The organism is Paenibacillus sp. Mc5Re-14 (assembly GCF_001049835.1).
Classification (GTDB): Bacteria; Bacillota; Bacilli; order Paenibacillales; family Paenibacillaceae; genus Paenibacillus; species Paenibacillus polymyxa_C.
On sequence record NZ_CVPD01000001.1, the window covers coordinates 1477770 to 1535440 of the forward strand.

51 protein-coding genes, 2 pseudogenes and 1 riboswitch (2 of these 54 cut by a window edge) are annotated in these 57671 nt (G+C 43.7%); of the genes and pseudogenes, 14 read left to right on the forward strand and 39 right to left on the reverse strand.

What is annotated here, in order from left to right:
• The 8 genes and pseudogenes from BN1546_RS06705 to cysK all read right to left on the reverse strand — a co-directional run.
• Nucleotides 1-240 (reverse strand): annotated as a pseudogene (locus BN1546_RS06705) (accessory gene regulator AgrB); it reaches 358 nt to the left of the window's first position.
• A gap of 9 nt (nucleotides 241-249) precedes the next feature.
• A complete protein-coding gene (locus tag BN1546_RS06710) occupies nucleotides 250-2043 on the reverse strand; it encodes an ABC transporter ATP-binding protein (protein ID WP_017426264.1) in 1794 nt (597 codons plus the stop codon).
• A 14-nt stretch (nucleotides 2044-2057) separates the two neighbouring features.
• A complete protein-coding gene (locus tag BN1546_RS06715; protein WP_090736714.1) occupies nucleotides 2058-2615 on the reverse strand; it encodes a DUF5823 family protein in 558 nt (185 codons plus the stop codon).
• Between the two features lie 15 nt (nucleotides 2616-2630).
• Nucleotides 2631-3902 carry a lanthionine synthetase C family protein gene (locus BN1546_RS06720; RefSeq protein ID WP_090736717.1) on the reverse strand — a complete coding sequence of 424 codons (1272 nt, stop codon included), beginning with the start codon at nucleotides 3900-3902 and terminating at the stop codon, nucleotides 2631-2633.
• A gap of 10 nt (nucleotides 3903-3912) precedes the next feature.
• Complete coding sequence (locus BN1546_RS06725; RefSeq protein ID WP_090736720.1) at nucleotides 3913-6996, reverse strand: lantibiotic dehydratase; 3084 nt, start codon at nucleotides 6994-6996, stop codon at nucleotides 3913-3915.
• Nucleotides 6997-7000: 4 nt separating this feature from the next.
• Nucleotides 7001-7942 carry a S8 family peptidase gene (locus BN1546_RS06730; RefSeq protein ID WP_240664123.1) on the reverse strand — a complete coding sequence of 314 codons (942 nt, stop codon included), beginning with the start codon at nucleotides 7940-7942 and terminating at the stop codon, nucleotides 7001-7003.
• 66 nt (nucleotides 7943-8008) lie between these two features.
• A complete protein-coding gene (locus tag BN1546_RS27585) occupies nucleotides 8009-8170 on the reverse strand; it encodes an epilancin family lantibiotic (protein WP_080561132.1) in 162 nt (53 codons plus the stop codon).
• 806 nt (nucleotides 8171-8976) lie between these two features.
• Entirely contained in the window at nucleotides 8977-9900 is a 924-nt protein-coding gene (cysK, locus tag BN1546_RS06740; RefSeq protein ID WP_058828983.1) for a cysteine synthase A, read from the reverse strand.
• Nucleotides 9901-10115: 215 nt separating this feature from the next.
• Between cysK and BN1546_RS06745 the strand changes: the two genes are divergently transcribed.
• From BN1546_RS06745 to BN1546_RS27755, 3 genes and pseudogenes are all read left to right on the forward strand, one after another.
• Nucleotides 10116-11318 (forward strand): MFS transporter, encoded by a 1203-nt coding sequence (locus BN1546_RS06745; protein ID WP_058828982.1) that lies wholly within the window; start codon nucleotides 10116-10118, stop codon nucleotides 11316-11318.
• Nucleotides 11319-11517: 199 nt separating this feature from the next.
• A pseudogene (locus BN1546_RS28475) lies at nucleotides 11518-11667 on the forward strand (DUF1036 domain-containing protein); the annotation flags it as partial.
• A 22-nt stretch (nucleotides 11668-11689) separates the two neighbouring features.
• Nucleotides 11690-11839: a hypothetical protein gene (locus BN1546_RS27755; protein ID WP_225683814.1), complete on the forward strand. Its 150-nt coding sequence runs from the start codon at nucleotides 11690-11692 to the stop codon at nucleotides 11837-11839.
• Nucleotides 11840-11843: 4 nt separating this feature from the next.
• Here BN1546_RS27755 and BN1546_RS27760 read toward each other — a convergent pair whose 3' ends face one another.
• From BN1546_RS27760 to BN1546_RS06765, 4 genes are all read right to left on the reverse strand, one after another.
• On the reverse strand, nucleotides 11844-12050 hold the full coding sequence (locus BN1546_RS27760; protein ID WP_040102060.1) for a hypothetical protein: 207 nt from the start codon (nucleotides 12048-12050) through the stop codon (nucleotides 11844-11846).
• Nucleotides 12051-12192: 142 nt separating this feature from the next.
• Nucleotides 12193-13191: a glycosyltransferase gene (locus BN1546_RS06755; RefSeq protein WP_090736727.1), complete on the reverse strand. Its 999-nt coding sequence runs from the start codon at nucleotides 13189-13191 to the stop codon at nucleotides 12193-12195.
• Between the two features lie 56 nt (nucleotides 13192-13247).
• A complete protein-coding gene (locus BN1546_RS06760; RefSeq protein ID WP_090736730.1) occupies nucleotides 13248-14252 on the reverse strand; it encodes an aminoglycoside phosphotransferase family protein in 1005 nt (334 codons plus the stop codon).
• Between the two features lie 180 nt (nucleotides 14253-14432).
• On the reverse strand, nucleotides 14433-15125 hold the full coding sequence (locus BN1546_RS06765; RefSeq protein WP_013369567.1) for a pectate lyase: 693 nt from the start codon (nucleotides 15123-15125) through the stop codon (nucleotides 14433-14435).
• Nucleotides 15126-15659: 534 nt separating this feature from the next.
• Between BN1546_RS06765 and BN1546_RS06770 the strand changes: the two genes are divergently transcribed.
• The gene (locus BN1546_RS06770; RefSeq protein WP_090736733.1) at nucleotides 15660-16232 is read left to right on the forward strand and encodes a shikimate kinase; all 573 of its coding nucleotides are present in this window, start codon (nucleotides 15660-15662) and stop codon (nucleotides 16230-16232) included.
• Between the two features lie 100 nt (nucleotides 16233-16332).
• Here BN1546_RS06770 and aroD read toward each other — a convergent pair whose 3' ends face one another.
• The 3 genes from aroD to BN1546_RS06785 form a co-directional block, all read right to left on the reverse strand.
• Nucleotides 16333-17097, reverse strand: coding sequence for a type I 3-dehydroquinate dehydratase (gene aroD, locus BN1546_RS06775; protein ID WP_090736736.1), 765 nt, complete (start codon nucleotides 17095-17097; stop codon nucleotides 16333-16335).
• 103 nt (nucleotides 17098-17200) lie between these two features.
• Nucleotides 17201-18463 (reverse strand): MFS transporter, encoded by a 1263-nt coding sequence (locus BN1546_RS06780; protein WP_090736738.1) that lies wholly within the window; start codon nucleotides 18461-18463, stop codon nucleotides 17201-17203.
• 129 nt (nucleotides 18464-18592) lie between these two features.
• A complete protein-coding gene (locus BN1546_RS06785; protein ID WP_040102064.1) occupies nucleotides 18593-19504 on the reverse strand; it encodes a LysR family transcriptional regulator in 912 nt (303 codons plus the stop codon).
• 216 nt (nucleotides 19505-19720) lie between these two features.
• Between BN1546_RS06785 and BN1546_RS06790 the strand changes: the two genes are divergently transcribed.
• The gene (locus BN1546_RS06790; protein ID WP_090736742.1) at nucleotides 19721-20911 is read left to right on the forward strand and encodes an MFS transporter; all 1191 of its coding nucleotides are present in this window, start codon (nucleotides 19721-19723) and stop codon (nucleotides 20909-20911) included.
• Nucleotides 20912-20938: 27 nt separating this feature from the next.
• Nucleotides 20939-21829: a shikimate dehydrogenase gene (locus BN1546_RS06795; protein ID WP_013369561.1), complete on the forward strand. Its 891-nt coding sequence runs from the start codon at nucleotides 20939-20941 to the stop codon at nucleotides 21827-21829.
• Nucleotides 21830-21977: 148 nt separating this feature from the next.
• Here the strand turns inward: BN1546_RS06795 and BN1546_RS06800 are convergent, their stop codons facing one another.
• From BN1546_RS06800 to BN1546_RS06835, 8 genes are all read right to left on the reverse strand, one after another.
• The gene (locus BN1546_RS06800; protein ID WP_090736745.1) at nucleotides 21978-23204 is read right to left on the reverse strand and encodes an RtcB family protein; all 1227 of its coding nucleotides are present in this window, start codon (nucleotides 23202-23204) and stop codon (nucleotides 21978-21980) included.
• A 246-nt stretch (nucleotides 23205-23450) separates the two neighbouring features.
• The gene (locus tag BN1546_RS06805) at nucleotides 23451-24887 is read right to left on the reverse strand and encodes a purple acid phosphatase family protein (RefSeq protein ID WP_090736748.1); all 1437 of its coding nucleotides are present in this window, start codon (nucleotides 24885-24887) and stop codon (nucleotides 23451-23453) included.
• A gap of 277 nt (nucleotides 24888-25164) precedes the next feature.
• Entirely contained in the window at nucleotides 25165-26166 is a 1002-nt protein-coding gene (locus BN1546_RS06810) for a Gfo/Idh/MocA family protein (protein ID WP_090736752.1), read from the reverse strand.
• A gap of 191 nt (nucleotides 26167-26357) precedes the next feature.
• Nucleotides 26358-26999 carry a deoxynucleoside kinase gene (locus tag BN1546_RS06815; RefSeq protein ID WP_040102070.1) on the reverse strand — a complete coding sequence of 214 codons (642 nt, stop codon included), beginning with the start codon at nucleotides 26997-26999 and terminating at the stop codon, nucleotides 26358-26360.
• Entirely contained in the window at nucleotides 26999-27619 is a 621-nt protein-coding gene (locus BN1546_RS06820) for a deoxynucleoside kinase (RefSeq protein ID WP_040102071.1), read from the reverse strand. The genes BN1546_RS06815 and BN1546_RS06820 overlap by 1 nt, the downstream gene beginning before the upstream one ends.
• A 169-nt stretch (nucleotides 27620-27788) precedes the next feature.
• Nucleotides 27789-28388 (reverse strand): response regulator transcription factor, encoded by a 600-nt coding sequence (locus BN1546_RS06825; RefSeq protein ID WP_090736755.1) that lies wholly within the window; start codon nucleotides 28386-28388, stop codon nucleotides 27789-27791.
• Nucleotides 28385-29518, reverse strand: coding sequence for a sensor histidine kinase (locus BN1546_RS06830; RefSeq protein WP_040102072.1), 1134 nt, complete (start codon nucleotides 29516-29518; stop codon nucleotides 28385-28387). The genes BN1546_RS06825 and BN1546_RS06830 overlap by 4 nt, the downstream gene beginning before the upstream one ends.
• A gap of 60 nt (nucleotides 29519-29578) precedes the next feature.
• A complete protein-coding gene (locus BN1546_RS06835) occupies nucleotides 29579-30640 on the reverse strand; it encodes a Delta(5) desaturase DesA (protein ID WP_058828974.1) in 1062 nt (353 codons plus the stop codon).
• Between the two features lie 212 nt (nucleotides 30641-30852).
• A riboswitch (ZMP/ZTP riboswitch) is annotated at nucleotides 30853-30937 on the forward strand.
• Between the two features lie 113 nt (nucleotides 30938-31050).
• Between BN1546_RS06835 and BN1546_RS06840 the strand changes: the two genes are divergently transcribed.
• The 3 genes from BN1546_RS06840 (at nucleotide 31051) to BN1546_RS06850 (ending at nucleotide 34277) form a co-directional block, all read left to right on the forward strand.
• On the forward strand, nucleotides 31051-31917 hold the full coding sequence (locus BN1546_RS06840; protein ID WP_013369551.1) for a bifunctional 5,10-methylenetetrahydrofolate dehydrogenase/5,10-methenyltetrahydrofolate cyclohydrolase: 867 nt from the start codon (nucleotides 31051-31053) through the stop codon (nucleotides 31915-31917).
• A complete protein-coding gene (locus tag BN1546_RS06845) occupies nucleotides 31914-32549 on the forward strand; it encodes a cyclodeaminase/cyclohydrolase family protein (RefSeq protein ID WP_090736758.1) in 636 nt (211 codons plus the stop codon). Before BN1546_RS06840 ends, BN1546_RS06845 begins: the two co-directional genes overlap by 4 nt.
• Nucleotides 32550-32774: 225 nt before the next feature.
• Nucleotides 32775-34277: a stalk domain-containing protein gene (locus tag BN1546_RS06850; protein WP_090736760.1), complete on the forward strand. Its 1503-nt coding sequence runs from the start codon at nucleotides 32775-32777 to the stop codon at nucleotides 34275-34277.
• A 71-nt stretch (nucleotides 34278-34348) separates the two neighbouring features.
• Here the strand turns inward: BN1546_RS06850 and BN1546_RS06855 are convergent.
• From BN1546_RS06855 to BN1546_RS06870, 4 genes are all read right to left on the reverse strand, one after another.
• Nucleotides 34349-35493, reverse strand: a protein-coding gene (locus BN1546_RS06855; RefSeq protein ID WP_090736763.1) for an IS3 family transposase whose coding sequence is annotated in 2 segments (ribosomal slippage) — nucleotides 34349-35220 and nucleotides 35220-35493 — 1146 coding nt in all. Because the reading frame shifts where the segments join, the coding sequence is not laid out codon by codon here.
• 198 nt (nucleotides 35494-35691) lie between these two features.
• Nucleotides 35692-36675: a phosphotransferase gene (locus BN1546_RS06860; RefSeq protein ID WP_019686220.1), complete on the reverse strand. Its 984-nt coding sequence runs from the start codon at nucleotides 36673-36675 to the stop codon at nucleotides 35692-35694.
• 168 nt (nucleotides 36676-36843) lie between these two features.
• Nucleotides 36844-37836: an ABC transporter substrate-binding protein gene (locus tag BN1546_RS06865; RefSeq protein WP_013369547.1), complete on the reverse strand. Its 993-nt coding sequence runs from the start codon at nucleotides 37834-37836 to the stop codon at nucleotides 36844-36846.
• Nucleotides 37837-38029: 193 nt separating this feature from the next.
• The gene (locus BN1546_RS06870) at nucleotides 38030-38422 is read right to left on the reverse strand and encodes a winged helix-turn-helix transcriptional regulator (protein ID WP_013369546.1); all 393 of its coding nucleotides are present in this window, start codon (nucleotides 38420-38422) and stop codon (nucleotides 38030-38032) included.
• A 142-nt stretch (nucleotides 38423-38564) separates the two neighbouring features.
• On the opposite strand from BN1546_RS06870, the gene BN1546_RS06875 reads away from it, so the two are divergent.
• Complete coding sequence (locus BN1546_RS06875; protein WP_090736766.1) at nucleotides 38565-39239, forward strand: NAD(P)H-dependent oxidoreductase; 675 nt, start codon at nucleotides 38565-38567, stop codon at nucleotides 39237-39239.
• Nucleotides 39240-39351: 112 nt separating this feature from the next.
• On the opposite strand, the gene BN1546_RS06880 is transcribed toward BN1546_RS06875, so the two are convergent.
• The 3 genes from BN1546_RS06880 to BN1546_RS06890 form a co-directional block, all read right to left on the reverse strand.
• Nucleotides 39352-42267, reverse strand: a complete 2916-nt coding sequence (locus BN1546_RS06880; RefSeq protein ID WP_090736767.1) for an S-layer homology domain-containing protein — start codon at nucleotides 42265-42267, stop codon at nucleotides 39352-39354.
• A 418-nt stretch (nucleotides 42268-42685) separates the two neighbouring features.
• The gene (locus BN1546_RS06885; protein WP_090736770.1) at nucleotides 42686-43393 is read right to left on the reverse strand and encodes a hypothetical protein; all 708 of its coding nucleotides are present in this window, start codon (nucleotides 43391-43393) and stop codon (nucleotides 42686-42688) included.
• A 113-nt stretch (nucleotides 43394-43506) separates the two neighbouring features.
• The gene (locus tag BN1546_RS06890) at nucleotides 43507-44463 is read right to left on the reverse strand and encodes a hypothetical protein (protein ID WP_090736772.1); all 957 of its coding nucleotides are present in this window, start codon (nucleotides 44461-44463) and stop codon (nucleotides 43507-43509) included.
• Between the two features lie 529 nt (nucleotides 44464-44992).
• Between BN1546_RS06890 and BN1546_RS06895 the strand changes: the two genes are divergently transcribed.
• A complete protein-coding gene (locus BN1546_RS06895) occupies nucleotides 44993-45199 on the forward strand; it encodes a DUF3953 domain-containing protein (RefSeq protein ID WP_255305569.1) in 207 nt (68 codons plus the stop codon).
• Nucleotides 45200-45323: 124 nt separating this feature from the next.
• Here the strand turns inward: BN1546_RS06895 and BN1546_RS06900 are convergent, their stop codons facing one another.
• Nucleotides 45324-46706, reverse strand: coding sequence for an amino acid permease (locus tag BN1546_RS06900; protein WP_090736778.1), 1383 nt, complete (start codon nucleotides 46704-46706; stop codon nucleotides 45324-45326).
• A gap of 487 nt (nucleotides 46707-47193) precedes the next feature.
• On the opposite strand from BN1546_RS06900, the gene BN1546_RS06905 reads away from it, so the two are divergent.
• Entirely contained in the window at nucleotides 47194-47958 is a 765-nt protein-coding gene (locus BN1546_RS06905; RefSeq protein ID WP_090736780.1) for an SDR family oxidoreductase, read from the forward strand.
• Nucleotides 47959-48067: 109 nt separating this feature from the next.
• Here the strand turns inward: BN1546_RS06905 and BN1546_RS06910 are convergent, their stop codons facing one another.
• Together BN1546_RS06910 and BN1546_RS06915 are read right to left on the reverse strand one after the other, a co-directional pair.
• A complete protein-coding gene (locus BN1546_RS06910; RefSeq protein WP_090736783.1) occupies nucleotides 48068-49546 on the reverse strand; it encodes a protein adenylyltransferase SelO in 1479 nt (492 codons plus the stop codon).
• A 109-nt stretch (nucleotides 49547-49655) separates the two neighbouring features.
• On the reverse strand, nucleotides 49656-50105 hold the full coding sequence (locus BN1546_RS06915) for a VOC family protein (RefSeq protein WP_058828966.1): 450 nt from the start codon (nucleotides 50103-50105) through the stop codon (nucleotides 49656-49658).
• Nucleotides 50106-50230: 125 nt separating this feature from the next.
• On the opposite strand from BN1546_RS06915, the gene BN1546_RS06920 reads away from it, so the two are divergent.
• Nucleotides 50231-51169 carry a helix-turn-helix transcriptional regulator gene (locus BN1546_RS06920; protein WP_090736786.1) on the forward strand — a complete coding sequence of 313 codons (939 nt, stop codon included), beginning with the start codon at nucleotides 50231-50233 and terminating at the stop codon, nucleotides 51167-51169.
• 90 nt (nucleotides 51170-51259) lie between these two features.
• On the opposite strand, the gene BN1546_RS06925 is transcribed toward BN1546_RS06920, so the two are convergent.
• The 3 genes from BN1546_RS06925 to BN1546_RS06935 all read right to left on the reverse strand — a co-directional run bounded on the left by BN1546_RS06925 (nucleotide 51260) and on the right by BN1546_RS06935 (nucleotide 54996).
• Nucleotides 51260-51631: a hypothetical protein gene (locus BN1546_RS06925; protein ID WP_225683773.1), complete on the reverse strand. Its 372-nt coding sequence runs from the start codon at nucleotides 51629-51631 to the stop codon at nucleotides 51260-51262.
• Between the two features lie 158 nt (nucleotides 51632-51789).
• Entirely contained in the window at nucleotides 51790-53964 is a 2175-nt protein-coding gene (gene gnpA / locus BN1546_RS06930; protein WP_090736789.1) for a 1,3-beta-galactosyl-N-acetylhexosamine phosphorylase, read from the reverse strand.
• A 12-nt stretch (nucleotides 53965-53976) separates the two neighbouring features.
• Nucleotides 53977-54996 carry a glycoside hydrolase family 88/105 protein gene (locus tag BN1546_RS06935; RefSeq protein ID WP_090736791.1) on the reverse strand — a complete coding sequence of 340 codons (1020 nt, stop codon included), beginning with the start codon at nucleotides 54994-54996 and terminating at the stop codon, nucleotides 53977-53979.
• Nucleotides 54997-55223: 227 nt separating this feature from the next.
• Here BN1546_RS06935 and BN1546_RS06940 point away from each other — a divergent pair, with 227 nt between their 5' ends.
• Entirely contained in the window at nucleotides 55224-56165 is a 942-nt protein-coding gene (locus BN1546_RS06940; RefSeq protein ID WP_090736794.1) for an AraC family transcriptional regulator, read from the forward strand.
• Here the strand turns inward: BN1546_RS06940 and BN1546_RS06945 are convergent.
• The 3 genes from BN1546_RS06945 to BN1546_RS06955 form a co-directional block, all read right to left on the reverse strand.
• On the reverse strand, nucleotides 56162-56722 hold the full coding sequence (locus tag BN1546_RS06945; RefSeq protein WP_090736799.1) for an amidohydrolase family protein: 561 nt from the start codon (nucleotides 56720-56722) through the stop codon (nucleotides 56162-56164). The two genes, BN1546_RS06940 and BN1546_RS06945, sit on opposite strands and share 4 nt — an antisense overlap.
• An 89-nt stretch (nucleotides 56723-56811) precedes the next feature.
• A complete protein-coding gene (locus BN1546_RS06950) occupies nucleotides 56812-57381 on the reverse strand; it encodes an SF0329 family protein (protein WP_090736802.1) in 570 nt (189 codons plus the stop codon).
• A 53-nt stretch (nucleotides 57382-57434) separates the two neighbouring features.
• Nucleotides 57435-57671, reverse strand: partial view of a tRNA dihydrouridine synthase gene (locus tag BN1546_RS06955; RefSeq protein WP_090736805.1) — the end only. The gene runs 753 nt beyond the window's last position; the window shows 237 of its 990 coding nt (coding positions 754-990); the start codon falls outside the window, past its right edge; the stop codon is at nucleotides 57435-57437.

Here is a 57671-nt window from a genome sequence, read left to right on the forward strand (position 1 = left end):
CTTGCGAGCATGCCAGCCAAAGGACTTTCGCCGGACCACTGTATAGGAAAGCAGCATCGCAGCCGTTTCGGCTAATACACCGAGCAAACAGGCACTGACCAATACAAGAAGTATTTTTTCTGTGCCAGCCAGTATGTTCTCCAGATAATAAAGCACATAAGCACGCTTCTCCGCTTCCAATTCTTCGTCTTGAAAGTATTTATCAACGATCCACGTTGACAATTGATGATACAACGCCACCGCCCCTCCCTAACTTAATTGTGCGGGAAGCTGGAATTGAACATAATCACGATATTTATCATGCCAACTCATTAATTCGTGATGCGTGCCTACCCCCGTTACTTCTCCTTTATCCAAAAAGATTATCTGGTCCGCTTTGTAGATGGTTGACAAACGATGAGCGATAACAATGGTCATTTTATTCTTGGAGAGAAGCTTGATTACATCATGGACGAGCTGCTCTGACTCGCTATCCAGGTTGGCGGTAGCTTCATCAAACAGCAGGATCTCATGGTCTGAAAGCAAGCATCTGGCAATCTGGATTCGCTGCTTCTGTCCCCCCGATAATTTGACTCCCCTTTCTCCAACAAAGGTATCCAAACCATCCGGTAATTGATAAATTACCTCCTTCAAGCCTACTGTATCAAGAGCCGCATAAATCTCATGGTCATCCGCGTCTCTGTTTAGGCCATATACCAGATTGTCTCTCACTGATCCTACCAGTAAGTCACTATCCTGCATAACATAGGATATTTTGCGACGCCATTCTTCCGTCCTAATCTTATCCAAATATACATTATTGTAATAGATTTCTCCATTATATTCTGAGTAAAATTTCTCTATTAAAGAAAATATTGTTGTTTTTCCCGAGCCGGAAGGCCCTACGATCGCTGTAGTGGTACAGCCTCTGAAGGTTAACTCCACGTTGGATAATACCGGTTGGCCCTGGTTGTACGAGAAAGAAACATTGGCAAAATGCAGGATATCCGAATTCTGATCATGACTTTTCATGTCCGGCACACTGCCTAACTTTTCTTGCTTCTCATCTCGCTGGTTATATATGGTATAAATTTCCTTACTTGCTCCCTTGGCCTTTTGATACTGCGAGAAAAAACTGCTGAGCTGGGTCAGAGGCGAAACCATTGTAAACAAATAAAAGATCATGGATACCAGAGTACCTGTAGTGATATGTCCAGCGGCAATGCCGGCGCTTCCATACCAAAACATTCCTACCAAAGCTAGCATGATGATAATTGTGACAATCGGCTCAATGACAGCTGACAATATTCCCTCTTTGATGTTCAAGCGAAAGATACGTCCAAGTATCTCCCGAGTATATTTCATTTCAAGCTTTTCCGACGTCGTCGCTTTAATGAATCTGATGTTATAGAGAATTTTGGATAACTCACCGGAAAAGTCTGCGGCTGCATCCTGTGCCTCAACCGCTACCCTATTCATCCTTCTTCCAATGGGATAGATTAGTAGCGCCGTTATAGGAATCAGAGCAACGAGTACACTCATTAATCTCCAATCCAACACAAATAACATGATGATGCAACCAGTGACCATCAGGACATCAGCCAGAATAGAAGGCAGAGTGATAGCTAGAAAATTACTTACAATAGCAAGGTCGTTCGTCATTCTGCTGATGATTTTGCCGTTCTCGTTGTTATCAAAATAATTAACCGGCAAATGGATAATTTTTTCCCAAATTTTCAGTCGCAGTTCCTGAAAAAACTTGCTCCCCACATATCTGAGGAGCAGAGAAGACACGGCGTTTAAAATCCCTCCGGCCAGAAACAGCGAAATAAGCACAGCTGCGGTCTGGATCGTCAGCTCCATAGCTGAGATCTTATCGACAAGCTTGCCTGTCATGATCGGCAATACTAATGAAAAAGCGGCGGAAATCAGTGTAAATACTATGCTCCAAGCAAGCGCAAGCTTGGGCCATCTCGCAATTTTGATTAACTTCAGCAAGGAATGGGCCGTTTGTTTTTCTTCACCGATCTTTTTATATGCCGTGCTCTCCATATTCAATTCCATTATGGCTTAATCACCTATTTCTCTTTGTGATTTTCGTATTCTAGCAAAAACTTCATTGCCATTGTATAGACACCTGCGGCTATCGCTACCATGACAATATAGGAGAGCGACAGCTTGGTTCCTATCCAGTCCGTTTGGTTGCTTAACTGGAACAGTAAGAAGCACACGGCGCTTCCGGCAAGAAACTCCAAAGAGTAGGAGAATTTCCGCCCTCTCTTCAACCTATCTAGTATAATATCCACTATAATTACAGCGGATGTAAGCATAAAAGAAATTTTATACAGCATAATCTTATCTTCAGCAACAATCTGCTGATCCTCAAAACTTGCAAAGTATCTGGCCAAAATTGTACCGATTACTAGGTATAATACGACAACTAGCACATTTATTCCGACACATTCGGCTGTGCTGTAGGTAATAGTCCCTTCGCTTCGTTGAACCAGGGTCGCTGCCAAGCTTGAAATAAACAGGATCAGAAACCAAATATAAAAATATGCATCCAGTTGAAAAGAGAGAAAATCGGTAATCAGTCCCACCATGACTGTAATAATTTCTTTTAATAAAATGAACATTACCGTCTCCTCCTGTTAGCTAAATACCAGCATCTGCTTCCATGTACTCAAGTTCTCATTATCACAGGTCAGCAGTGTCAGCAATACACCTGCACATCCATCGAGCAGCCCAACTTTATCGAGAGATAACGGATCATCGACGCTTCCCTCAAGGTCTATAAAAGGTACTCCCTCACCAGTATTTCGATATGATAACAAACGATGCAAAAATTCATCCTTAAACGGCATGGCTGCCGCACGGCTGAAATGGTGCTGAATCAGGACCAAGCCTGCATAGCCGTGACAGATCGTCGGTGAAATTACCTTTCTTAGCGAATCTGGTCTGGAGTAGACGGTATTGAACAATTGCAGAGCCTGCTGCTGCAGCGCTTTGTCCTCCAGGGCCAATCCCAGCCGGAACATAGCCACAGAAGCTCCCGGTGTGCCGTAACACCATGCATCTCTGTGATAACCTGGATTCCGACTAGTCTCTGCGGATTCATCCGGTGTGAACATATTAGGTATGACAAGGGTGCCGTTCCACTCCCTGATACTTCCGTGTAGAAAAGTCTTGGCAACTTCCAGTACTTCTCTCAATCCAATTAACGGGTAGCGGCGGAGATGTGCAACGGCCAGCAGATTAATGGCTCCTGTAATTCCGTGCGCCATGCCAAGATTATAATAAATGGTCTGTTCGGGAAGTTCCTCGAAATGTCTCAGCTTGCCTACAGCATCCGTAATCAGTTGAAGTATCTTAAGGAGCACTGCATCCAGCTTCCCAACGTATCTGTCCTGGCGTTCCTTAACCTCCATTAATGTAGCTGCAATCCCCGTCCAGCCTGAAATCAAATCCAAGTCGCTATCCTCAATCAAAGAGTCTTCCAATTTCCCTCTTGTCTCCTCATAGAACTCCCCGTAGCTGCTAAGAAACATATCCAGCGTCTGCGAGAGCACATTCGTATATCTTGTTGAACCTCTTGAACACTCGTTGAACAGATAAATAACGCCTGCTAATCCGGTATACAGTGACAATGAATGGAACGGTATATTACCGATTAAACGCACAATCTCCTGATTGTACTTGAAAGCAAGCGCAGCCCACCCTTCCCCCGGGTAAACTTCATCTAGCTTATCCAGAAGAAGGCTGATCCCGGGGTATCCTGAAGCCAGCGATATCAGCTCCATTTCAGGGTAATCATGCATGGCGTGCTTCTTGATTAGCAGGGTTACAGTATCTATATCTTTGTAAATTTCTGCGCTTTGCCTGACTATTTCAGATAAATTTCCCGGGACTTGTTTGACCGCCATAAGCTCCTCCTCAATAGGCAACATGATATTTGCTTACCTGTAGATAATCTTCCAAACTGTAGTAGCATAGGTGTAGGGCAAGCTCTTCTTTTTCCCGGTCCAGGCCGAACACTCTGTTGCAGAACATGTGCATGATGCTGAACATAATATCATCGTAGTAATTGGTTCTGTCGTCAGCTTCCCGGATAGCCGTGAAATATGCAGCGTATTGCCGCAACCTGTCGTCTTTATCGCTTGCTGGCAAGGATATGGAACGGGTCTGTTGAATCCTTTCGAATAGCGCTTCTTTGTGTTCCCGGTACTCCTGTCTGAATTTCTTCGGATCAATAATCGCAGCCATAGCCTTCAATTGATCTTCTGCCAGCGGATACGCGCAGTTCACAACCTCAAAAAGTCCGGTGCAGCAAAATAACATCTGATCGGTTGCATTAATTGACCTCTTGCCTGCATAATAGCCTGAAACTAGATAAGAATCGATAGCAAATAACCTCTCCGCTTGTTCAATGAAGGCTGCGCCGCCATACCGCAAAATTTCAGGCCGGTAAGGAACAACCGAATAGGAACTAACCAATCCGGACGAGGTTACAGTATTCAGAAAATCAAAAACATAGTTCAAGGCCGTGAAACGCTGATGCTCTACGCTTCCCGACATTTTGCACCTTAGCCTGATATGCGGCTCCTTATCTGCATACTGGACAAAAAAAACCTGGTCAATGAAGTACTCGGCGCTATTGTCCATGAATGTCTTAAATGCACTGCCCAGCAAATCGGTTAGCAGTTCCTGATTGTAATATACCTGCAGGGATATCCAATCCGAACCTGGATAATAAACGGCATTCACCGAAGAACTCAGCACTTTATTTAAGCTTTTATCGGTAGCCTGTGCAGACAATCTGTCTATCGGCAAGTACTGAAACATCGGGCTTTTGCAAAAAAATACGCACTCCTCCATATACCGGTTAACGGAAGCGAACAATTCTTTCTCCGTCTCCATAATAACAGCCGCCTTGCCTTCCGGATTCCGCGTATATTCTTTGTGCAAAAGCTTTCGATGATGATGGCGATCCAAATCCAGCAATAGCTTATTGTCCAGCTCCACCAAATATACATATCGCGGAATGTTATACTTTATGATCCAATCCTCCAAAAAGGCCAAAAACTGTTCTTCGCTCTGGAGCCGTTTATCCGCATATAATGTCCATTTTTTAGGGCAGATGATGATATTTTTATAGGTTACTCTCGGTGTAAAAGAAGAATCATAGAGATACTCCTCCAGATGGGACCATCCGGTCTGATACTGCAGATTAATATCATTCAGAAACCGGATCAGATAAGGCGCCAGCTCTGTATTGTACATACTGCTGAGTTTGGGAAATACCAGTTCGCCTGTTTCCCTGTGCTTTAGATAAAAGTATCCCGAATCCTCCACACCTACCAATAATTGGGAAATATCCAAATTCCGATTCTCGGGGAACGTGGCCATATCCATGGATTGATCCGGTGTTGGGCCTGCCGTCATAATATTAGTTATTTTGGGGCTGAATGGGTAAAATGAGATTTCAGCGGCGCTCTCCCCTGCTTTCTGATCCTTCGGGTTCCTGACAAAACGGAAGATTTCATCACGGCTATCTTTGTCAAACATGTAGGCAAATCTTCCGAAGCTCTGACACGCTTCCAATGATCCGGCTCTGTTGTTTAAATAAAACGTAACTTCACCTTGTTCATTCTCCATGCACGAATAATACAAATCGAACGAGACATGGACATTCTCCAGACTCAATTCAGACAGCTGTTGGATTTTGGCCTCGTCAAGCACGATATCCGAATGATTGGCAAGCGCTTCAGTCTGCCACTCAGCAATTAGCGCCTTGAGCTGTCGGAACCTGCCTTCATCCTTATGCCTGTGCTTATCTCCATTCTGGTAGTGGCTCTTGTACTCTTCAGGTTTGCCGAGCCCCAACGTCTTACTGAACAACTGCAATAAAGGCACTTCTTCATATACTCCGTACTTCTCAGTAAATTGCTGACGATAGTCGGAAAGTGTATCCTCTTTCCTGTACGTAGAAAGCATGCTCAATATTGAAGCTACTTGGGCCAACGCTTGCCTATCGCTGTCCGATAAGTGAATTTCATTTGCTTGATTCAGCCTTACGTCTATTTTGACCAAGTCGCCCTGATACTCGGGAAGGATAAGCTGGACTAGTTTTCGGACAGCCTCAATGCCTTCGCGTTTGACCGCAGCAACTGTGATGTCCTGAATGGCATGTCCAACTCTCTCCAAAATATCTGCGTAATATGCTGCCTTGGGAGCAGCGAGCATCTTTAGTGTACGGATCAGATGCTCCAAAGGAGCGCTATCCCGAGGATTGGGAATCATCTCACTTACCAAAAAGCCTTGTTCTATCAATTGCTGCAAAAAATCTGTGCTGATCGTGTCATCCACGCCGAAGGCATCTTTTATAGCTTGCATAAGCTGCAGAAAAGTCTGCTGCTCTTTATCAAGGATCTTCATGATGAAATCTATGACCGGGGTTTTGAGAATAGATATATTTTCAGTGCTTCGTTCCTCCTGATCTGCTGCAAACAGAGTCTGATAAGAGATGACGAGCCTGTGATGGTCAATGTAAGAGGTGTTATTTACACTCAGTCTCAATTCATTGCGGACATCCGCATCCCCATGGAAAAGCCCTATTAAGCGGTAAATTAGGCTATAATCCGGAGTTGCCCAGACGACATGTTCTCCGGCGCCTCCCGTGTTTCCAAATCGGGAAATGCCTACTCCCGCGAACAGTCCAAACGGTGTTGGTCTACAAATTGCCCGCGAAATGAACTTGCTTAGACTAAGGATAAGATTCCGCTTTTTTTTGGACTTCAATGTTCTGCCTTGTTCCAGGCTTTGCAGTGCAGCGTAGGTCGAGGGGCTGGAGACATAAATGGAATCCATCAACCCCTGCTTCTGAACGAACCGTACAAGTCTGTCAAGATATTCATCATCGTCTAGTTGTTCATGATCAAATATCCGCGCATAATACTCCATGCCAAGCAACGTCTTCCGGTACATGTAATTTTCCGAGATTTCAAAGTTTTCCAACATGCAATCAACCTCTCATCTGTCTTAAAGCACGAATTGAACCGGCAAGGCTTACTTCATAATAATTCCGCTGAACATCAATCGGTCTCGCGCCTTGACGGAGCAGACACTCCATTTCTGTGCGCCCGGCATTCATCCCCTGCGCGATAAGCTCTCCGCTAAGAGAGGCAACAACTCCGCTGAATAAGGCGCTGGCAATACTCGTACCGATACCTACTGTGTATGCTTTGTCAAATCCCAGCACTTCGTATAAATAATCCTCTGTGTCGAAGCTTGATTTGGCAACCATTACCCAATCATTGTTGTAATTGATTTCATACTCATCACCACTCGGCGCAAAAAATTGGCCGCTGAGCGTATTACTGAACCCGGAGATATCCCCGTTCTTATTAGTTGATCCAATTGGGTATACTCCCTTTAAATTCGCAGGCACTCTGTACTCCTGCGTAATATCGCGTCCATCGTTTCCTGCGGAACAGACTACCCAGATGCCTTGCGCATTAGCGCAGTCAACCAAAGCCTGAAACCGATTGAACTCGAATAAGTCGACCTCATATTCTGTACGATAGCTGATGTTGATAATTGGATATCCTTTAGCAATACCCTCTTCCAGCGCTCTATACAACCATTCAAGCTTGCTTATTCCTTTTTTGTCCGTAATTTTGTAGACAACAACCCGAGCGAAAGGGCATATCCCCTTCAATATATATTTGCCGGTAACAGAGCTAACCATTTTTGTACCATGCCCGACGTAATCGCTTAGACAAGGCTCATAAGGTACAAATGACTTGCATTCTGCCTCAACTAGATTACCTTGGATCTCTGAGTGGGATTTATCGACGCCTGTATCAATAAACAGGATAGTAAGCGGCTGACCAACAGTTGCACCACAACTAAAATGATCGGTCAGCCGGGCTACATGCCAATTGTATATATTAGGTTTTATCATGCAATCTCCATAATGTAAGTAGGGGTAGCCCATTTCACTACCCCTGACTTACGAATCGCTTATGAATTATTTACAATTGGAACAAGAACCGGTACAGATACAGGTAAGAGTTTTACATACTGCTTTGGATACCTTAATGGTTGTCTTGATGATTGAAGCTTGTGGGCTAAGCTCACTGGCCTCATAGCTCTTTCTTAAATCAAGGTCAAACATTTGATCTACTTTCATTTTCCTCTTCCTCTCTGAATTAAATTCTAATAAACATGATTTCAGTGGTACCCCTTAATCATGTTTATTGTGAGTGACTGTATGTCATATCTTGCTGTCGATGAATAAAGAATATATCTAATTCTCCCGTTTTTTAAACTTTATTCCTAAAAGGTATTCCAAACCTCCTAAATTGCAGTCATTTTGCTTCCCATGCGGCATGACAAAAAAAATACCGACACAGAGCGGAACGATTGACGCTTAGAGCATGACGTATGCTTGCAAGAATCCGGTATGTTCCTATACAGGTGTCTCGTATAAGTCGGCTGAAGAAGAGATGCTTAGCAAAAAGCGCTCGCCCTATGTTTACGATACGCTGGATCTTGTGGACGAACTGCGATTTTTTTCAAACAGGACATGACTGTAAAGGAATTGACCGACGCACTACGTGTACACGGCATCTCATAAGTTGACCCGTTTGAGGCAGCTCTTGCTGAAATGGAGAATAGGCTTGGTGTTTCCTTCTCTGATTACTTGGGTTTTTCAAGAGGATCCTGAAGAAACAAATAAGGTCGAAGAACGGAACATGAACCGTGAGACTTTTAAAATTCTCACGAATATAAGCTATAATCGACAATTAATTAGCCATAACCTTATGAATTGTGGCTTATTGATTTGTCAGGAGTGAAATTAACCTATGAATTATGGCAAAGATGTATTCAATGTTTATGTCTACCATATCGCCAATTCACTTTTGTAACTTCGATTAATGAGGCTGGATCTTACATATAAATGAGTCGAATCTCTTTGACCCGATCCCCATCTTTTTATCCGAATATCCCCATGCTCAGATAACGCTCTCCGGTATCCGGGGCAATGCAGAGTACCCGTTTGCCTGCTCCCAAACGCCGGGCTTCCTGAAGGGCCGTCCATATTGTAGCCCCGCTGGAGGGCCCGACAAGAATTCCCTCCTGTGCAGCAATCGCCCGTGTCATCGCAATCGCATCCTCATCGGAAACCTGTATGATTTCATCATATACTTCCGTATTCAGCACGGTGGGAACAAAGCCCGGACTCGTTCCCACCAGCTTATGCGGACCGGGTTTTCCCCCAGACAGTACGGGCGAACCTTTGGGCTCGACCACAACAATCCGCAGATCCGGCAAATGCTGGCGCAGCACTTCACCTGTACCCGTAATGGTACCACCCGTTCCCGAAGAAGCGACGAACACATCCAACCGCCCCTCCGTCTGCTCCAAAATTTCAAGTGCCGTGGTTGTACGATGGATATCAGGATTTGCTTCATTTTCAAACTGATGCGGGATAAAACTCCCTTCAATTTCTGCCCCCAGTTCGAGAGCTTTACGAATCGCTCCTGGCATCCGTTCTTCCGCTGGTGTCAGTACGACCTCAGCCCCATAGGCTTTTAAAATATTGATCCGTTCCTTCGTCATATTCGAAGGCATTACCAAAATCGCACGGTAACCTCGAGCTGCCGCATTCATCGCAAGACCAATCCCCGTGTTGCCACTGGTTGGCTCAATAATGGTGCCTCCCGGCTTGAGATGTCCCGCCTTTTCCGCCTCGGCAATCAGATTGCCCGCCGCCCGATCTTTAACACTGCCGCTTGGATTAAAATACTCCAGCTTCACATACACTTCCGCATCCTGCGGTCCTGTGAGCCGTTGCAGCCGCACACAAGGCGTATCTCCGATTAAGTCCGTAATACTATGTACCACTTTAAGTGTCATTGTTATATCCTCCCCGGATCATTCCTTCAACGTCATTTCCTATCTTCATATCATACTACCAAAATAACATAATTGGCTCCTTCCAACCTGTCGCTTTTGTAAATTACACAAACCTTATCAACTTAGTATGTAAAATTCTTGCAAAATGGGTCGCCAGATGTTGCCTGGAATGATATACTCGCATTACTATTTTTTCAGGAGGATACAAGAAACTTATGAGTACTCAAGAAAATATGACAGCTAATCGCTTCCCCCCCTCCTTGCTATGGTTAACCCTTGGTGCCTTCGCCATCGGCATGACCGAATTCGTCATTATGGGACTTCTCCCCAATGTAGCCCATGATCTTCAAGTTACGATTCCGCAAGCCGGGCAATTAATCACCAGTTACGCGCTTGGTGTGGCCATTGGCGCACCTGTGCTTACTGTATTAACCCATAAAGTTCCGCAAAAAAAGCTGTTGTGTCTGCTGATGTCTATATTCATTTTAGGCAATCTTTTTTCCGTCATTGCTCCTAACTACGAACTGCTGATTGCGGCCCGTATGGCTACTGCGTTATCGCACGGAACCTTCTTGGGAGCAGGTTCCCTGATCGCTGCCCGGCTGGTTCGTGCTGATAAGCGGGCAGGAGCCATCTCTATGGTGCTGACCGGATTGACCGTGGCGAATATTATTGGCGTGCCCTTTGGCACCTTTATCGGGCAGCAGCTCGGCTGGCGCGCTTCCTTTGGAGCCATTGTTGTGATCGGCTTGATTTCTCTCTTCGGTATTATTCGTTATATTCCGGTGATTCAGCAGGACAAGCCTTCCAGTCTCAAGCAAGAAGTCAAAAGCCTGTTTAATCCAAAAGTGCTGCTGATGCTGCTCACAGGTGCAGTCGGCTGTGGTAGCCTGTTCACTGTCTTTACGTACATTACGCCTTTGCTTACAGACATTAGCGGCTTTGCCGAACACAGCATTACCTGGATTCTTGTCCTGTTCGGCCTAGGCGTCACAATTGGGAACATCGTTGGCGGCAAGCTCGCAGATTGGAAGCTGCTTCCCTCCTTGATTGCAAACTATGCTGTACTGGCCATTATTCTGGCCATTCTGACGTTTACACTTCAAAGCCAGGTACTGGCCGTTATCACTGTATTCATCTGGGGAATTGCTGCATTCGGCATCATGCCGGGTATTCAGGTTCGCATCATGAATCTGGCCTATGAGGCTCCTTTGCTAGCCTCTACCTCCAGCCATTCCGCATTGAATCTGGGTAACGCAGGTGGTGCTTTTATCGGGGGAGTCGTGATTAACCAAATGGGGCTGTCCGCTATTCCATGGGTTGCATCACTCATTACTGTCGGCGGTCTGCTGCTGATGCTGGTCAGCTACATGATGGATCGCAAGACGGCTCATACTGAAACAGCAACACAATCATAGAATCATTCAGTTGTTGGACAGTGCACAGCTACCAACCGGACCGCAGCAATAAATAACGGCATATCTCTAAAAATAGCAAGTTGGACGTAAACGAATGGTTCATTTTTCATAGATTGAGAGAATATTGTCCAATCTCTCCTTCTAAATTCCTCATAGTATGACAGTGCAATACCAATTTATGAGGAAAGAAGTGTTTATGATGAGCCTTTTTTTTAGAAACAACACGAGTAATACCATTTATGCTGCCTATGCCTATCCTAGTTCCGACTGTCATCCAACCAATTATTCTAAAAGGGGTTGGTATCGGATAGAACCTGGTGATACGAGAGAAGTATGGAGCGGTTCTGTAGGGGGAACCACATTCTACTATTATGCTGAAGATCACTCCAATAGGTGGCGTGGTACGTACCGCACACGGCTTCCGAGAAATACTAGCCATGATTTTCATTGGTGTTGGAACGATAGCAGAGGATCATCCAGACGAGTGGGGATGCGCCGACTTGCCATTGATTCATCTGTAGACAATTACACTGTTGAGTTCAGCAGAACCAACCAAAGCTTACTGTCAACAAAGACAACTCGTAGAGCGTTACCTTCCAAATCGGAGGACTCCGGCATTAACAGAATTCCGAGAAGACCGACTCGATTTAAAAAAGGAACCCCAGTTCCAGTAAAGTCCAAACGATAAGCCAAAGAATTCGCCAATAAAAGACGCAACCTGGTTGCAAACACTACAAAGCCCCTTTAATAAAACACAATGAACCGTAACCCGCAAGATGGACATTTTGGAAAAAAGTAACTCCCTTGCGGGTTATTTTTGTTTTCATTTGGGCTCATATACGCGTATTACAACCACAGTATTTTGTCTCGGCGTTCAGCTTAACCAACCATCGAAAAAATCCCTATATCCCTGCTTCATCACCTGACTTGAAAACTGTTCCATGGCGTATGTCTGGTTTTCTGTAGAAACCCGGCGAGGTGAAGCCGCAGCCATATTGACCAGCTCAAACCAGTTTTTCTCATTCCCTGAAAAAGAATGCGTAGAGCTGATATGTCCATAGCAAGGATGCTCTGGCTTCACGACGATTTTACCCATAGCGAGCGCTTCGGTCAGCGGCATCGCGAACGTGTCGAATTTGGAGCAGCTCCAATACACCTTCGCCGTGTTCATCAGTGCAAACACCTCGTCTTGCGTTAGCGCAAATTGAAGTTTTACATTGTCCGGGATGTCGTACTTCTTCATGCTTTCCTTGTAGCGTTCACCGCCAAATACCATATAGACATCCTTATCAGGATTATGCCGCGCATACTCCAGTACCAGATCCGGACGCCGATTCTCTTCATCTCTACCAATCCACATCACCCGGTTCTCCACCACTTGTGAGGGATCAAAATGCTTTTCCACCAACCGCTCATTAAATCCGATCGGGATGACTGTCACATCGGTTACGCCAAACTTCGAGGCCATCTCCTGCTTGAGAAAGGCAGTCTGTACGATAGCCTTGTCCACGATCTGATAAAAAGGCTTCATCATCTCATAGCCTGTCAGTGCCGGGTCTGGAAAACTATGTGGAAAAAGCACGCTGTTTTTAAAAAACATATTCAAATAGGTAAAGCCAGATACCGTATAAATAACGTGCTCAATCTGCTGCTCGTGCAGTTGATCCAGTACGATGTCATAATTGACCAGGTCACCCTTTTCGTGTTCATAGCCCGGAAGCCAGTCATGACTGCTTACATGGCGCTCCGGTGATACAAATACGATATCCACCCCCAGTTCCAATCCAATCTGCTTCAGACGTTCTGCAAAAATACGAGGACCCTGCGCTTCAGCAAATTGTATTTTTCTCATGACTAAACCGACTTTTTTCATGGATTTATTTCCCTACCTTCTTTGGCTAACTATATAGAATCTATGCCTTAAGCCCACTAAAACCACTGCTTACATGGTTGGGCTTGTTCCCAATCCATCATCGCTATACATTGGTTTAAACAAGCTAACGTTTCATCCAATTGGGACTCTAATTGCTCTTTTGACCATTTGTTGCTATTTCTATGCAGCTCCGTTTCAATCCTTTGCAAATCACTTGTGATTAGCAATAGCATCCAAAGCGAAAATACCACAGCAAACATACCATATTCCTGTATAAATGCCGTTCGATCTACCTGTATCCCCAACAGCTCCAGCTGTTCCAGATAGGTGTCTAGCATACGAATACGCAATTCAGACGTCATGTGTCGGGGGAATAACGGATGGGACATGTCGATCAGGTGATATACATCCCACAGCGGTGTGTTTAGATGAGCATGCTCCCAATCCAATACCCTTAACCGTTCCCCACTCAGCGCATAGTTCCCCGGATGAAGATCACCATGAGACAGTACAAGCTGGTGTGAAAAAGATAGATGCTCCAGTTGTACATAAATACGCTGCATGTGTTGCTTGGAAAAACCGAGTGAGCTGCAAAGCTCTAATATATCTGGCTTGCGTATGTGCAGTTCAGAAACCATCTCCTGAATGAGCGGCTTCGGTCCCCGCAATGGCATTCCTGCAAAATAATCCAGTGGCAAAGCATGCCACCTTGCAACAAGTCCTACAGCTTCCAATAGGGTTTTGTCTGCGTGAACATGATGTAACGGACCAAGGTCCTCAAATACCATCCATTCTCCTCCGTCATCTGCGTCTGCATCAGACCAAGCTAGCAATTGGGGATAGATGGGTGGTAATGCGGGAAGCACATGCTCGTACACCCATCTCTCGTGCCCCTTCTGATCGTCATTGGTTAGTGGTTTAAATATATAACTTTCAGAGGAGGACACGTAAAAACGTTCCACATGCCGGCCATTCGTACCTGTATATAAAATTTCACGATCGCGCACCAGCGTATCATTCAAAGTACCGTCTACATTCACATATTGATGAAATAGATTCATAGCCACCCAACTTCTTTTGTATAAATGTAATAGCACGATCATAACATAGTCCTTGTTCTGAACGAAGCCCAGATCATCTTTTGGGTAACTCAACGTACCAAAAAGGGGCTTGTCCTATCAGATCATACGACCCGTTGGACAGCCCCTTTTCCTATCCGTACTCCTATCCTACGCTAACGATTAGTATTTAGTATTGCCGGACTCGCTCGTGTTGCTAGATTTAAAGCCTTTGAACAATTGTTTTACATTATGATAACGAGTATTCGTAATTTTAGCTTTGCTGTTAGGACCGTCGGATCTCAGGATCGAATCCTTCACGTTGGAAATATCCGAGTTATCCAAAGTCATATTCACTCTAAAAGTAGAGCCCCCAAGTTGGCGAACCAGCTTACCGATATCATCGGCTCTAAAGTTTTTAATGTTAATTGTGCCTTCGGCATTGATTTGGAACACTTTATCATATGCATGGTATGCTCCACCGCCTGTAATATTCACTGTGCCTGGTTCTTTAAGCGTCAATGCATCTTCACCGACATCCTCCCACGTTACGTTGGAAATGGTGCCATTGCCATATACATGCACACCATCCGCAGCAGGCGCGGCGATGATCACATTTTTCAGCGTTGCATTATTTTCAAGCTTGAAGATAGGCTTTTGAGCCTCTTTTTGGCTTCCATCTCCCAAGGTATCGGGGTCAGCCACTACGGTCTTGCCTTTACCATCGTATACTTCTCCGGCTTTTACAAGTATGGTCTTATGAACGACCTCTGGAGCTGCATGAGCAGAATAATTGCCGACAAATAATGCGATCAACATACCGGATAAAGCAATACTCATTCCCTTTTTCAATACTTTAGCTGTGTTTGTTTTCATTTCAATTCATCCCTCTCGTAGATTGTTTTTTATTCTTATCTCCAATTCTCCGTTGACTAGAGCGCAAGCGCGTAGACCGTATCACCACCTTCGTACAATGAACCCATTGACCGACACATGTCCGTAAAGTGATATTTAACTATTTGCATATGTATACTTGGTTTTTGGTTCAAAGTAGCTCCATTATTATAAATTCAATCAATCACAAATTGTAAATAGAGCGATTACATTTACAATTTGCATAATTCTATTATATTCCTACTTCCAATAATTTCAATACGTTTTTCGGCAAAATATGTCCTTTTTTTCAATTAAGTACACAAAATTGCCTCTTTTATACTTGTACAAGTTTGTTATTCTTCAATTTACGCATTAAATAATACTTGAATACCTAGTTTCGTTTGCCTCTTTTATCGTATACCTCATTGCTGATGTGCTCTATACTATTGAATGACACGATTGATGAACGTATAATGTATTTAGTGCTTTGAAGCGTTACATCTCAACATTACTGGTGAGAAAAGAGTGGTTATCGTGCAAAACAATAGTGAGATTCCATTAAAAGAACAAAATATTGTGCTCATCGGCTTTATGGGCGTAGGCAAAACAACGATCGGTTCCCATCTAGCGCGCAAACTGTATCGCGATTTTGTCGATATTGATCAGGAGATTGAACAAGAGTACAACATGCCTACAACAGAAATTTTCAAAACTTACGGAGAGAAGCGTTTCCGCGAGATTGAAAAAGAACATATTTTGAAGTTGTGCAGCAATACACGCCTCAAAATCATTTCTGTTGGCGGTGGTGCGTTTTTACAGGAAGAGGTGAAGCAGGCTTGTTTGGCTTCCTCCATTGTGTTCTTCTTGGATTTAAATTGGGATTCCTGGAAAGATCGGCTCAAGATGCTGATTGACACCCGCCCTAATCTGCAAAACAAGACGCTGGAGGAAATTGAAAATCTTTTCCGTTCCAGACAGGACATTTACGCGGTGAATCACTCCAAGATCGATACCGATCAGTTAGATGCGGAAGAAGTCGCAGACTATATTATTCAAACGCTGAATCTGGGTTGGGAATTGTACGAATCTACTCGGGGATTGAATTAAGCGTTACAAAAAGGAGGGCCCCAGCATGCTTATCGCTTGGGGTCCTCCTTTTGTGTTCATTGCGGATAACTTGCTCACTAGCGAGCAATACCTGCGTCTTTTAAGAATGGCTATGCAGCACCTGCAATATTTCTCTCAGTTCAGTGACAGGAATCTGTCCCGGCGCGGAAGCTTTCTTAGCAGCACCAAAAGTCAACGCTGAACCAAAGAGTTCTCCGGTCAGACGGCTCACGACACCTTTTCCCGCCATCGACATCGTGATAATCGGCCGATCCGCATACTCTTCTGCCATGGTGCGTGTGGCGTCCAGCAAGGTCAGTACATCGGCTGTATTGGTTGGCATCACCGCTATTTTAGGCAGATCGCCGCCCAATTCCTGTGCCTTACGCAACCGGGACACAATTTCCTCTTTCGATGGTGTCTTTCGGAAATCATGGTTAGAAATGATCACATATACGTTTTGCTTGTGTGCTGCTTCTACCAGTGTCTTCACATCAGCTTCCTCATTAAAAAGCTCTACATCAATAAGTTCGACTTGCCCCGTTGCGGCTATTGTACGATTCAATTCCACATAACTTGCCGCACTGATTTCCTTTTCTCCACCTTCTCGGGCGCTACGGAACGTAAATACGAGTGGAATATTGGCTAAAATAGACCGAATTTCATGTAAGGCAGCCTTTACCTTTTCCAGATCTTCCACATGCTCGAAAAAATCGACTCTCCACTCTACGATATCCAGGTCGAGTGTTCGTAAATGGGTAGCCTCTTCCTTCAACTGCTCCAACGTTTCTCCCACCATGGGAACACATATTTTAGGCGCTCCTTCACCGATCCGTACATCTTTTATCTTTACGATTTTTCCCATATCTATCTCACTCCCCAATTACAGTTTTAAGTCGAACATTCACAATAATTCATAGTATAACGCATTATGAATAAGCATGCAGACGATTAGGTTCAGTCGCTAGTTATTTCGTATCCAGTACGATTTGAGGAGACAATTCTCGTTTTGCAGGAAAAACGGCACTGTAGCGAAAATTAACAAATACCGCCAGTGCGATTCCAAGTACATTCACGATAATAGCCAGCATAAACACACTGGAAATCTGAGAATGCTTCAAAAGAAAGCCTGTAAACACGGGAATGAGCGTATAGGACAGCGAAGTTGCGGTATAAATAAACCCGGTAATCTGTCCTTTTCGTTGACTAAAAAATTCACTCATTACGGTTAACGTCAGCTGAAGTACACCCGATATTGAAAACCCGATGACACTCGCACAGATAATGGCGGCAGCCCCAGATTTGAAAAGAAGAAGCGCTCCAAAAGCCAACAAGGAAATGCAAGGATAAATAAGGATGATATGAACAGGTTTAACCCATTTTCTCAATACAATGACCAATACAAACACGGAAACCAGCGAACCCATATTGTAATAAACTAATAGCCTGAGAGACTCTGATTCCGTCATGCCGATAAACTGTTGCCCAAAAGTAGGCAGCCATAACTGCACAATATACAGCAAGGTAGGTCCTGTAAATCCAAGCAAGATAAGACACACACCTTCCTGCCAAAACCGCGGTTTACTCGGATCATTTGCCTTTAAATTCCCCGTCTGCTTGGCGCTAGAAACAGAAGTACCGCCACTTTGCCCCTTGGCGGGCTGTACGCGCATGTCTGGAAACTTCATTCTGAACAAGTAGATCGCATTCAATGCAAATATCAGTGCTGGTATAAAGAAAGAGAACCCGTAAAAAATATCGTGATTCATAAAAAAGATAATCATTAGCGGTAAAAATGCCGCCCCAATGGATATAAAACCTCTCACCAACACTGTAGCCGAACCAGAGGATTGGGGAAAAGCCTCGATCAGAGCTGGATAAGTACCTGAATCAAGAAAAGAATTCGCTACACCTGCCAGCACAGCCAGTACCATCGCCATCTCAAAGGTGGGACTCAGCGGTATACCGACCAAGAATACGGCCATCAGCAGCCCTGCGGCCACAATAAACGGTTTGCGACCATAGCGGTCGGAGAGCACTCCGGATATATACAGCGTAAACAGTCTGCCAAACCCCATCGCGGAAACCAAGAGACTGATGCCTGCCTGATCTGTATGCAAATGCTCTGTTAAAAAGGACATGTGTGACGCCAGCATAATATTAAACATGCCGAACAAAAGATAGTTCACATAAAGACCTGTCGCCACTGGAATAGAAGAACGTTTCATCATGAATTCACCTGCTATTGTAAGTAAGTCTTGTAGTATCAAAACGTGAATCATTTCACATTGCTTGTGTCGATGATGAAGTATAGAACACAATTTAAAATTTATCAAGTTTAAAAATTGCGAGACTCCGGCTTAGACACGCTGATGCGTTTTCAGATAAAACTCCTTGCCATAACTTAGGGCAAAGTTCCGAAACTCTACTACTGCCGGGGATAAGTATCTATTTTTAATGCTGGCTAGATAGATAAAACGCTCGTATTCTGGATTTACAATAGGCAATGTTTTGACGTTAAAATAATCTAACGATGAAATGCGAGGCATAACTCCGATCCCGTAATTGATAGACACCAGTCCTGCCATTGCCGTATCTTCTTCAATCTCGCAAATAATCTGTGGCGTAACGCCTGCCTTGGCGAACAAATTTTCAATAATGGGCCGAACCCCACTCTTTTTGTTGAAGAAGATCACCGGGTAATCCACTGTATCCTTAAGATCAATTTGGTCCAGAGAAGCCAGCGGATGATCAGGGGAAACAATGACCACCAGTTCCTGCTGAGCCAGCGGAATAAACTCCACTTCTGGTTCATTTTCCACGTGAGAGCAGAACGCCACGTCATAGTGTTCCTGCTTCAGACCTTGAATAATATCGTTCGTATTCCCTTGGTGAAACGAAAAGGAAATGTCTTTACGGGCATCTTGAGCTGAAAAAGCTTGGATTATTGCTGGAATGAAGTGTGAACCTAACGTGTAAATGAACGCCAAATCTATATTCCCATGGCTTGGACTCACTAATTCCCGTAAGTTATGCTCCCCCTTTTCCAATTCATCCATCGCGTGCTCCACATATTTCAGAAAAAATCGCCCGTATTTGTTTAGTCGAATATTTCTCCCCTGCTTTTCAAACAGATGAACACCCAAATCCTTTTCTAATTCTGAAATCGCATGACTTAAACTGGGTTGAGTGATACATAGCCGCGCAGCTGCCTGGGTAAAATGCTCCAGCTCTGCAAGTACACGAAAATATTGTAAGTGCTTCAGATTCATAAGAATGTACACTCCCTCTTTAATTCATATTTTAAATTATAGATTTAAACTATGAAAAACGATAAAAATATGCATTGGATTTATAATAACACCCCTTATATAATTAAAACATAGACATTATGTGAATATTTTCACTTGTTTGTGGGCGTACTTTAATAGACCTGGACGATGCCTATCTAGGCCATTGATCTAAAATTTAAGTTGGGAGTTACACTTATGAAAAATCCTTATATCAGAATGGCAACAGGGCTTTATATCAACTATTTTCTTCTGGGTATGATTAATGTTATTCTCTCGTCGAATATGAGCTTTCTGACCGTGCAATTGAACACGGATAAAGCAGCCATCGGCTATCTGGTGTCAGCGATTGGAATTGGTAAACTGCTCGCTCTCGGAGTAGCCGGAAAAATGTCAGATAAATATGGAAGGAAACCACTCATTGTTATTGCATCATTTGCTTATTTAATCTTCCTAATCGGTATTCCGCTTGCACCTAACTACACGTTGGCATTCGTGTTTGCCATTATCGCAGGGCTCTGCAACTCAATGATGGATGCGGGGACTTATCCCGCACTCATTGAAGGGTTCGGAAAAAAAGCCGGGTCTGCAACCGTCCTGGTCAAAGCATCCATCTCGATCGGTGCCATTGTTATTCCGTTCATGATTGCATTTTTTATTAATCACGATATGTTCTATGGATATTCCTTCTTTATTCCAGCAGGAATTTATCTGCTGAACGGAATTTTCTTGTCGATGACCGCTTTCCCCAACCACAAAGCAGAGGAACAAAAGGCTCCAGCCGAGGCTGGTCAATCAACGGATTCGTTCCACAGCGAGCCTAAGTTTTGGCAAGAAGGCTTTTCTCTGATTATTATCGGTTTTACTTCAACTGTATTGTTCATGATCGTGCAGCTATGGCTTCCTACCTTTGGACAAGAAGCTCTTGGCATGGACAAAGCCAGCGCTATTAAGCTGCTTAGCTACTATAGTATAGGTTCACTAGTTTCCGTTATTTTGTTGGCTGTGGTACTTGGTAGATTCATTAAGCCTATTACCGTCATGATTGTGTATCCGCTTATTGCCCTGCTTTCTTTGCTCGCTTTAATTGTATGGCACAATCCTGTCGCTACCTTGATCAGTTCATTCTTAATCGGCTTGTCTACTGCGGGTATCTTCCAAATTGCCCTTACGGTCATGACGGAATTTTTCCGCAAGAACAAAGGAACTACGACTTCTCTCGTAAACATAGCAGCCAGCCTATCGTTCATCCTGATGCCTTTAGCTACCGGGAGCATGTCCAAAAGTCTGGGAATTACCTCGGTATTCATTCTAGATATTGCGATTGCCGTAGTCAGTATTTTGCTGGCCGTGTTTGTTGCTTATCGATATAAAAAAGTGTTTCATTAAACTACACAGATCACTTGGAGGCTTATTATGAAAAACGCTGGACGTATTGACGGAAGAACACAATTAATCGGACTGCTAGCTACACCGATCGGACACTCTTTGTCCCCGGCTATGCATAATCTTGCGTTTGAGAAACTGGGGCTAAACAACGCATATATGGCCTTTGAAGTAGGCAATGAACAACTTGAAGAAGTAGTACGGGGGATGCGCGCTCTAAACATACGCGGCTACAACGTGTCCATGCCCAACAAAACAGCCATCTTACAGTACCTTGACGAGCTGGACGACAGCGCTAAATTTACAGGTGCCGTCAACACTGTCGTGAATACGGATGGTAAGCTGAAAGGCTACAGTACAGATGGATCTGGTTATGTTCGCAACTTGCAGGAGCACGGCATTGATCTGAAAGGTAAGAAAATGACACTCGTCGGCTCAGGCGGTGCTGCAACACCGATTGCTATTGAAGCCGCTCGAGCTGGTCTTGCTGAAATTTCAATTTTCGCTCGTAATGACCAGTTCTTTGCCCGGGCGGAAGAGAATGTTCGTATTATTAATGAAGAGATGAAACATGCTCAAGTCAAGGCGAACATCTATGCATTAGAGGATCAGGAGAAGCTGCGTGAAGAGATTCTTACAAGTCATATTTTCGCTAATGGTACAGGTGTGGGTATGAAACCGCTGGAAGGCAAAAGTGTCATTGAGGATGTGTCCATGCTTCGTTCCGACCTGATCGTGACCGATGTAGTGTACAGCCCAGCTAAATCCAAGCTGATGGAACAAGCTGAGTCCGTAGGTGCAACCGCCATTAACGGTCTGGGCATGATGCTGTGGCAGGGCGCACTTGCCTTCGAATTATGGACAGGGCAAGAAATGCCTGTCGCTTATATTAAAGAACAGCTTTTTGCTGATCAACTGTAAGATTTAGAGCTGCTAACAAGCACATCAAGCCATGAGTTCCTTCTATTATATATGCATATATGTACTTTAAAGACGATGCTCAGCGAATGAAACTTCTGCCGGGCATCGTCTTTTTTATGGGTACACACCATTCTTCCTTCTCTTTTCATTAATCCTTATATGGGTCAAACTCATTGGCCCCAGCCATGCATACCCCGATTGGCTTCAGCACATGCATAACTTCAACAGTCTCGGAATGAGCGTCCAGCACCTCACGCAGTTTGCGGTAGACGAACGGGCTTTCGTCTGTACCTGCTCCGCGCAGCTCGACACCGTAGTTTCGAACAGCCTCCTTCATCTGTAGGTCCGTAATCTGACCACCGCTACGCGTACGGGTTTTCCAATTCATTTTACCGGCTGCCTGGGTACGACTCATAATACGACCTGCGCCATGGACTGTACTATAGTAGGAATCCCGATTTTCTACCGAATCTTTCCCACGCACAATCACCGAGATATCCCCCATGCTTCCTCCAATAAAGCCCACTTGACCAGGGGCCGAGGGGGTTGCGCCTTTGCGGACCACAATGGTGTCGCGTCCATCATGCTGTTCTTTCCACGCGTAATTATGGTGATTATGCACCGTAAAGTCCGCTTCGGTCCCCATAATACCAAGCACTTGTTCTATCACATGGTCACGTCCTGCATAAGCATAACGTCCGGCAAGGCGCATTGCACGATAGTACATATCCCCCAGCTCACTGTTCATATCCAGTAGTACAGGCGGCTGATCCATATGTTCTCCCGGCGCCTTTCCGAGAAACTCCTGTCCTGCGGCCAAATTTAGAAACCCGCTTGCTGTTTTATGCCCAAAGCCCCGGCTGCCGAAATGATTGGCAATCCAGACCTGTCCTGTCGCTTCCTCTACAAATACATCAACAAAATGATTGCCACTTCCTACTGTACCCAGCTGTTCTCTCGCCAAGGACTTCAGTTTGTCATGCTCTTGCTTCCCAATCGCTGCATATACCGCCCAATCCGGGTCATCAAACAGCTCATGGTCCACCTGAATCTCATTCACACGACCTACGCCAAATGAAATCTGACGTGCAATCTCATCCATCACGGTTGAAATACGCGGCATAATGTCTGCGGCAAACAGCTTGGTTCTTACCGCCTTATTTCCGCAGCCGATATCATACCCTACACCTGAAGGTGAAATTTGTCCGTCATACACCATCACACCGCCAATGGGCTGACTGTAGCCTTTATGATGATCTGCCATCAGTAGCGCCTGAATCACATTACCATTTTCGGCACATGTGCGGGCTTGAGATAATGCCCCCGGATCAGGTGCTCCCCATACGCGTACTCCATTGATTTCTTGATAAGCCATCGTTTTATCCCTCCATATTTTGCAAGAAAATTTCTATATGTAAAATTGAGCATTCTATTTTTAAACTTTGGATCTCTTAATAGCATTATGTACGGTTTACCCGCTTCCGAACAGGGCGTAAGTATTACAAGCACAACATCAGACGTCTCTATAAGAAAGTCCCTAAGAAAATGAAAAAGGATATCCATGCAGCCAAACAGACTGTAGGATATCCTTTTATGATCATTTAGAAACCATTAATCAATTTTACTGATATTTTTTGATGATTCCGAATTGATCCACAATAAAAGGTTTGGCATCATTTTTGCTTTGATCAATTTCGTACGTTACGGCTGTAAGTTTATTTTCGTCGACAGTGATGCCAACAAAATTCTGTACCTGTCCTCGTACAGGTCTACGATTGTCACTCGGATCTGGGCCATATACTGCCGCATGATTCTCTTCAGCTAATTCAAAGAGGTTATAGTACTTATCTCCAAGCTTTTCACTCGGGTTCTTGTAGTAAACTTTAGGGCCAGCAGTTGCTGGGATGACATAGATACTTCCATCCGGATTCACACTATATTCAATCGTCTTTTCATTTAATCTATCTTTTAATTTGGTTGGCGTTGTTGCTTTACCCTCTTGGTTGATTGGTTTCGTCCGAGCATAAATATGATCATGCCCCTGCACGACAAAGTCGATATCAAGTTTGTCCATGAGTGGAGCGATTTGGTTACGAACTCCATTGTTATCCATGATGTCAGCATCTGTTGCATGGTTAGAGGTAGTGTAGGGACCTTTGTGAATATTAACAATGATCCACTTTGCACCTGCCTTTTTGGCTGCCGCAGCATCTTTCTTTAACCATTCAACTTGATCTTCAGAAAAATTGGCATATTTCTCTGAGTCCTCATTGGAGTTCAATACAATAAAGTGAGCATTGCTGTAATCAAAGGAGTAGTACGCTCCCGTTTTAGTAGCAGAACCCGCTGGTTGATTAATATTAAAGTGATCATAAAAAGCGTAGTTCTCATCCTCGTGATTACCTGCTGAAGGAACAATGGTTGTATTCAAAAGACTTTTTTGTGAATGTCCCAACAACCAGTTCCACTGCTCTTCTTTGGTACCGGTATCTACGATATCTCCGTTGTGAACTACAAACTGAGCATTATTTACGGTTTGAAGTGCTTTTTCGAGCGTCTGTGAGGACAATATGGCTTCATCTTCGCTTTTCGCTTGTGTATCAGCTAAATCAATGAAGGTAAATTCACCGTTCTTAGGAGCCATTTGAAACGTACCTGTTTCGCTCCATATCCCGCGCGCTGCATCACCCACACGATAATAATAAGCTGTGTCCGCTTGAAGACCTGTAGCTACAGCTTTATGGACAAGCTCTTCTGGAGAATTGGTCGATGGAGAGGAAGTGCCTTCAAATGTAAGAGCATTCGTAAAATCAGCTTCAGAAGCCGTTTTCTTGGTTACTTGAACAGTGCTCTTCGTGAAAAGCTTTGAAGTATACCAGGTAAATCCTTTGGAGGCTTTGGTGTCTCCATAAAATGTAGCTGTAACTTTACTAATACCTTGATCTGTGTTCACTGGTGACTCAGCATGAACAGGTAAGGCTGACAAGCCCGTAATCAAACCTAGCGCAAGAGCAACAGACATAGATGTTGCTGACCACTTTTGAAACTTCTTAAACATGTGTACACTCCTCTGTGCAGTTAATATGTAAAAGTTATAAATATGATCATAACAATCAATTGTTAATACGTTATTTGCTGAGATGTAGTGCTTTGTAAAAATGAGGTTAGGTATATAAACCAAAAAAGGCCTACCGCATGTTTGCAAAATTTGCGAAACCGGTAGGCCTTATTCATGTTCTAGGTACTCTTGACACATAAAACTAGACTGCCCCCATATAAGAAGCAGTCGCGGAGTCTTGGAAAGCTAGTAAGGGTTTTGTTAAATCACTAGCCAACTAATGTGCAGAGGTATTTTTCAAATCCGCTTCATAACGAAGACCAAATTGTTGTCTTGCCTCCTCCATCACTTCAGCGACTGTCAGCGAACACTCCAAAGAGTTAATGGAACTGTTGCGTTCCCCACTCTTGATCAGATCAATAAATTCCTGAATTTCATAATACATGGGCTCACGCGTCTGAGCCTTGGTCAAATCCTCAATCGTGCCGTCCCGATAATGAATTTTCACCTCATAGGGCTGGCTGATTTTGTCGATCACCATCGTTCCATACTCACCCTGAATTTCGGCAGGCAAATAGGAATCTGTAATTTTGGAATGCATAACGATAGCATCCATATCCGGATACTTCATCACAATACTGCCCTCGCCGTCGACACCAGAGGATAACAGTACACCCACCGCCCGGATCTCATCCGGTTTGCCGAACAATGCCACCATTGGATACAAACAATACACTCCCAGATCCATCAAGGAACCATTCGAAAAAGCCGGATTAAAGGCATTCAGCACCTTGCCCTGCTTAAAAGCATCAAAGCGTGAAGAGTATTGACAGTAGCTTGCAAAATAACGCCGAACCCGGCCTATTTTATACATATGATCCTTTATAATTTTAAAGTTGGGCATAAGCGTGGATTTAACAGCCTCCATCAACAGAACATCATTGTTGCGCGCGGCTTCGATCATGCTCTGCACCTCTGCTGCATTAGAAGCAAAAGGCTTCTCACACAGCACATGCTTTCCATGGTTCATACATAAGATCGCTTGCTCCGCATGTAAGGAATTGGGACTGGCAATATATACGGCATCCACCTGATCACTTGCAGCCATTTGTGCCAGATCTGTAAAAACCTTCGGCCGGCTGTTATATTTGGCAGCAAAGGCTTGTCCCTTCTCCTCTGTTCGTGAGTACACCGCGGTCAGGGAAAATTCGTCTGTCTCTATCGCAGCTTGAATAAATCTTTCCGTTATCCAATTGGTTCCAACGATACCAAAACGCATCACAGTATCCCATCCTTTCCCGTGAGTCATTACAATTAATATATGTTCCTATTCTCGCATTCCAGCCAAGACTTGTCCACTATACCGCTTGTCATCTCCCATGCTTCCACATATTAAAAAGGACTGCGGTCTATCAGCTTAATTTATACTGATTGTACCACAGTCCTTGTATGCTTTTTGAGGTTATATCTCTACTTTTTGGAGATCACCTTGCCCACTTCTGCCAAAATGGCATCCATGGAAGCAGGGTCGTGTACATCGTACTCATCAATGTTGAGACGCAGTACAGGACAGGCATCAAAATCGTTGATCCAATCGGAATATCTGCGATGCATTTGCTCCCAGTAGGATCGCTCGGTCTGAATCTCCATTTCGCGGCCGCGTTCTTCGATCCGACTCAGTATGGAGGGCAGGCTGCCTTCCAGATAGATCAGCACATCAGGGTGTGGAAAAAACGGGGTCATGACCATCGCCTCAAATAGGCTAGTATATGTTTCATAATCGGTAGAGTTCATTGTTCCCTGATCGGCATGCATTTTCGCAAAAATGCCTGTGTCCTCATAAATGGAACGATCCTGCACAAAACCTCCACCAGACAAGAAAATGTTCTTTTGCTCCTTGAAGCGTTCCGCGAGAAAATAGATCTGTAGATGAAAGCTCCATCTTTCGAAATCGTGGTAAAACTTCTCCAGATACGGATTATGATCAACTTGCTCTAACGAGGTTTTAAAACCAAGACGACTGGCCAAAGCGCCCGTTAACGTAGACTTACCTACACCCACCGTACCCGCTACCGTAATCAGGGCATTTGCAGGAATGTTGTAATTATTCACTATATAAGCTCCTTTACATCGGAAACAATTTGTTCAAATTGTGCCTGGTTTTCTACAAAATCAATTTCATTCCCGTTTACGGTCAATATACGAGGGGCAGGTGACTGTTCGGCGAGAAACTGAATGCCTTTATCATAATCCGTAATCAATTGCTCCAGATAGGCAGGGTCCATCTCCTGTTCAAAGGAGCGTCCGCGCTTACGAATTCTGCCCAGCAAGGTATCCAAATCTGCTCTAATATAAACGATAATGTCAGGCTTGGGCATGTCATCTGTGAGCAAATGATAGATTTGGCGATATTTTTCGAGCTTCACACCCTTAAGCGTACGTTCAGCAAAAATCAGATTTTTATAGATATGGTAATCTGAAATTACAGGCTGGGCTTTCTCGATGTATTGCAGACCAGTATCCTCTAGCTGCTTATACCGATTGCAGAGAAAGAACATTTCCAACTGAAAGCTCCACTCATCTATATTTTGATAGAATTTATCGAGAAACGGGTTTTCCTCGACAATCTCTTTGATCATCGGCAATTGTAGCTCGGTTGAAAGCATCGAAGCCAACGTTGTCTTACCTGCTCCAATCGGCCCTTCAACGGCTATAAATGGGGCTTGTTTCATGCGGTTCTGCTCCTCCTTGTACTCCAGGTCCATCCTATGGACAACTATCCTATTGTATCACAAGGAAGTACGCTAGAGGCATAGCAAATCTATGGATAAAACAAAAAAACAGAGCAGCTACGCTTGGCTTCATAGCGTCCCTGTTCTGCTTAATATTTTTGCCTGTCTCTCATTTGAACCAACCTTTTTCATTAAAACGTGTAATCGCCTCAATTCGGTTGCTGACACCCAGCTTATCGAGAATGACTGAAATATAATTACGCACCGTCCCTGTTGTTAAATACAGTTCACCAGCAATCTCTTTGGTGTTCTTTCCGTCAGCAATAAGCGCCAACACGGTCTTTTCACGCTCCGTTAGCGGGTTGACCTCGGCATAAGCATCATCAACCAGTTCTGGAGCGTAAATACGTCGGCCTGCCATAATACTGCGAATGGAGGATGCCAGTTCTTCGCTGGGACTGTCCTTGAGTAAATAACCGTGTGTACCCGCCTTAATCGCTCGTTCAAAATACCCGGGGCGAGCAAACGTTGTTAAAATAAGCACCTTGCAATTCAAGCCTCTGAGTTCCTCTGCCGCATCCAATCCGCTTTTTATCGGCATTTCGATGTCCATAATGCATATGTCTGGCTGATGTTGCTTCACCAGTTCTATAGCTTCTTCCCCGTTGCTTGCTTTTCCGACTACTTTCATGTCTTCTTCCAAGTCCAACAGGGAGGCTAGAGCACCCAGCAACATACGCTGGTCTTCTGCAATAACGATTCGAATCATGGCCCCACCTCCTCATTCGGCTTTTCAGTGATGTTGGGCACCTTAATGACCAGGGTCGTTCCCTGATCGGAACGCAGTTCCATACATCCGTTCACGAATTCGAGCCTTTCCTTCATGCCTTGCAGACCATGTCCCCGAAAGACTGCATTTTCTCCCATAATACCAACTCCATTATCCTGAATCCGCAGGGTCAATTCCTTACGAGACGGCTCAATGGTGATGGAGCAAGCGGTAGCTCCACTGTGCTTCACTACATTGGTTACGGCTTCCTTCATACACATGCTCAGCACATTTTCATTCATTAATGACGTATGCTCCAGCTTCGGGTCGCCCTCCAAGGTCAGTTCGATGTGAGCAGCCTTTAAAATTTGCCGAATACGTAGCAGTTCATCCTCTAGTCTCATGCCGCGCATTTGAGTAACCATTTCCCGTACTTCTTTTAACGCACTTCTTGCCGTGAGACGAACATCGTTAATTTCGACATGAGCCCGTTCCGGGTACTGGTCCAGTAGCTTGCCTGCCAAATCACTCTTCAGCCCAATGAGTGACAGCTTCTGACCCAAGGTATCGTGCAGGTCACGCGCGATTCTTTGCCGTTCCTCCAGCTTGATCAATTCCGATATTTTCTTATTGGCATCCTCTAATTGGACCTGAAGCCGATCACTCTTGTTGCGATTAAAATTTGTAATCGGAAGGAGGATCACACCGATCAGATTGAGCAAGATAAAAGGAATCTGCTTAATAAAAACAGGATTCTGAGAAACAAACCCATAATTGATTAATCCAATCGTAATAACCATTAAAATAATATACAGGGTCGTAAATGCAGCCTTACTTTTAATATTACCGATCAGATAAGCGATAAATATGGAAAAATACATATAGCTAAATAGCAGCGTCATCGTAATCGATATAGCAATCTGCACACTGGTCCAAAAATATATGAGCCAGCCCTGGGAGACAAAAGCCAGTACATAACAAGCAAAAAACACCAAAATAATCGCGGTGCCCAGAATAATATGACTTGTAGATGAAGAGCTAAAATAGTAAAAGGGCAGGATGTAAAAGACGACCCACACATAAGGGCTAAGTCCCGTATTTCTTTGGAAAATCTGATACCACTTTTGCATCCTGCCACCCCTTTCTACTTTAGATATCCCTATCTTAACATACCAATTTCCGTACAACGTCTATTTTCTATCCGTGCCTACAACAGGTGTGGGGATGGGTTTTGAAGCGCCAACACGTTTGCTAAGCAGCGGCTTTACTTGTTTAAAGGTCAGAAAGGTTTTGGTACTTTCATCCCACAGTCGGAATTTCAAAGATTGCAGACTGCTACTCACTGTGATCGTGGTCGCCTTTTGCAGCAACGGTGTGGCTTCATGAGCTTTCTCCAAATTGTAATTTGGTACTTTCGGGCTCAGGTGATGAACGTGATGAAAACCAATATTGCCCGTAATCCATTGCAATACTTTAGGGAGCTTGTAGTAAGAACTGCCTTCTACGGCCGCATTAATATAACTCCACTCTTCATCATGCTCAAAATACGAATCCTCAAACTGATGTTGCACATAGAACAGCCAGATTCCCAACATACCAGAAACAAAAAAGATAGGCGTCTGTACCAGAAGGAATGCCTGCCAGCCAATAGCCCAGCATAACAGTGCATACAATGCAACGATGGATATATTCGTCACATAAGTGTTTATTTTTTCCTTACGTTTGGCTGTCTTGACATTAAACCGATAGGAAATCAAAAAAGTATAGATCGGACCTAGCCCGAACATAACCCAAGGATTTCGATATATACGATAGGCCATCCGTGTCCATGTGGAAGCCGCTGTGTACTCTTCTACCGTGAGCACCCACATATCACCTGTGCCTCTTTTATCCAGATTACTGCTGGTTGCATGGTGGATCGCGTGACTATTTTTCCATTGGTGATAAGGGCAGAGCGTAATAATCCCTGTAATCGTTCCCACAATATCGTTCAGCTTGCGACTTTTGAAAAAAGATTGATGACCACAATCATGAAAGATAATAAACGTCCGTACCACAAACCCTGCCGCAATAATGGTAATTGGAAGCGTAATCCAGTAAGAAACCGCCAGGCTAAGATAAGCGGCATACCACAATAGGATTAGCGGTCCCAAGGTATTGATAAGTTGCAGAACGCTGGATTTCGTGTTTATTTTCTCGTAGGGAGCCATATTTTTTTTCAATTGAGCTAACGGGAGTTGTGTCATACCCATTATGATCCTCCTTTAAAATGCAGCCCATACCTTGATCCTGTCAGGCGTACATGTTGATCTAAGCTCAGTATAAGGAGACCGCTGGATCTGCTGTAGTCATAAACGTCAGTTCGGGCATATGACATTTGTCATATAGACAATTAACCAAACCTGTTTGCCAAATGTTCGCGGGTTTCCTTTCTGCTGTTTTTTTGTTAAAATGTAAGATATATAACGCTGTATGTGACTGGCGAAGTCAGTGGAATCAACCACGAGGGAGCATACAAACAAAGCGTACCGTTCGCCTGGGAGAAGTATTTGCAGAGGATTCGTCTGTCTTGACGACCTTGTGCAAATACTTTTTTTCGTTTTTTAAGACCATGACACCCTGTTGATTCTATTATGCGATAAATTCAGAGGAGGCTCGGACTATGGCTATTATTATGAAATCCAAAGAAGCAGCTGAGCAAGTGTATGCAACGATCCGTTCCCAAGTAGAGCAAATGAAACAGCAAGGACACCGTCCCCATCTGGCAACCCTGTTGGTAGAAGGTGATCCGGCATCTGCATACTATGCACGGACCAAGCAAAAAATAGCAGAGAAGCTGGGCATCTCATTTCATCTCCATACTTTTAATCGTCATGTAAGCGAAGCCGAGCTTCTGCACCTGATCGGCACCCTAAATGATGCATCCCATGTACATGGCATTATGCTGGAACTCCCGCTTCCTCAACATCTTTCCGCCTCCGTTATTAAACAATCCATCGCCCCCTACAAGGATATTGATGGAATTACACCTGATAACAAGCTGGCTACCGTTACGGGTGACGCAGGGCTGTACCCCGCTACACCTCAAGCCTGTATTGAACTGTTGAAGCATTACGGCCACTCCTTGGCAGGCAAAAATGTCACGCTCGTGGGCATTGGGCAGACGGTGGGACTTCCCCTTTTCCACATGCTGCAAAGAGAAAATGCCACCGTCACCGCCTGTCATGCAGGTACACGTGATATTGCAGAGCATCTGAACCATGCAGACATTGCCTTCGTCGCAGTTGGATGCCCTGATGTGATTACGCAGGATATGGTGCATCCAGGTTTGATTCTCGTGGATGCAGGAATTAATGAGACGCTGGAGGGAAAAATCGTGGGTGACGCTGCTCCGGACGTTGTAGAAAAGGTACATGCCATTTCTCCCGTTCCCGGCGGTGTGGGTACCTTAACGACTGCCATTTTGTACAAAAACTTGCTCAAAGCGATACGTCTGCAACATTACTCCAGAGAGGTGGTTTATTCATGAGTGAACTGTCGTGGAATCAGTCCATCGCACATTTTCTGAAAGAAGCTGCAAGTGCAGCGCCTACCCCCGGCGGAGGAAGTGTATCCGCGCTGGCTGCGGCACTAGGCGCAGCTATGACCTCCATGACCGCCAACCTTTCACAAGGGGAGAAATACGCGCACTTCCGTGAACAAATCGCGCAAGTCATTAGCAGTATGGAAAGATTGTCTACACATTGTGAGGAACTGATGGCCGCAGACATCCAATCCTTTGAACAGTACATGACCGCGTTGCGTTTGCCCAAAGAAACAGACGAAGAAAAGCGCCACCGTACCCATTCCTTACAAACAGCGGTGATTGCTGCCATTGAGGTCCCTATGCGCCTGCTGGAAGTATGCCGGGACGGACTATCACAAGCCTACAACATTGTGGAAATATCCAATAAAAATGTGATCTCTGATCTGGGCATCGGCGCGATTTTGTTTGAAGCAGCCGCTCAATCGGCCCTGCTTACCATTGATATTAACCTTGCCTCGCTCAAGGACTTGGATGTCAAACAATCCTACGAAGCCAAAACAGCCGTACTCCTCCGTGAAATCGGACAAATTAAAGAGCAAACCTTATTGACTGTGCGCAGTCGAATTGCTAATTAATCAGCTTATAACTGTGCGCAAGTTGTAATAACCAAAATATTCTGCCTATTTGGTGATTACAAATAACCTCCAAACCCATCTTTAATCGTTGGGTTTGGAGGTTATTTTATTGCAATTTATTACTTATGGAAAACTTTTCTATACTTTCTTCGTCTATGGATAAGAGATATTCTTTAAGAACATTTTTTCTCTTATACACATTGATCAAGAAATGAGGAAAATCGTATGAAAAGACGTACTCTATTACTCAGTATAATCACGTTATTGCTGCTCAGTCCCAGTGTATGGGCGGCCGGAGATGATTCCACATCCCATATTCGCTCCTATGATTCCGGAAGTCTGATTCAATCCGATGGAAGCTTGTGGCTGTGGGGCTATAATCAATCCGTACCGACTCGTATAGAGGGCAAGCCGAACGTTGTAAAAACATTCTCTAATATTATCAACGAAGGCGATCTAGTATTTACCTTGCAAGACCACTCTGCTTGGTATGTGCCTAGAAACAATATTTCTGAATCCGTGAAATTTGTTCCTCTGGAAGGACTACAGAACCTCGCAACTGTAAGTAGTTTGAGTGATCATATGCTCGCTCTTAGCAACGAAGGGAATGTATTTTCAGCTGATCAACTCGGAGATAAAAATATCTTTAGTCGTTTTCAACCCCTGTCTGGCATCGACGAGGTTGCCCATATAGATAGTTACTATGAGGAAAGACCGGATAATGAGGAGCGCTGGATATTCCTAAGAAAAGACGGCAGTGTATGGAAAAACACAAAAGCATTGCAGAGCTTCGAACCTATTTCATCATTAAAGGATATTACGGCAATTGCTAAAAACATAGCTTTAAAAAAGGATGGTACCGTGTGGACGTGGCCCAAAGAATTTGATAAAAATGTAGCTCCGTCCGAAACTCTATCCGTATCGCAAATTCATGCCTTATCAGGCATCAAGACAATCAAGGCCAATAGGTATTCCAATCTCGCCATTGATCAGCAAGGTCGGCTATGGTTCTGGGGGGCTACCGTTACAGGTGCCTTAGATAATACAACCTATCACAACGATAATACTCCTGTACTGCTAACAGAAGTAAAGGATGTTAAAGACGCCTTTTTCGTTGAACGATCCATCCTTGCTCTAACCACTGCTGGTAATGTATATGTTGCATCTCTTGATGGTGAAAAGTTAACATCCAACGCCTCTTTTACATTACTTGCCAAAAATATTCAAAGCATCAAAGCAGGCCCACGGCACATCATCATGCAAAAAACAAACGGCGACCTGTGGGGGTGGGGCGTTAACAAACACGCGCAACTCGGTATAGGCGACTATGAATTTCTTTATAGTACGCCAGTTCCTGTGCAAAAGCCGATTCTCGTCCGTCTCAATGGTACACCTGTCCCTCTAAGTAACGGTGTGATTACCCGCAACGGCCAGGCATTTATTCCCCTCCGCTCCGTATTTGACAAACTAGGAGCAGAGGTCACATATGATTACAACAGCAAAATAGCGAAAATGAATCAGTCCAAGGCAGGAGACCATCCCGTCTCTCTAGAAATAAATTTCAAAACCAGCCAAACAAAAGTGAACGGTAAATCTGTAGAACTCACCAATCCGCCCTTCATGGTGAACGGTATTGGTTATCTTCCATTGAGGCTCATCAGCGAAACACTGGGAGCCAAGGTAGATTGGATACAAAAAGAAGATACTATCGTAATTACGACGAAGTAGTAAATAAAAGACCAGTCCGAACATGGGACTGACCCCCGTTTGTGAGACAGGGATCAAAACACCTTCCAAGTTTAAGCAGCCAGTTGTCGGAAATGAACCGGCGACTGGTTGTTTAGTTTTGTTTGAATGCGAATTGAGTTATAGTAAAGGATGTACTCTCGAACGGTCTGCTCGACGATTGCCGTCGTCGTACAGGTTAAACCTTCGAGGTAGAACGTTTCAGACTTTAGTGTGGAATGAAACGATTCGATGGGGGCATTATCAGCAGGCGTTCCCTTACGGGACATGCTCATGGTAATGCCTTTTCCTTTTACAGCTTCCTGGTAGGCCAAGGATGTGTAGACGCTGCCTTGATCGCTATGAAGTATTGCACCTGGTAGAGATGGCAACTGACGAAGGGTATCGAGCACAAATGCGGTGTCCTGCTTGTCAGCTATACTGTATGCCACAATCTCTCCGTTAAACAAGTCTAAAATACTCGACAGATACAACATTCTTCCTCCAAATGGAAAATACGTAATGTCCGTTACAAGTTTTTGCATAGGCGTATCTGCTTCAAACTGTCGCTTTAGTAGATGCTCCGCGATATGAATGGGTTGCCCAGTGGGTTTCCGTTTCTTCGCTTTGACACGACATTGCAGCCCTTCACGCTGCATAATCCGTTGCACGCGTTTGTGGTTTACTGTATACTCCCTCCGAAGCAAGGCGGTGATTTTCCGGTATCCATAACGATATTTATGCTGGATACAGAGTTCGCGGATTTTCTCTACCAAGTGGTCCTCAAGTTTGCTCGCATACTCCGCCTTCCAGCGATAGTACGTGGCGCGAGAGATTCCTATCCATACACAAGCTTGCTTCACACTCACTTCCCCTCGGATCGACTCTATCCACTCCATTACGATCTTTGACGATACCTCCTCTCCAGTACCCTGTACTTTTTTAGCAACTCTAGTTGTTGTCTCAAAAACCTGTTCTCAGCTTGGACCTTCTCTAATTCCGAAGTGTATTCGGGTCCTTTGCCGTAGCTGTATTGTTTACCTACAGGCTGCTCTAAACGGTTTTGCTCGCCACTATGGTACCATCTCATCCAAGTTTCCACTTGTGTCTTGTTTCGTATGTTTAATTGCTCCATGATTTCTTTGACTGGTATACCAGCCATTCTCATTTCAATCGCCTTCATTTTAACTTCTAATGGATAACTGACTCTTGTTGCCAACGAAAAAACACCTCCAAGGTTGTCTCCATATCTTACGACATGGTTGCATTCTCTTGAAGGTGTTTTGATTTGTCTCACGTTAAGGGGTCAGTCCCCATGATTCATGTTGGACTGGTCTTTTATTTCTATATACTGCGTATAGTATGCAGGAAGTCTTACTCGTTTTGTTTGACGCTTTGTTTTCTATCTCTGTAAGCTCTACATATCTGCTAATAAGTCAGGCAGAACTTTATAATTTCTAGCAAGCCAGTTCATTTCTTTAGCGAATCGGATAGGCACAGAATGTTCGTCCATATTGACGTTGATCCACCAAACACTTTCCATATACCACAGCCATTGTAATGATCTTGTTAAACTTCCCTCTATCATCGTACGCTCTTCCCTGTACCCCGCCATAAATGCTGAAACAAGGGGAAGTTTTAACTGCTTATCCCAAGCAAAAGACATGACTGCTCGGGCAATATCCAACTGTGGATAGTCATAATCTAGTCGATCAAAATCCAGAATTGCACTGAGCATATCATTGTTAAACAGGACATTGTCCGCCCAAAGGTCACGATGGGCCCAACCGGGCGTAAGTGCATCTATCATCTCGATATTAACCATTTCTGTTGCTTTACGCTGGGTTTCGATATCAGCCAAAAGCTCTTTTTTATCAGCTTCCTTCGCTTGTTTCCATACTGAATCCCAATGTGCTAAACGTTCCTTACGGCTGGAAAGCACAAGTTTCGGGGTATTTTTGCTCCTAAGCGTACCGTCGTTTAACAAGCAGTGCATTTTTCCAGTTGCCTTGCCTAGCTCATATAATTGGTAAACATTAGCCTTCCCTGGTGCAACCAGTGTACCTGGACAAAATTCCATCACTAGGAAGCGTTCTCTCCGTTCAGATTCCATAAAAACCTGCCCCTCATGATTTAATAACCGTGGACAGGCCAGACCAAGCCCGTGCAATCTTTTTTGTTGAGAAAACGCCCTCAAAAGATCATCAAAATTATAATATTTATATCTTTGTTTATTATATTGTTTTAATAAAAAAGTCCCATTGTTCGTGGCGATTTTCCATTTTAGATTTAACCACCCTCGTTGGATGGGCACAGATTCAATTATATTTAAACCGAAAAATCGATGAAATGTTTCCATTAGATCAGCCTGAATGATTTCATTTGTTGAGAATGTTTCCAATAGACTCCCTCCTTTCTAATTTGCGTATATTACTCCTTGAAAGATCACATATTTGCTTATTATACTTTGTGTTGTCATTTTTCGTTATTCAGTAATTCAACAAAAAAAGCACCTCACCGCGGTCTGTTGTCCGTGTAGTGAAGTGCTTATTCCAGGTGAATCTCACACCTATTTTTTAGCTTTATTCTCTTTCTCTCTTTCAACCAGCATATCCACAACCATATCAATCTGTCCGGTAATAGCGATCGGATCGTAGCGATAGTACGTATCAAAATCATTAAAGAACACTTTATTATTCTTCACCGCAGGCAGATTCCCCCACACAGCGGACGATTTCAGTTGCTTAAGCGCGGTTCCCTTTTTGTCTGGATCATACGTAGTCAGGAACATGTAATCTGCGTCATACTGCGGCAGTACCTCCATTGAAAGCTGTATGGTTTGTTCCTTGGAATTAGCTGTCTTCTTCGGCATGTTCAGTTTGAGCGCATTGTATACAGCTTGTCCGCCTCGTCCCGCATTGTCGCCAAAGATCCAAAGTGCATTTTTGTCTGTCAGCTCATACAAACCGAAAGTTGCCTTTTCGTCAATAACACCTTTCAGACGAGCACGGCCTTCAGCAGCCTTTTTATCAAATGCAGCAATAAATTGCTCAGCCTTCTCCTTTTCCCCAGTGATATCGCCGAACAGCTTGACCGTATCATAGATATTAGTCGTCGTACCGTACGGAATGTACAGGGTAGGTGCAATTTTAGACAAAGCCTCATAATTGGTATCCTTCATAACCACGATCAGATCGGGTTTGAGTTCCAGTGTCTTTTCCAAATTGGTCGGATCCCCCACCTCTTTGGTTCCTTTTTCCTTTAGCAAATCGGTCAAAAAAGGATTTTGAAACGCAGTCGGCTCTACACCCACCACGTTAGCACCCACGGACAGCAGCTCTCCACCGTAAAAATCCGTTACAATACGCTGCGGCTTAGCGGGAATTTGAATATCCCCTTTAACCGTTTTAAAGCTTCTTGTCTCTCCAGTAGAAGCCGACTCTTGCTTATCTCCTGAAGTTGAAGCGGGATTATTTCCAGTGTTATTTCCGCCGCATGCGCTGATAAATACAGCCAATACAAGCATCAAAGTAGCCAGCATAAAAATCGATTTGTTCCTCAACCTATTAGCCCCCTATGTAATATGGAAATAGCCTTATCTCAACATGATAATGATTATCAATATCGTAAGAAATATATCAAGCGCCATCCTTGCTGTCAACTAAAAAGCGAACTTTGTATTATTTCACTACTACTAAAATAAAAAAACCTGCCAAAATATTGGCCAGGTCTTTTCGTGAAGCCGTCTCAAAAACCTACACATTGGGGCTAGGTTGCTGGAGGCTGCTTGCTGGTGATCGCTGTTTTGTTTTATATTCTTCTCCCCAATCCTTCATCAAGTTAATAATCGGGATCAGTGTTTCTCCAAATTCGGTGAGAGAGTATTCGACCTTAGGCGGAACCTGTTGGTAGACTTCACGGTGAACGACACCATCCTCTTCCAGCTCGCGCAATTGAAGTGTCAGCATACGCTGGGTAATTCCCGGACAGATCCGCCGAAAATCACTAAATCGCTTAGTCCCATACATGAGATGGTATAAAATAATCCCTTTCCACTTGCCCCCAATCACATCCAACGTGTACTCAACAGGACACGCCTGATCATTCCCAGCGGTACACTCACCAAAGCCGCCTTTCCGATTGCGCATTGGCCCTTCTCCTCCTTGGTATCATTTTATATACTACAGCACATTAATGTGCGTACTTCCAAAACGATTATATATATTCTAATATTAGTCATGCACTTGATAAGCGTCAATTTCAATCACATCCATAAGGAGTGGAATCACGATGGAAATCCTAACAACCACTAAAGATCAAATTTTAGCTGCATACAAGTTCAGACATGCTACAAAGGAATTTGATAGTCATAAGAAAATTAGCGATTCCGATTTTGAGTTTATTCTTGAAACCGGTCGTTTATCCCCAAGCTCGTTTGGCTTTGAACCCTGGAAATTTGTTGTCGTCCAAAGTAAAGAGATGCGTGAGAAACTGCTGCCCTATTCTTGGGGGGCCACAAAACAGCTACCAACAGCAAGCCATTTCGTACTTATTCTCTCCAGATTGCCTAAAGATATGGTAGCTTCATCCGATTATATCAAGAATATGATGGAAAACGTGCAGCAATTACCTGCTGAAGTGATGCAAGGCAAAGAGAAGGTATATGATGCCTTCCTAAAATCAGATTTTGCGCTTGAGGAAAATGAAAGAGCTATGTTCGAGTGGGCATGCCGACAAACCTATATCGCACTGGGCAATATGATGACTGCCGCAGCTCAAATCGGCATTGATTCCTGCCCGATCGAGGGTTTTAATAAACAAGAAATTGAACGCATCCTTTCCGAAGAAGGCATTATGGATGCCGAGCATTTCGGTATTTCTTGCATGGTGGCTTTTGGCTACCGCCTGAACGAGCCGCGCGACAAAACTCGTCGACCTGTAGATCAGATTGTGGAGTGGGTGTAAAACGCGGAATATCCTTCTTTAAAGCAAAGAGCGCTCCACAGCCATTTCCATGGCTATGGGGCGCCCTCTTTTCATAAAACTCAGGTCCTACAAGTTTTATCACTTCATACGCTTACTGATAGTTCACTTCTTCCACGAAATAGATGTCCTTCAAACGAGCTTTCACGCGCTGAATTTCATCTGCTGTTAAAGGAGCCGTTGGACTTAGCTTGAAGTTCCTTCCGGTGACATAGCTTACGTCCGTGTGACCATCCAGGTTGTAATCCATCTTCGGAACCGGTTTTTGGGTATAATCGGTAAAGTCAATAATAGACCATTCCGCATCCCCATCCTCTTTGGATAAAATAACCCGCTGTGAGGCATTTTCAGTCCACAAATAGCGCAGATTTGCTGGTGAATTATTGGAATCCATAGCCGTCTTAATACCTGAGCCTCTAAACATGAGCGTAAACTCGGTATGATCATTATTGGATCCTGCTACCGATTCATAAACCTGTTTCAGCCCGTCCACACCCACAATCTCGACCTTGCGATCAAGCGGGAAATGATTCACAAAGTTCTCCCATATTGGACCCATGTTATGGGTGTTGGCAAGTGCGTTAATGTCCAAAATAATGGACAAGTAGTTTACCGTATTTATACGTTGATAAGGGTTATCCAAATATTGCTGTACTATATACAGTTGTGGTGCCGCATCCGTCTCCGTCACATAGGGGTCACCCGGATGAAGAGTCCAGCGTGAGGAATCTTTGGTATAGCGTGATCCAATCGGATCAATCGTAACCGAGTTCATGAATACGGTACCGCTATTATCAGTAATTCCTTGTGCGGGAACAATCGGATTGTCTTTATTAGACCAGTAAGGCATCAAAGGTGAGCCCTCACCATACATGCCGTTGACATTATATTGTGTAGCCGACCATCCCATCGCGGATGTAATTCGATAGTGATCTTTTAACCATTGAGTCTGTTCAGGATTCACCGTAAAGCTGGTCAATGATTTCGGCAGATACTTCCGATATTGGTCTGTATCCATGCTTTCAAACACGGATGGTGATCCCATCGAACCAGATTGGTGTAGCTCATTGAATGCATTGTAACGGTACATGTACAGCCACTCATCCATCTTTACTTCCCAAACAGGAAACTTCTGCTGGTTCGGATACCCGGCCAGTATCCCGACTTCATCTCCATACTGATCGACGTAATCCAGAACCTGTTTAAGCTGCGGTCGGTTCGATTCCACAAAAACAAATCCGTTTTCCATCGCCCACGTCACTTTGATGTTGGGACCAAAGTGATCCATCAGCAATTGACGAGATTGCTTGATTTGGTCTACGGTAGTCACGCTTCCCTGCAGCATGATGGAGACAGCAAAATATTGCTTCTTGCGTTCTCCGGGTTCTACCGTTAATTCCGCATCAGATGTGAAGTGAATCCCTTGGGATGGTGACTCAACCGTGAGCTTTAATGGAATAACCGAGTTTACTACCGGAATCAAATGCAGGTTGGCAATCTTTCCATCCTCGTCAAATATTCCTCTGGAATCCTCTACCCGAAGTATCAAGTCTGACGGCAGCATTTCAGGAGCTATAACCTCTCCTTTAGCATTATGAAATACGTAGGACATTTTCCAAGCAGCGGGATCTAAAGCAGCCGCCTCTGAAATAGTATACGTAGACAAGTATACGGACCTGATTACGTTCGGTGGCTCTGCCGGCGGAGTCTTCCCTTTCACGATCAGCTTTGTCTGAGCTGTAAGGACCTGATAAGGTTTGGCAATAGTGACCTTCATCTCTACAGGAATGAAGCTGTCCGCAGCCGGAATATTTTCAGGATGTGCGATTTTCCCTTGTACATCAAACACACCTAACTCATCACTAAATGTGTACGTAACATTTGTGACGCTGACAGCAGGAATGCTTACTGGTCGCCCTTCATGGTAGAGCTGAAAGGATAGCTGATACGAAGGGTACGTTTCTGGCTGATTTACCAGCTCCTCCGCCTTGATTACGACTTCATCTACCAGAAAATCCGAAGAAGGATCCGATGGATCTACTGGAATTACTGGTGGTTTGGGATTAGGCACCGGTGGTGTGACTGGCGAGTCCGGTCTCGGCTTCGGTGGTATCACCGGCGGTTCCGGCTTCGGTTTCGGTGGTGTCACTGGCGGTTCCGGTTTCGGCTCTATTGGTGTCACCGGGGAGACTGGTGAATCAGGTCTTGGGCGATGCCTTTTAGGCTCCTCAATTTCCGAATTCACAGGTTGTTGCCTAATTTCCGGTGTCAAATCGACCGCAATCTTCTGCGATTCTTGTTGGCTGGTCGCCTGAGGCATCGTTGCAGCTCCATTTCCTAATGACTCCAGCAAACGTTTGGCACGTTCTCTCAGACCGTCACCGCCTAGCCAAATCCGATAAGCAACCAGCGTGGCGTCCTGCCGTCTCACAGACTCTTTAGGATGGAAATAGTGATTCGTATCCCCCTCGATCAGTTCCAACCGTTCCATCAGCCATACACTCGTTTGTGCATAGTCTGATATATCTGATTGATCCACAAAACTGGATATTCCAGCAGATCGGGTATCATCAGTAACACCAAAATACCGGGCATACCAAACGGCCATATCCTGACGGGTCATATTGTACTTGGCCCCAAATAATTGTTCGCTAATCCCTTTCGTAATGCTCTCTTCCTGCAAGGCCTGTACATAAGGTAAGGCCCATGGTGACACATCCCGAAAAGAAGTTACGCCTCTGTTATTCGATGTTCGCTTTAAGGTTTTAGCAAAAATGCTTGCCCATTCCTGACGCGAGATAAAATGTAAAGGTCGAAAGCTCCCATCCTGATAACCTGTAACATAACCTTGAGCAGCCATGGCCTCAATCGCATCAGCTGCATAGGAATGTTCGATATCGTTAAAGGCTCTGTTCGCAAAAACAGGCGCACTATGTATACAGAACAACCAGACAGCCAGTAAACCAGCCATGTAATGCCTAATTTGTTTCAACCTTTTTTCACAGTTCATTATTTGAGATCATTACACCTCCTTTACGAGATGGCACTGGGCCACTTTCACCTGTACCTTCATATCAACTTTGAAAATAAATCTCTTTTGTTTTCAAACGGTTTTTCATTACTGTTAACACCAAACTGTATATACTTGGTTTATCGGAATAATCTCCCTAGGATTGAATAAAGCCAGCAAAAAAAGTGGTTTGAGCAATCTGCTGTCCTGCTCATTCAGCATGTTTTTTTAAGCCGTCATTCCCTATCACTAAACAATGGTTTTCATTGGTAATTAAATATTTATCACCTTTGGGTTATCATTTTATTCATGCATACAAACAAAAAAAGAGATGACACCTGTATCCGCATTCGTCTGAATACAAAATGTTATCTCATTTTTTTGTGTAAGATGCACTTATTAAATTCTGTCTTCTCTTTTAATCCTTTTTCAACTCAGAGCCCTTATAAATATAAAAGTAGCCCTTTAAAGATCCGTTTTGTGGATAAGCAGCAGGATCTTTGTCTTTTATTTGAGCTACCCACTCTCGGTTTATAAGCGTAGAGGGGCCTTCCTCAACTAGTGCTTCAGCAGACATTCCAGTGATTGGTTTTGCTGCGCTGGACCAGAATGCAACTAAGTATACATCGTCAGCATTAAAATGATAGCGTTCTTCACTTGGAGTTCCCTCATAAAACAGCTCAGCCAACGAAGCTGCCTCAGATCCTCTCATAAAAATTCGAATCTCATCGGTTCCGTTCCATGTATGAGGAATTCCGTCTTTTGGATTAACGTAGTCTACAGTTTCTGGCTCCTTGTCGGTATTAAAATCAACAACTGCATATTTATAAACCTCATCCGTTACACTCTTGGTTGCAAATTCAGTTGTTTTCTCTGTTCGGTAGCCACTGAACTTTCCATACACATTCGGGGTTTTGCTAATCGCAGCAAAGGCCTTTTCCTGATCCATAAATCCAGCTCTACCAGCTACCGGTGTCAGCCTGTAGGTCTTGATTTCAGTCCCCTTGTACTGATCCCAAGAGTATTCGTAATAATATTTTGCATAAGATATTCCACTGTTCCACCCTACGGATACCAGCATGATAATACCTATCATGAATACTACTGGCCATTTTTTCAACATCATACCCACAACCTCTTTTCTTCAAGTACAATCAAATCATCATTAGAATTATAGCTTTTCAATAATTCTACTAACAGTTAAATATTAGAAGGAATTGTGGATAAATTATGTCTTTTCTATTTTTCTGTCTTCTGCGGATCAGTTGCTGCTTTGAGACGTTTTTCCATTTCCGTAGACACCATAATGTTCAACAACCCCATGAGATTATTGGTCTCGTTTCTTGCTTTTTGATAGGCGGCAGCAAAGGCCTTTTCATTCGCCGCAGGGTTTTTAATATCACTCAGTTTCTTCCACTCTGGTTTAACTTGTTGATCATACATATTGTACAAACTGATGTCTGTGGGCGTCTGTGCAACAGGTATCATAGACTCAAATTTCGAAGCAACCTTAAAGAAGCCCAGCGTATTTTGGACTGATGGAGTAGAGTAATCATGCGTCTTCATCGCTTCTTCTAAAATAAGAAGTCCCTCGCGTGACAGGTAGAGCATTTTGATGAGCCCTCTTTCTGTATTAGAAGTTTCCTCCCATTTCTTGTAGGTCTCTCCCGGAGCAACTCCCTCTGTAAAATAAGTATAAGCCTCATGAATAAACTCATCCGTATTCGGGTGAATTGGCTTTTCTGTATATAAATTGACAACAGAGTCGCTGTAATTTGCGATGTTGATATGTTTTCCGGTTGGATCGGAAACCCGCCGAATGGGATGGTTTGGCACCCGTACCAGCCCATAACGATCCGCAAAGGAAAGGATCTGCTCTTGTGTTGTATTTAGTCCTATTTGGCCTGCTTGCTGGTCGGGTTTCGTTGCTTCTTTAGCCATGTCTGCATACGTTTTTGTGTTGGTCTCAGCTTTTGCCGTTTTGTCCATTGTACTGCTCGCAGTAGCTTCCGCACTCGCTTGTCCTGCAACATCATGATCCACTTTGGGTGTCTGTGTAGCTGTGGCAACTGTAGACGTAGTCGCTCCAGTCGTAGCCTCACCTTCATTTTGTTTTTTGGAGTCACCGCATGCTGCCAGCATAGCAGATAAACTCATGACAGCAGTCATCAAAATAATGTACTTTTTCACCTTCATCTGATGTTTTCCTCATTTCTTGGTGTATCATTCTGCCATCCATACCTACGATAGACTAAGCTTCACATGTATCCTCGCAGGCCAATGGTATCTTCAATAATATGGAATTCATCTTATCAGAAATAAAAATGAGGGAATACTGGACCATCCTCCTGATTAAGCTCGGTTTGTTTTATAGTAATACGTTGTTTTCTGAACTAAAGACGTGATTATCACGCTGAAAATGGGCAAATTTCCTGTTGACTTTTAGAATACTGCGATCCTCGGTACTACTCCTGCACGCTTATAATTTCTAACCCGAAAACGAAAAACGAAGCTCATGACCTAGGAACTTCACACACAGCCGAATGGTTCTTGTTTTATCTAGCAGCATTCTGCCCACTCTTTTTTTTCTATTTATTTGAAGTCCCACGGTCTGACCTTTAGAATAGATAATACACTTGGCGTTATTTAAGGAAGGGTGAACTTATCTATGTTCAAGAAAATGGATATCTACCGAATTCTCACTTTAATATTTGCTGTAATTGCTATGGTTTCGTCCCTTTTATCTCTCGCATACCCGGATACTTATAAGCACGCATACACCATCGCACAATTTTTTATAGGACTTGTGTTTTTATTGTCCGGCATTTCAGAATTTAAGGCTCATCGTAAGAGTATGGCAATAATGAACTTCTCCGTTTCCCTTCTCACTTTCTTTGTATTTATATTCACCCTTGTAGTGCGAAAAGGTTAGCCACACACTTTTTCACCTCACTTACAGCCTTTCCATTGCTCTATTCCTCTTCATATAAAAAGAAAAGCCGAGCGCAACTCAGGTAATCTGAATTACGCTCGGCAAATACTACATCTTGAGCAGCCTATTCGTTTTTTTCTAACTCTTCAATTCTCTGCCGCTTTCCTATACCAAAGATAAAATATCCAATAACGACGATCGCCATGAATGTTGCCCCGACAATCAACGATAAGCGTGTGTCCGGGTTAAACCACATTCCAACAATTACGAGCAACAGAAAGATAATGGTGATGTAATTACTAATCGGGAAAAACCGAGACTTAAAGTTATGACCTTCCATTTCGTTTTTCCACTTTTTCCGGAATTTAAATTGACTAATGGCTAATGCAAACCACGGTACCATACCTGGGAGAACACTGGCGCTATAAATATACAGAAACAGTTTGGAATCAGGCATTAAGTAGTTAAATAATACCCCTACCAGCAGCAAGGAAATGGTCGTTATTATACTATTTCTAGGGACGCCGCTTGCCGAAACTTTTCCGAAGAACTTAGGAGCTTGTCCATTCTTAGCCAATGTATATAACATTCTGCCCGCACTATAAATACCACTGTTGCAACCTGACATCGCAGCTGTGAGTACAACAAAGTTAATGATACCCGCAGCAGCCACAATTCCTACCTTGGCAAAAGTCAGAACAAACGGGCTGCCAATCTCGCCAATTTGGTTCCAAGGATAAATCGTAACAATGACAAAGATTGCCCCTACGTAAAAAATCAGAATACGCCAGATGATGTTTTTAATGGCTTTTCGCAGGGTCATTTTCGGATTTTCTGCTTCACCCGCTGTAATGCCCACCATCTCAATCCCCTGATAAGCCGCCGTTACAATACAGAGTGCAAATAGGAACCCTTTTAGCCCTCCTGCAAAAAAACCACCATGGCTGACTAGATTGGATAGACCTATCGGTTGTCCGCCGTTACCGAGGCCAAAAAAGATAATCCCCGTACCAACCACTAGCATGAAGATAATTGCGATAATCTTAATCATCGCAAACCAGAATTCAAATTCTCCATAAAATTTCACAGCCGCCAAATTGGCCAGCGCAATAATAATTACACCTGCCAAAGCCGGCAACCATTGCGGGATATCCGGGAACCAGTAGCCCACATATACCCCAATCGCAGTGACCTCCGCCATCCCTACAGTAACCCATAAGAACCAATAGCTCCAAGCGGTCAAGAAACCAGCCAAAGGGCTGATGTATTTATGAGCAAAGGTAGCAAATGAGCCCGTCACCGGTTCAAGAATCAGCATTTCCCCCATGATCCGCATGACAAAAAACATAATAATCCCAGCTAAGAGATAAGCCAACAGCACCGAAGGACCTGCCCATTTTATCGTACTTGCCGATCCCATAAACAAGCCAACGCCAATCGTGCCCCCAAGCGCAATCAACTCAACGTGTCGTGGCTTCAGCCCTCTCGTTAATTGTTTCGATTCCAAAAGAACGCTCCCCTTCGTATATGTTCGTCATCAAATGCTAATGATCCGGAAAACTGCCCCCAAACATTATTAATTTTCAGACTGACGTGGTTGATCGAACGACTACACAGTAGTTCCACGATTTGTAAATATACAAAGAAACCACGTCCTATTTACCGTCTAAAACCTTACTGTTTCTAAGACCGAGTCCGTAGCATTAGATGCATTGTATGACAAAAAACGTCTAAATACAACTGCTAATTAGCAGACATTTTTAGACATGAAATGGAAAGGAAGGAGATTCATTTTTCTGAACATTGGTCAATTCAATGTAATGCATTAGAGCGTTAAACATGCGTATTTTTTCAATGATAAATATCACGATATTAAGCTTATTTAAAACCTGTATCCCTACAGTGCAAAACATGAACTCCGAATGAAAGAGCAACATTTCAAACATTACCTTGTGCTATAACTATGCATGAATTCCAAACAAGGAGATGAAGACATGAGTAAGTTAAAAGGTCAAATCGCTTTAGTAACTGGTGCAAGTCGAGGAATCGGTCGTGGCATTGCATTACGTCTGGCTCGGGAGGGGGCCATTGTCGCAGTGCACTACGGAAGAAGGCATAAAGAAGCAGATGAGGTGGTTCATCAAATTGAGCAACTTGGAGGGGCTGCATTTACGATCGGTGCTAACTTCAGTGCCCTGAACGGCGTTTATGATTTATATGCGAAATTGGATGAAGCGCTTCGGGAACGTACAGGCGATAATCGGTTTAATATTCTCGTCAATAACGCTGGAATGGGTCAAATTGTCCCCCTAGAAGAGACAACAGAAGAATCTTTTGACGAAGTCATGAACATGAATGTCAAAGCACCTCTTTTTGTTACCCAGCAAGCTTTGCCGCGTCTAAAAAATGGAGGCCGCATTATCAATCTCTCATCGTTTGTTACACGCGTGGCCTCCCCTAGTGTTTTCGCATATAGCATGTCAAAGGGGGCAATCGACACACTGACACGCGTTTTGGCTCATCAACTTGGGAGCCGTCATATTACAGTCAACGCCATCCAACCTGGCATTATCAATACAGAGATGAATAGCGGAACATTACAAGATCCCAACGGGCAGAAATTTGCCGCTGGCCTTTCGACCTTTAAACGCTGGGGCGAGCCTGAGGATGTTGCAGATATAGCTGCCTTTCTTGCCTCATCGGATAGCCGTTGGATCACTGGTCAATTGATTGATGCAAGTGGTGGATCTCATCTGTAAATGAACAGGTTCAAAATAAAAGCAAAATGCGTTGGTGAGAGAAAGTCGTTCTTCTCCACCAACGCATGAAATAGATTATCAGCCAGTTGTTCAACATGACTACTACAGATCAGGTACCACAGAAGGTTCGGTAAGGACAAGTGGGTTCCTCAGGCAATGTAGAGTAAACTTCCTGTTCAGTAGAATAAGCATAAGGGTCCGAAAGAACTTCAAGAAGTTTCTCCATCACACGGTAATCTTCTCGTTCCACCGCAGCTTCCAGTGCTTCTTCTACCCGATGGTTGCGCGGGATGATTGCAGGATTTCTGCTGCGCATCAGCTGATGCGAGGAGGCTTCGGATTCCTGTTGTCTGTCCAGCCTCGCCTGCCACTGCTTGTGCCACTGGGTAAAATCCGCAGTGCTGAACAAATCCGCATCCTCCAGTTTGTTTAAAGTTAGAGCACGGAAGGTATTGGTGTAGTCCGCGCGATGCTTCTGCATGATTTTAAGAAGATCCTCAATCAGGGATTCATCCTCTAGCTCCTCGTTAAAGATCCCCAACTTGGCCCGCATTCCCGTAAGCCAATGATGGCGAAACATGTTTGCAAAATCTGAAATTGCATCCTCGGCCAGTTGGACAGCCTGCTCTCTGTTGTCATGTAGCAGCGGCAAGAGGGTCTCTGCAAATCTCGCGAGATTCCACGCAGCAATATGCGGCTGATTGACATAAGCATAGCGGCCCTGCATGTCGATGGAACTGAACACCGTCTCAGGATTATAGGTATCCATAAAGGCGCAAGGACCATAATCAATGGTTTCTCCGCTAAGGGTCATATTGTCGGTATTCATCACTCCATGAATAAAACCCACTAACTGCCATTGGGCGATCAGCTTCGCCTGACGCTTAATCACTTCCTGAAGCAGTGAAAGGTAACGGTTTTCGTCATTGGCAACTTCCGGATAGTGTCGTTCCAATGTGTAATCAGCTAGAGTACGCAGATCTTGGGACGTGCCCCATGCTGAGACATATTGAAAGGTGCCGACACGAAGATGACTGGCAGCCACACGAGTCAGAATGGCGCCGGGCTGCTCAGTTTCCCGGATGATCGCCTCACCTGTAGTTACCACCGCCAAGCTGCGGGTGGTAGCGATACCTAGCGCATGCATCGCTTCGCTGATGATGTATTCGCGGAGCATCGGCCCAAGTGCCGCTCGGCCATCACCACGACGAGAGTACGGCGTTCTGCCTGAGCCCTTGAGCTGAATATCAACCCGTTTACCCAAGGGAGTGATCTGCTCGCCAAGCAGTAGAGCACGACCGTCTCCTAACATGTTAAAGTGCCCAAATTGATGCCCTGCATAAGCTTGTGCAAGAGGTGTAGCACCTTCGGGAACCTGATTGCCGGCCAACATTGCTACGGCGTCATCTCTTTGCAGCGCATTTTCGTTCAAACCCAGTGAGACTGCCAACGGATGATTTAAAATGATCAGCTTTGGTGAACGGACAGGATTTGGATTGAGCTTCGTAAACATGGATTCCGGCAGACGAGAATAACTGTTGTCGAAGTTCCACCCTATTTTATCTGCTATTTCTTTTTTCTCCGTCATAGTGTCTCCTTTTCTGCTATGGTATCTTGGATTTTTCCGTTTTAGTTTTTACTTCTATCCATTTATTATCCACTTTTCACCATGCTGTTGTGCTTTTTAACTTACTTTTTTATTGTAACCGATGATCAAACATGAATTGTATTTGAATACCGAATGGGTCTTCAATAATACCATAGGCTTGGCTAAACACATTACTAGATAAAGGTACAATGATTTTCACTCGATCATCTGTTATTAGACTATGATAAAAATGTTCAATTTCTTCTCTGTCAGCACTTTGAATACATAATGAAGTATTATTCCCTACAGTATATTCCTCATTGGGATTCATGGGTTCTTCTGCTATCATAACCTTTGTTCTTCCGATCGATAAGACAGAATGAGAAATATAATCTTTATTTTCAGCAGTAAGCTGTATTGAGCTGTCACGTTTGGCCATATCTTGATAAGTAACGAGAAATCGTTCCTCGGCGTTAAAATGTTTTTTGTAAAAAGTTATAGCTTCCTTTGCTTTTCCGTTCATGGATAAGAAAATAGCTATTTCCAGTGTTGTACTCATGGGTTTCAATCTCCTTTTATATCATGCTTTTAGGTAGATATCTTATAGATTTGATATATCACCTTGAACCTATTATCATATGTAAAGGGTTCAAAACATGACACCTTTTATAAGGAGATTTATGTATGAAGAAATCCGAAAGATTAAATGACATGATTAGGTACTTAAACAGTCGAGAGTACTTTAATTTAAATGATCTTATGGATAAATACCATATTTCAAAAAGTACAGCCTTACGTGATATTAGTTCATTAGAACAATTAGGTATGCCTATTTATTCGGAACATGGCCGACATGGACGATATGGTATCTTAAAAAATAGATTGTTATCCCCTATTATTTTTACGATGGATGAAGTATATGCTCTGTACTTTGCAATGTTGACGTTAGAAGCTTATCAATCTACACCATTTCATTTAAGTGTTAATAAACTCAATGAAAAGTTTGAACACTGTCTTTCTAAAATACAAATAAACCAGATTCATAAAATGAAAAAGGTTCTACAATTTGAAATATATCAACATAATCATGTTAGTCTCTATTTGGACAAAATACTAACCAGTATTCTTAATGAGACGTACTGTAAGGTTCAATATTCAAAAAATAACCAGAATAAAAGTTACCATGTTCAATTTTTCAAGATTTCCGCTAAGTTTGGCCAATGGTACGCTACTGGAATAGAGTTAAATACGAATAAGTATAGGGTTTTCCGATGTGATCGAATCACCTTGGTAGAAGAAGAGGAAATCAATTCTCGCTTTTCTATAGATGAACTCCTTAATCGTTCATTAGAAATGTATCAATCTGAGAAGAGCATTGACTTTGAAGTAGAGATTGTAGAACAAGCCAAGGATATTTTTTATAAAGAACATTATCCCTCTATGAAAATACAGCAGGGGCATAAAACAGTCATCAAAGGATTCTATAATCCTGGAGAGGAGGAGTTTATCGCTCATTATTTTATGAGATATGGTCATTATGTACGATCAGTAAAGCCTGAATCTTTAAAACAGATTATTAAGGAGAGAGTTGAGCACCTCTTAAACCACTATCAAAAATTATAAAATCATCGAAGGTTTGTTCAAAATTTTTTCTGCATTTAGCAAGAAAAAGAAGCCTCAAGCTCCTTTTCCCTGCTAACGATGACATTGGAATTATGGCTTCCGTTTGGCGATAACAGCATAGGATACCGTTCTTGTGAATCCGCTTGGATTCCATGCAGTAAATACCCATCTGTCTTCGGCTGCGGAATAATTATTGAGAAGAAAACCTTGTTCATTTCCAGAGAAAGTCCATGAGCCGCTAATCAGGTTGTAGTCGTTACCGTTAATCGTAGTGCTTCTAAAGCTATTGGGAGAAAGAGTGACCGGAGCGAAAGTGAAACGTGCGAATCCATCTCCAAGTTGAGTTACACGAATGGCTTTTCTAACATTCATAACCACATGGCTTCTTTTTTTCAGTTTTTTCCCCAATTTTGCTTCCGCTTTTCTAATTTTCACTAAAGTTGCCTTTCGCAAAAAAATCATCTCCTTCATTGTTATACTTATAGTTAATGAAGGACTAAATGCTTTTGAATGGACAAAATCCCCGGTAAATTGGCTGGATTTTTTGGAGATGTTGAAACAAAAAGCCCTTCCTTAAAAAAAGGAGGGCTTGACACCGCTACTCTTATTATTTTCCGTTTCTATACCGATTTTGTTAAGCCGATATGGGTGATCATGGTGTCATATGGCTCTAATTCCATGGTTTGTTTGCCATAGTCCGTTTCAATCGCTGTTCTTTGCAGTTGATCACTATTGTTAATAACAACCAACATTTTACTTTCTGGATAATAAGCACATTCTGTATATAGGTTATCTGTAATGTACTTCGTTTCATGTAACTCATTGCCTGCAAACCGAATTATATTCAGTAGCAACCTTGTGTTTTCCCAGCTGAATTCGAAAGAAGGAAGGTAGATCCCCTTTCCTTTACCAAAGGCATGAGTGGATAGTGTTATCATACCACTCGTTTCCTCCACTACCGCAGCTGACCCATCGGTAAGATAAATGCTATTCTTTGGCGTTATACTGGCTCCCTCAGGCACCAAACCATGCTCATCCCTAGCCTCGTATGCCCATCTTCCATGACCTACTCTGGAGCCTGTATCCTCATCCAGTCCGAGAACATGTGCCATTCTGAAAAAGCTGTCGTGGCCTTCAACCGCAGAGGGCTGGTTGATGCCAATAAAGGTACCACCCTCATAAACCCATTTCGTCAGTAAGTCCACACACTTGTTGTCATTCCAATGCTGTCCACCACTCCATGCTGTACCGGCAGAGCCTGCATTGATGACTACATCACAATCCTGTAGTATACCCTGACGGATATCTTCAAAATTAATGAACTCAACTTCAACCGGCAATCCGGATAAAGCCTCATTGATATGAATCAAATCATGCATATACGTTTCGTGGAAATGGCCAGACAAGGTCCACGATCTCAATTTTCCCCAGCTGTGCAGAATAGCTACCTTCGTCTTCATATGATAGGGTTTGCCTTCATGATGCAGTTCTTTGATTTCTCTAAATTCATTGGCAATCTTTTCGATGTAATCGCAAAAATCCGGGTAAGGCTCTACAAGATGCAAATATCCACCCAGTCCAATCCGGTCAATAGGCTCCCTCAACAGGGCGCGTCGGATATTAATCCAATACTTTTTGGCATCTAGCGTGGGGTCGCCCCCCTCCATAAAGGTAGGAAGCCCGCCTAAGCCAACCGGAAATAAGTATGGATGCAGCCGAATCTCATGCGTATTCACTTTCACACCTGAACACAGCCTCGCCTCATAACCTGAGAACACACATTTAATCAACCCGTCAAATCCAAACTCTTGAAAACGGTCATTATAAGGCTCCATACCAACCCAACTGTCATCATAAAACACATAGGCCAGCTTGTCGTGCTTATGCACAATATCAATTAATTTCTTGCCAAATTCGATTACAAAATCATTGATAAATGCCATCCAGTCCAGCTTGCGTTGCTCAGCCGGGATATGTGTGACGCGGTACTTCCCGCCATTCACAAAATCCTCGGCAGTCATCGAATACCCATATCTCTTCGCAAATAGATCAAGCGCTCTTGAGCTTACCGTAAAATCGTATGACCCCCAATCAGAGAACAGATGGCGATTGCGCTCATTGCTGCCCCAAATCCAGGCGAAGTTATAAAATAAGGAGGTAAACCGGACAACCGTGGTTTCCTTATGATGAAGACACCAATCCTCCATCCAATTCAGCAGATACTGTTGCGTTTCTGTATACATGGGATCAATCTGCATTAAATGCTCTTTGTCCCAATGATTCGTGGTGTGATTGTACATGGAAATCTCTTCCCAGATCCGGTAGACCATGAAGCTTACCGTGTATTTATGCCAAGGAGCAATGCCGGTAATGACCACATTTCCGGATTCCCTTTCATAATTCCATTGTTCTCTTGGAACTTCTTCCCCGGTCGTTCTGTCAAAAACCTGCCAGTAGTTAAGCGCCTCTTTAGAATCATTCACTTTGAATTGTTCTGCAAAAAAATCCTCCATCAGATAGATGGATACATAATCCTGTACAGCTACCTTCGGATTCGTAATTAAAAAACACTGTTGCAGCTTATCCAGATTGCGGGACGCCCACTCGTTATGATCTCTGATGATACAGATTGTAGAATAAATGCCGTACCCAGCGTTTATAATCTCATCGGACAACTGCGTGCCGTCACTGTCACGGATGACATCAGCGCCCCATCGTTCAGCTAATTTCAGGGTCAGCGCCTCATAACCAGATTCTCCTGGTAGCGTAAAGGCCCCCGTTGTTTGTTTAGACAACTTCGATCCCTCCTAATTCAACATATCGGATAGAAAAGCCAACGCCAAGCCTTGTCCCCAGCCCTGAATCCAGTCTTTTGGAATATTGCGATACCCTTCACGATTTTTCATAACCGCCGTGCCGCCCGATACACCCAATACCCGTCCGTCTTCGCTAATATGGTTTAAGATGCCCTCCAATGCCTTTTGCACGTATTTGGTATGCAGTGGATTGCCGTTATTGATCATGGCCGCCGCAATACCGCAAGATGCAGATACTTCTTCATAGGACTCCTCGTCATCCAGTACCGTCCGCCACAAGCCATTCTCTGTTTGAACACCCTTCAATGCAGCCAGTTGATCCCGAAGGGAACATTCCACGTCCATACACGGCGGATACAAATACCAGTCTTTCAAATGAATTTTGACTTGCGACATGGTATATGCTCCCCAAGCATTCGCTCTTCCCCAGAAAAATCCGGACATGTGATCCTGTTTGACATTATTGTAGCCATGGTACCAGAAGCCGCTACTAGGGTCTTGCAGGTATTTGATATGCCAGTAATATTGATTTAAGGCATCCTGGATCATTTTCTCGTCCTTTAATTTGGTTCCTACACGCAGCAGAAAGAATGCCGCCATAAACAACGTGTCTGCCCATGCCTGTTCTGGAAAATCATTAGCAACGGATACCGTATGCTGCAGAACATGGTCTCCGAACCTGAGAGCATTGTTTTGGATGTAATCCACCTTGCTCATCACAATATCCCAATATTTCTGGTCCCCTGTTTCTTCATACAATGTGATCAGCATATGACCCATGGCACATGTGTTAACCGTCCAGTGCGGCAGACCCAGCTCGATGTATTCATCTGCCCACTGGGCAAGCATATTTAGATACTCTTTATTCCCTGTTTGGGTATAGGCTCTGGATACACCATAATAAGCCACACCGCAGGGCCAATCCCACGTTAAATCCATCGCCATGGTTTTTCTGACGACTTTGTCGATGACTCTTAATATTTCTTCCTTGTCATAATTTAATTGAAGCATTGTTATTCCCCTCTCCTAGTGCACACGCCCCCAAAGGCGCTTGAGAGCGGTTTGTCACTGTTTTGGAAACGCTTTACTTATTCCATTGTACGCAGTAAAATAGTCTCACTCTAAGCACATTCGCAACAAAACTGCGCAATTTCAATCATTTATGTATACCTGCTGGCTAAACTTGACATAGCGTTGACCTATAATCTACTCAAATCCAAGTTATGGGAGTATCGAATATGCCCAGAAAAAAGAAGCCCATTATAGAATACCGACATTACAGCTTGCCTATAAACTTCCCTGTCTTGCTGTTAAGCGGTGAACGTTGGAAGATTTCAGATATTAAAAGTGAGCATCTCCATTTTCATAACCATTTGGAGATTGGTATTTGCTATTCGGATAGCGGTTTCATGGAGATCAAAGGAGAAACTGTCCCCTTCAAAGCCGGGGATGTAACTTTCATTCCCAGGTATCTTCCTCACACCACGTACAGTTCGCCAAATACAGCCAGCCTTTGGTCTTATATCTTTTTTTCGCCAGAGGACCTTTTCCAACATTCCTTTAAAAGCGCTTACAGAAACTTTGAGCCCAATTTGTGGGTGATGAAGGGAACGAACTGTATATTAAACAAAGAGCAGCATCCCAAGGTGTATACACTTGCGACTTCGATCGTAGAGGAGTTACAACAACAGAATCCTTACTATCAGGAAAGCGCCTACGGCTTATTGTTATCCCTTTATATAGAACTTCTCAGAATTCACTCCAGGAATGAATCATTGAAAGATGCAGAAACAGTACATAGCCGGAAAAGCGATTTTGCCATTTCTCCGGCTTTGGAATACATCACTAAAAATTATATGACACCTGTTAACATTGATTTTTTGGCTGATCTATGCCATTTAAGTACAACTCATTTTCGCCGAAAATTTCATGAGATTATGGGAACGTCGCCTCTTGATTTCCTAAACAGCACCCGAATCGAAGAGGCCTGCAAGCAGTTAAAAAGCACAGATGACTCCATTCTTTCCATCTCCGAGCAAGTCGGTTATCGTTCCATTTCCAGCTTCAATCGATGCTTCTCCAAGCTTATGGGAGAGCCGCCTAAAGAATGGCGTAAAGGAGCGCAATCCGAAGCACAATCGGCCAAAGCGTCTATACTGGAGTTTACCGGATGGGTTTAATTTTGCCAAACTGAATCCAGCAGCTCGTCCACTTCCTGAATTCGGGTTACCGATGGTGTTGGTATAAGATTTCCTCTCACCATAACCATAGCTACATTCGACAAAGCTTTTATGTTGTCCAAAGGGTTGTCCTCCAGCACGATTAAATCTGCCTGTTTTCCGGTATCAATGCTCCCTGTAAGATGATCAATGCCTAGGATTTCCGCATTAGACTTTGTTACCCGTTCGATGACCTGACCCGCATTCAGTTTCGTTTGTCTCATATAGTGATCCAGTTCCTGCCAAATGTCATAGTGAGTGACGTAAGACATTGCGGCATCCGTTCCAATTCCAATTTTGATCTCATGTTCTACAGCCTGACGCAGCCCCTTCAGCATGGAGTCGTACACAAGCCGCGAATTTTCCTTAACCGTTTCATTCACCTTCGTTAGGCTTGTATCCAATTTCGCAACGGGATACCCAGCCTGCAAAGTAGGAATCAAGGCGGTATAGCCCGATATAAAAAACAGGGAAAAGACATGATAATGGAAGCCGGTTTGCCCTGTTTTCCACTCCACTTTTCCCCGATTTCTTTCAAGTCTTCATTCATGTTTTCAGTGAGAACAACCCTGACACGAAGTGTCCCCATTATTGAAAGTTATTTTTTTCATAACGTACTGCGCCGCAACTCATAAAAATACTGCACAATCGGATGCTTTAGCTTCATCTTCTCAGACATGTTTAAAATTCGCTTTTTTCCTACTCGTCTGTCCACTAAAGCTAGAATATTCAATAAGATATCATTACTCTCTAAGCTGTCCTCTATAGAAGTAGTTAAAAATTTATTAGCTACAACATTAAAATTAGACTTGCTTAATAAGGCCTGTGCTGACAAAAGCTCCTTTGCATGCTCTGATATTTTTCTACCTCTTGCTATTACTTGTAGACGATCCTCCGGAACATTCTCATTAGTATCTTTTCTGATCGCTTCAATTTCTTCATTGCTGATAGGAACTTGGATATCTGGATCATTCTTGATTTCCAACTCCGTCTGATACCATTTGATTGGACTAGTGATATCGTTCATATTGAGTATGTTCTTCTTATCTACAGTTATATAACAAACTCCAGATTTATCAGGCAAATAACGGTAACTGGTTGCCCGGTATTCGACCCTACCGTCTAACGCAGGACAGAGGAAGCTCTCCAGTTGTTGCTTCAATTTACTCCAGGACATATATCCTCCTATGTTTTTAATGCCTATTAACAGCCCGTCCCCAACTTGGCAATTTAATTTCCATGTTCCTCTACCTCATCATGATTCTTGCTTCCAAACTCATCAAGCAATGTACGCACTTCACTTGTTGATTTGGCGTTCATTAAGCTGTTTCTGAGTTCACTTGCCCCTCGGAATCCACGGACATATATTTTGAAGAAGCGGGCGAGAGGGCTGAACGAACGTGGCTCCTGCGCTGAATAATGATCATGGAGATCTAGATGTAGCCGCAGCAGTTCAAGCAATTCCTC

What these genes read in the sequence shown, in the direction of transcription:
- BN1546_RS06710 (WP_017426264.1), bottom strand. Translation starts at nt 2,043, where the DNA reads ATGGAATTGAATATGGAGAGCACGGCATATAAAAAGATCGGTGAAGAA.
- BN1546_RS06715 (WP_090736714.1), bottom strand. Translation starts at nt 2,615, where the DNA reads ATGTTCATTTTATTAAAAGAAATTATTACAGTCATGGTGGGACTGATT.
- BN1546_RS06720 (WP_090736717.1), bottom strand. Translation starts at nt 3,902, where the DNA reads ATGGCGGTCAAACAAGTCCCGGGAAATTTATCTGAAATAGTCAGGCAA.
- BN1546_RS06725 (WP_090736720.1), bottom strand. Translation starts at nt 6,996, where the DNA reads ATGTTGGAAAACTTTGAAATCTCGGAAAATTACATGTACCGGAAGACG.
- BN1546_RS06730 (WP_240664123.1), bottom strand. Translation starts at nt 7,942, where the DNA reads ATGATAAAACCTAATATATACAATTGGCATGTAGCCCGGCTGACCGAT.
- BN1546_RS27585 (WP_080561132.1), bottom strand. Translation starts at nt 8,170, where the DNA reads ATGAAAGTAGATCAAATGTTTGACCTTGATTTAAGAAAGAGCTATGAG.
- cysK (WP_058828983.1), bottom strand. Translation starts at nt 9,900, where the DNA reads ATGACACTTAAAGTGGTACATAGTATTACGGACTTAATCGGAGATACG.
- BN1546_RS06745 (WP_058828982.1), top strand. Translation starts at nt 10,116, where the DNA reads ATGAGTACTCAAGAAAATATGACAGCTAATCGCTTCCCCCCCTCCTTG.
- BN1546_RS27755 (WP_225683814.1), top strand. Translation starts at nt 11,690, where the DNA reads ATGCTGAAGATCACTCCAATAGGTGGCGTGGTACGTACCGCACACGGC.
- BN1546_RS06755 (WP_090736727.1), bottom strand. Translation starts at nt 13,191, where the DNA reads ATGAAAAAAGTCGGTTTAGTCATGAGAAAAATACAATTTGCTGAAGCG.
- BN1546_RS06760 (WP_090736730.1), bottom strand. Translation starts at nt 14,252, where the DNA reads ATGAATCTATTTCATCAATATGTGAATGTAGACGGTACTTTGAATGAT.
- BN1546_RS06765 (WP_013369567.1), bottom strand. Translation starts at nt 15,125, where the DNA reads ATGAAAACAAACACAGCTAAAGTATTGAAAAAGGGAATGAGTATTGCT.
- aroD (WP_090736736.1), bottom strand. Translation starts at nt 17,097, where the DNA reads ATGGGAAAAATCGTAAAGATAAAAGATGTACGGATCGGTGAAGGAGCG.
- BN1546_RS06780 (WP_090736738.1), bottom strand. Translation starts at nt 18,463, where the DNA reads ATGATGAAACGTTCTTCTATTCCAGTGGCGACAGGTCTTTATGTGAAC.
- BN1546_RS06785 (WP_040102064.1), bottom strand. Translation starts at nt 19,504, where the DNA reads ATGAATCTGAAGCACTTACAATATTTTCGTGTACTTGCAGAGCTGGAG.
- BN1546_RS06790 (WP_090736742.1), top strand. Translation starts at nt 19,721, where the DNA reads ATGAAAAATCCTTATATCAGAATGGCAACAGGGCTTTATATCAACTAT.
- BN1546_RS06795 (WP_013369561.1), top strand. Translation starts at nt 20,939, where the DNA reads ATGAAAAACGCTGGACGTATTGACGGAAGAACACAATTAATCGGACTG.
- BN1546_RS06800 (WP_090736745.1), bottom strand. Translation starts at nt 23,204, where the DNA reads ATGGCTTATCAAGAAATCAATGGAGTACGCGTATGGGGAGCACCTGAT.
- BN1546_RS06805 (WP_090736748.1), bottom strand. Translation starts at nt 24,887, where the DNA reads ATGTTTAAGAAGTTTCAAAAGTGGTCAGCAACATCTATGTCTGTTGCT.
- BN1546_RS06810 (WP_090736752.1), bottom strand. Translation starts at nt 26,166, where the DNA reads ATGCGTTTTGGTATCGTTGGAACCAATTGGATAACGGAAAGATTTATT.
- BN1546_RS06820 (WP_040102071.1), bottom strand. Translation starts at nt 27,619, where the DNA reads ATGAAACAAGCCCCATTTATAGCCGTTGAAGGGCCGATTGGAGCAGGT.
- BN1546_RS06825 (WP_090736755.1), bottom strand. Translation starts at nt 28,388, where the DNA reads ATGATTCGAATCGTTATTGCAGAAGACCAGCGTATGTTGCTGGGTGCT.
- BN1546_RS06830 (WP_040102072.1), bottom strand. Translation starts at nt 29,518, where the DNA reads ATGCAAAAGTGGTATCAGATTTTCCAAAGAAATACGGGACTTAGCCCT.
- BN1546_RS06835 (WP_058828974.1), bottom strand. Translation starts at nt 30,640, where the DNA reads ATGGGTATGACACAACTCCCGTTAGCTCAATTGAAAAAAAATATGGCT.
- BN1546_RS06840 (WP_013369551.1), top strand. Translation starts at nt 31,051, where the DNA reads ATGGCTATTATTATGAAATCCAAAGAAGCAGCTGAGCAAGTGTATGCA.
- BN1546_RS06845 (WP_090736758.1), top strand. Translation starts at nt 31,914, where the DNA reads ATGAGTGAACTGTCGTGGAATCAGTCCATCGCACATTTTCTGAAAGAA.
- BN1546_RS06850 (WP_090736760.1), top strand. Translation starts at nt 32,775, where the DNA reads ATGAAAAGACGTACTCTATTACTCAGTATAATCACGTTATTGCTGCTC.
- BN1546_RS06870 (WP_013369546.1), bottom strand. Translation starts at nt 38,422, where the DNA reads ATGCGCAATCGGAAAGGCGGCTTTGGTGAGTGTACCGCTGGGAATGAT.
- BN1546_RS06875 (WP_090736766.1), top strand. Translation starts at nt 38,565, where the DNA reads ATGGAAATCCTAACAACCACTAAAGATCAAATTTTAGCTGCATACAAG.
- BN1546_RS06880 (WP_090736767.1), bottom strand. Translation starts at nt 42,267, where the DNA reads ATGAACTGTGAAAAAAGGTTGAAACAAATTAGGCATTACATGGCTGGT.
- BN1546_RS06885 (WP_090736770.1), bottom strand. Translation starts at nt 43,393, where the DNA reads ATGATGTTGAAAAAATGGCCAGTAGTATTCATGATAGGTATTATCATG.
- BN1546_RS06890 (WP_090736772.1), bottom strand. Translation starts at nt 44,463, where the DNA reads ATGAAGGTGAAAAAGTACATTATTTTGATGACTGCTGTCATGAGTTTA.
- BN1546_RS06895 (WP_255305569.1), top strand. Translation starts at nt 44,993, where the DNA reads ATGGTTTCGTCCCTTTTATCTCTCGCATACCCGGATACTTATAAGCAC.
- BN1546_RS06905 (WP_090736780.1), top strand. Translation starts at nt 47,194, where the DNA reads ATGAGTAAGTTAAAAGGTCAAATCGCTTTAGTAACTGGTGCAAGTCGA.
- BN1546_RS06910 (WP_090736783.1), bottom strand. Translation starts at nt 49,546, where the DNA reads ATGACGGAGAAAAAAGAAATAGCAGATAAAATAGGGTGGAACTTCGAC.
- BN1546_RS06915 (WP_058828966.1), bottom strand. Translation starts at nt 50,105, where the DNA reads ATGAGTACAACACTGGAAATAGCTATTTTCTTATCCATGAACGGAAAA.
- BN1546_RS06920 (WP_090736786.1), top strand. Translation starts at nt 50,231, where the DNA reads ATGAAGAAATCCGAAAGATTAAATGACATGATTAGGTACTTAAACAGT.
- BN1546_RS06925 (WP_225683773.1), bottom strand. Translation starts at nt 51,631, where the DNA reads ATGATTTTTTTGCGAAAGGCAACTTTAGTGAAAATTAGAAAAGCGGAA.
- BN1546_RS06935 (WP_090736791.1), bottom strand. Translation starts at nt 54,996, where the DNA reads ATGCTTCAATTAAATTATGACAAGGAAGAAATATTAAGAGTCATCGAC.
- BN1546_RS06940 (WP_090736794.1), top strand. Translation starts at nt 55,224, where the DNA reads ATGCCCAGAAAAAAGAAGCCCATTATAGAATACCGACATTACAGCTTG.
- BN1546_RS06950 (WP_090736802.1), bottom strand. Translation starts at nt 57,381, where the DNA reads ATGTCCTGGAGTAAATTGAAGCAACAACTGGAGAGCTTCCTCTGTCCT.